This window comes from Chitinophaga polysaccharea (assembly GCF_902150045.1).
Lineage (GTDB): Bacteria > Bacteroidota > Bacteroidia > Chitinophagales > Chitinophagaceae > Chitinophaga > Chitinophaga polysaccharea_A.
Genome location: NZ_CABFVU010000003.1, coordinates 1,038,084 through 1,085,901, shown reverse-complemented (window position 1 = coordinate 1,085,901; position 47,818 = coordinate 1,038,084). Strand labels below are relative to the sequence as shown.

Below are 47,818 nucleotides of genomic sequence, written 5' to 3'. Positions count from 1 at the left end.
CAATGCAAAAGTAAAGGCCTTTAGAAATGCACTACGAGGGGTGCGGGATGTAGAATTCTTTCTCTATAGATTAACTAAACTCTATGCTTAAAATTTATGGACATCCCCCAACTTTTCAACTTGATCCCTTTTTGTTATCTTAGTTTTATTGGGTTGACTTGTCTATCTGTAAAGAAAAACTCCGCATCCCGGACTCCTCTTTGTGCATTTCTAAAGGACTCTATTTTTGAGTATGACCGATTGATATATAGTCTAATCAATCTCGTAGTTACATAAAAATATAATATATTCCTATTCTAATGTTAGGAGAACTGGCCCATTCCTTTTCAATAGTTGAATACTTGAATGCCCAACCCAATTGGGTGGAAAATGTGAATTTATTACCTAAACTCCTTTGTATACCCCAAGAAGGAATCCAGAAAATGACCGGAGATTCATAATATTTGTTACTAGTTAAAGGGGAAGTTTTAATACCAGTAGCAATAGCCCAAAAGCTTCCTGAATTGTTATTGATCCGTTTCCCTTTTCTTGACCTTTTAAAAGTGTTATAATACTGTCTGCCCTCAACTGATAAAATAGGCGTAAGGGCATAATATGTGCCTGATGTACTATTTAGGTTACTACGACCAAATCCATAACTTAATTCTGCGTTTAGATTCAATGTGGTTTGTGGAAAGATTTTTTTTTCATAATTGAGACCAGCACCAAGAACCACAATGCCAGCCTTGATTTGATCTTTTTTGATAGTAGTTTCCTGTTTGTCCTGTGCTTTTAAATTGAATGAAAGTAATATAGCAATTGATGCCAGCCGCAATGTTCTCATTTAATCAGTTTTTTTATTTAACCAACGTACGTGTGGAGAAAGACGAGTCTCTAACAGTAAATATAAATTTACCATTAACATGGAATCTCAGATCCGTTGTGCCTATTTGTTGGGTATAAACAGGATCGTGTGTGAAATCAATTATCATAGAATCCAGAAGAGAATAGGAGACTTCCATTTTCTTGAACCCTAGCTGCCTCATTCCACCTACAGCAATTTTACTTTTCTCATTATAATATTCTAATTGTTGCATACTCGCAGGGAAGGCCCCTATGGCAAATCTATATGCCTTTACAGATTCTATAAATTCGAGACTGGGTTGTATGTTTTTCTTTGCTTTTTTATGACCAAATGGCATGGTTATCTGAGCGTTTTCATTACGTCGTTTCTCGCCTAGACTATCGACAGTATAAAAGCCACAAGAATACAAAGAAAATACACACACAATAATTACGTATTTGTTCATTGGTATTTGTAAATTTGGCTTCTTATTCCATTCATCAATAAATTATTGGCGAATGGAATAAGAAGTCAGTTTTAATATTTATTTCTTCTCAACACGTGCTCCTTTCCAATTACCATAATATTTCGCAGCACCATACACACTTCCTGCTTTTATTTCATATTCGAATGTATTGGGCCCTCCTGAGAAGTCAGCCAGATTAACTGCATTACCTTGTGGATTCCATTTAATTGTAAAACCAACATTCCAATCAAACGTCTTTGTTATGGCATTTATATTTGATGCCTGTTCCTCATATCTCCCTAAGGCTATTACCACCTCATCATTATATACAACTTTGAAAGCTTTGATATATTTTTTTCAGTTGATAATTGTCCAGGAGCGAGGTTTCTATAAACGAATCCCAAATAGTTTTTAAAGTATTTCTCAGTTGACCTTCAATAACACCATTTAAAGCATCTTTTACATCACTAGTAATATTGTTGCCTCCAATGGTAATTGATTCGATAGGAAAATTAATACTACCTATTTGGAGTTTCCCGAAATCAATCTTTGGAATATTAGGTTGAGGCATATTGGGCATCTTAAATTTTAAAATAAGTCCATCCCATCCTAACCGCATTTCCTCTGTTGCTAATTCCCTCCAAATGCCTGTCCAGCCTTTGGTTTGCATTTTTACATTAATTCCGGCAGCTGCATATACACCAAAATTTACATTGTAAAAATTGACTTTAACACGATGTTTATCATCAAAATAATCAAAATGTGGTTTAGTTCTTCCAAAAGCATCTTGGATAAGGCTACCAGCCCATGTTTTGGCATCAAAATCATAACTGGGAAAAGCATCATAAGTAGATTGCGGTAAAGGCCCTACTAGATTTTGTTCACCGTTTCCTTCTCCAGCAATTCTACTTGGACGAACATATTTATTGTCATCTTCTTCAGGGGCAGCATCTGAGGGATTGGTGATAATCCGAGAAGGGCGGTTGTAATCAGATGACGACATGTATACTACTCCAGTATCTATTTGTACGACACGAGAAGGGTGCTCAGGTTGGAAATTTTCTGTTTGAGGTCCCATTTTCCTGATAACGGATTGGGGATCCTTGTCTAAGTCTTTAATTATAGCGTATACACGTGATAGTTTGTTAGGCATGCAAAGAAAAGTACCGTATTTCGTTATTTTAACGACAGTATTTTCAACCTGCACTTCCAATTTATCATTTAATATGCTAGCGAAATATGGATCAGGAACTAAGTTTTCATTCCATTCTGTTAGAGTTGGTTCCTTTTCTAGTTGTTCAGTTTGAACCTTATTTTCACTGCGCTTTGCACTTTGATACGACCTGAAATTTTCAGGCATGTGATATTTATTTAAAACGTTTATAGGATCTTCTAAATTATCAGCAATTAAGTCGTTTATACATTGCTGCATTTTTTCTTTGGAATCAAATACTAAATACTCTGCGGATGATTTCGGGCTTATGGAGTTGGAAATTTTATCCTGTTCGATCTCTTTTTTGCAAGAAGGGAAAAAGATAACAAAAAAAAGGACATAAAAATACTACCCAGTAAGTAACTGGAGGGTTTAATACTCATGACAATTTGATTTGAATTTGGTTAACTAATTTGGAAAGGATATTAAATAAGCCTCAATACGCTGCAGTAATTTTTGTTTTGCAATACTAGGGAAACTCACAGAAAAAGTATCTTGAAAAATGGTTAATTAAATGTTAAAGTGCTAATTCTATTATAGAATGAGGTAGAATAATCTGAAATACTTATGGAAGGACCACTATCTTACTCCCAAAAGAATTAACTATTTCGTATTAGATACCCGAATATTTTTTTTCTTATTAAACGCTGCCAGGCAGCTATCAAGGGGCCTTCCATCTTTATAAATACAATCACAAAATTCTTCGCATGCCACAGGGTTTTTGCTTCCAAAGCATTGGTTTCTGCATTCGGCTTCGGAGTTACAAGGTCCAATCTCCCATAAATAGAAAGTACCAATTATTATAAAGGACAAAATGGCGATGGAACCACCAAAAAATATAATTCGAAGGCGTATTCCTAAAGGCTTTTTTATTACAGGCGGATCGGTTCTAGCTTGCTTGAAAGGTAAAAGATATTTTAAGCGGTCATAATTCCAGAGTAATAAAAATAGACATGCTAACAACAGCATTGTATTGGCCCGGGTGCCTGCAAAGCGGGTGGCATACGTCAGCACGCATATGTTTACTATCACGGGGAAATACATAAGCACCCCCATAAAAGAAGTTCTTGGAATAAGAATTAAAATAGCAATTATGATTTGAGCAATTCCAATAAACGTATAATAATACCCCGTTAAATATAATGCGTCAAAGTAATGTCCTAAGGGGTTATTCGACGGTAATCCTTCAGCGAATCGCTCACCCATGACTTTAACCAAACCGGTCGGGAAAAAACTCGCAGCCAGTACAATGCGACAAAAAAGAGCAAATCCCTGAAACCATTTATCAGACTTTGCTTCATGGTATATTTCTTCAATTCTGCTCATAATCACTAGTCAATGATGGTTACCTGAAACATTAGAATCCACATTGGGCTGTTAATACAGGTTGCATTAAAACTCATGCTTTCTTGCGATTGAATAACAGGCTCAATAGAAAATGAAGAACTAAAGCTATGACGGTCCAGTACACAGCACAGGCAAGAGCCCGGATGGGAGGTGCGCCGTCAGGATCGTTGAATATTTGTGCCAGGGGGCCTACCAAAACAATTTTAACAGGATACAAAATGGAGGCTAATGTGCGCTTCCAGGCTATTGGCGAGTTAGTTCCCGCGAACCAGTCGCCGTTTACGGGCACCAAAATCAAATTAGAGACAATCATTAAGGCAAATGCCGAAATGAGAAAAATGAGGACGAATCTTTTCCGTGAAATTTTCATACTACTATATGTTTATAATAGACAGAAAGTACTTTGAAGTACAAAGTAAGTGCTTTTACTTTGTATTTCAAAGTATTTGAAGAAAAAAACTGGCTATTTACTCCTGCTTAATAAAAATGAGAAATATGTGGAAACTGGTAGATAAAGTTATGCTTGGGCCATCCTAGCGGGAATGTCCTAACTCTGAGAATTTGCAGAATATGTAAATACAATAATTGGCAAATGATCTGCCACCCAGTACCTCTATGGCATGAGCACAAAAATCATCGTCGAAGAAACTTTCATGCACGTTTTCCACGAAAGTTTCGGACGTGAAATAGAAGGCATGATAATGTTCATTTATTTCTTCCTCAATCTTCTCAATTTCGACAATGGTGCTGGTTTCCTCTTTTATCGTTTCCATGTACAAGCGCATACCGTTGTCCCGTATCAGCATATGTATATCTCTGAGTAGGGTCTCTACTGGAACAAAGATGTTTATCAGGTTGGGCATATATTTTTATTAGGTCCGTTTGTTGTTGTTGCTGCGGTTTATCATTATTGCTGATGAAACCCGCCGGCTATTCCGTATTATTTAGAGCGAGCATTCCTGTTTCCCGGCAGGCGTTATATCAAAGTTGAAATAGTTTGTAAGAAAGTGCATTTTCAACAATTTCTTCCGGGGACAAATCTTCGCACTCCAATTGCTGGCACCAGGATCCGAAAGGCTATCTGAAGATATCCGGTAGCTTGTCATTTTCTTCTTCTTCAGTTGCAACTGCTGCAGCTCTGATCTTTCCACAAGATTAATCACTTTACTTAGCTTTGTCATGTCAGGCAATATACTAATTGTTTGCAGGTGAATCAAGCTGTCATCTGATAACCTTAAAGCAGCGGAAAGATCTCGATAAGATATTTGTTGTGATTAAAAGCCAGGTGAACATACTCATTGGCTTAAAATGTGCAAAATCTCTTTTTGTATGAATAGGAGAGAGTGAGCGGAATCAGGAAAAGATACTGAATACACCTATGATGAAGGAGAACAGGGACAACCGGCCTTTCAATTTGTGTTGATCAAACCTAACGAGGTAGCCTTTTCCATTGTTGATTCGGCCATCTCAGGTGGTGGTGGCAGCAAAAAATGGCGCAACAAGATCTTTCCACTTTCTGATCTGAAGAAAGGTTATCAGAAAGTGGCTGAACAGTTTTTGAAAGAAGTAGCTGCTAAAGCGCCGGCACAGTTGCCATACTGGAAGAAGATTATTAGAAGTGTATAATACTTTGACAAAAAGACATCCATTTTCAGCAGCAACACCAGAAAAAAAAACTACAGTCGGTTATTCACTTAATTATTGATTTGTTCTGCCAGCCCGATAATAATTCCTTCGGTTCCCCGGATATAACAGAGGCGATACAGGTTTTCATACTGAACAATTTCGCCGACAAGCTGGGCTCCATGCTTGCTCAGCCGGGGTAGCAGTTCATCAAGATTATCAACAGCGAACATGACACGAAGATAGCCGAGCGCGTTCACAGGAGCATTACGATGGTCAGAGATAGTAGCGGGAGCTAAAAACTTCGAAATCTCGAGCCGGCTGTGACCGTCCGGAGTAACCATCATAGCAATTTCTACGCTTTGATCACCCAACCCCGTGATACGGCCAGCCCATTCACCCTCCACTTTTGCTCTCCCTTCGAGTGTCAGACCTAACTCCGTGAAAAAAGCGATGGCATTATCGAGAGATTCCACAACGATGCCAACATTGTCCATTCTGAGTACTTTACTTTTTGTCATAGTTCTATGTTTTTATGTAGTATATCCAATTTAGCTAAATATTTCAGAATTCCGTGCTTTAAGGCAAGGCAGACTTTAAATGGAAATTAGGAAAGAATTATGAAGATACCAGAAAGGCCACCATTTACCTCTAAAGAGTATAATTTCCGGGATATTAAATAGATACAGTGTCTAAGCAGTTGCTTTCCCATTGGCATGATATGTTTTTTATACTTCCATCATTTTAATACAAAACATAATGGATGCTCCCTTAAACTTCACTGCATTTATTCCCCTTTGTGCAAATGTTGCCGTACATATTCTGCCGTTACAGAAACCTTATCTTTCAATAAGTCAGTAACTGTTCCTGTAAACAAAACATTTCCGCCATATTTACCTGCACCAAGTCCAATATCAATAATCCAGTCCCCTTGCGCAATTACATCAAGATTATGTTCTATGACGATCAAAGTATTGTTATTTTCAACCAGGTCGTTCATAAAACCTAAGAGCTTTTCAGTATCGCTTGGATGTAACCCTGTGCTCGGCTCATCCAGGACAATTATTTTATTGGAATGCTCCAGTTCTTTTGTTAATTTCAGTCGTTGTCTTTCTCCTCCTGAAAAACTGTCCAGCCTTTGTCCTAAAGTAAGATAACCCAACCCCAGTTTGAGCAACATGCCGAGAGGCCTGTTATACAGATTGTCAGGAAAGAAATCAATAGCTTCTTCCACGGTCATATTCATGACCTCAACAATGTTTTTATTGTTATAGTAATATTTTAAGACCTGTGGCTTAAATCCGGAACCTCCGCAAACTTCGCAGGGCTGCTCTATATCATCCATAAATGCCAGATCAATTTTTTCCACACCTATACCTTTACAATTTTCGCAGGCGCCTTCACTATTTCTGCTGAAAAGTTTATCGGAGACGTTATTTGCCATAGAGAACCGTTTTCTTATATCATCTGATAATTTCAGATAAGTAATGAGATTGGAGCGAATGCTCATAGCAGACAACGACTGGTCAATAATAGTTATTTCCCGGTGGAACTTAGGCAACACTTTATTGATCAATGTGCTCTTGCCTGATCCGGCAACACCTGTAACTATGGTCATTACGTTTTTGGGGATTTTTACAGAAACGTTTTTAAGATTATGGAGATTAGCATTCTTAATTTCTAAATGCCCATTTGCGCTTCTTGGTTTTTTATTCAGTTTGGATGTTTTTGCAAAATATAAACCGGTTTTCCCTTTTGAATTTTTTAATTCGTCAAATGTGCCTTCGTAAATAATTTCTCCGCCGTTTCTTCCCGATTGCGGCCCCATATCAATAACCCAATCAGCAATTTTAATTAGGTCAGGATCGTGCTCAACAATTAAGACAGTATTACCCTTGTCGCGTATTTGTTTAATGATAGAAGAAATATTTTGCAGATCTTTCGGATGAAGTCCTATGCTCGGTTCATCAAAAATATATAGCAGGTCGGTGAGGTTGTTCCCCAGATTTCTTACCATTTTTATCCTCTGACTTTCTCCGCCCGATAACGTATCTGTTCTTCTGTCCAATGTCAGATACTGTAAACCTATGTTTACGATGTTTTGAAGTTTCTTTTTCAGCTCAGTTAGAATTACATCAAAAGTTTTGGATTCCAGGGAGTCAACAAATTCCAGGAGCTCATCTATAGAAAGTGCGGTACAGTCGGCAATGTTTTTATCATTTATTTTACAGGACAAGATTTTATCATTCAGTCTTTTACCGTTACATACCGGGCAGGGTTTTGTGATGATGATATTTTTCAAAGCCTCTTTCCGGGTGATGTTCTCTTTTGATTCCTTCTTTAGAAATGCTTTTTCAATCCGCGGAATTATACCTTCATATTTTACCGTTTTGCCCCATTCCTTATCAGGGTGCTTTGGTTTGTGTTCCGGGGCGTTCAAAAGTATATCCCATTCTTCCGGGGTATAATCTTTCAGCTTTTTATCGTTATTAAAATACCCGGACAGTGTATATCTCAATAAACGGTAACCGCCGGGCTGAAAGGTCGGAAACATGATTGCCCCTTCATTCAGTGATTTCTGTTTATCTATAAGGTTGTCTATGTTCACCGTCTGTACAAATCCAAGCCCCTCACATTCCCTGCACATTCCCAAGGGGTTATTGAATGAAAACACATTGGAATATCCTACAAATGGTTTTCCCATTCGTGAAAAAAGCAATCTTAAAGAAGCATACACATCGGTAGCTGTACCAACGGTTGACCTTGCGCTTCCTCCTAATCTTTTCTGATTGATAATAATTGGAACATTCAGGTTATCAATTCTATCCACTTCGGGTACGCCGATATGCTGCAGGCGGTTCCTGATAAAACTTCCCTGTGTTTCATTGAACTGCCTCTGTGCTTCAGCTCCTATTGTTTCAAACACTAGAGATGATTTTCCTGAGCCCGAAACACCTGTAAATACAGTGATCCGGTTTTTAGGTATCTGTACTGAAATATTCTTCAGGTTATTTTGCCTTGCATTCTTTATGATAATATCAGTCATATTCGTTAACTTTGGTAATATTTAACAAAGTTAACTAATTATGCTATTATGAACAAAGGTGAGCGGAAATTCTACAATGTATTTACAGAATTGCAATGTTTTATTTTGGCGAATATGAGCAGGGGGGAAGTGAACGGGGTTACCGCCACTCACTACAATATAATCGAATACATTTATCGAAATGATAAATGTACCGGGAAGCAGGTGGCAAAGGCTTTTAATATTAGTCCGCCTGCAATTTCCCGGCAATTGAAGTTCCTGGTTGAAAATAATCTCATTGAGCAAAAGCAATCTTCATTAGACCGGAGAATTTTCAATTTAAGTGCAACCGATAAAGGAAAATTCATTATTGATAATTCAGAGAACTTCAGAGAACGTGTCGCAAAACAGGTTTCTAAGGCTCTGACCAGGGATGAATTGGACAATCTGACATCTCTTTTAGGTAAAGTTATAGGGGAGATAGTAGAAAGTCATACCTGATTTAAGCCTTTAAAGGTTGCATTCCCCGGACCAATGAGCTTGTAAGGGCGAGCCCGTATTATTGTCTTTCCATTGATCCGCCCGGTTGAGTTGAAAGTGGCGATGGCATCATCCAGCGTTGCTATGGCGCCAATGTTCGTCCGTAAACGTCCTTCACGGAATCTCTGTACAACTTCATTCAATTGGATGGGATCCGCTTCTACAACAAAGTCGATTGTGGATCCGTTATCGGGCCGCGCATCTGTAGGCCCTGCGATGGTTACCAGTGTTCCCCCGGAACGGATCAGTTTTACAGACTGCTGAGCAATATCTCCACTGAATATATCAAAAACCAGGTCTACCCCGCCTATATCCTGTAGTTTTTCGTTTTCAAGATCAAGGTATTCCTGTGCACCGAAATCGAGCGCCGCCTGCCGGCCGTTGGCACGTCCTGTACCGATAACATAAGCGCCGGCTGCCCGTGCAAGCTGAACTGCCATAGAGCTCACCACGCCGGCTGCACCGTGTATAAGGACGGTTTGCCCGGCCCGGAGGCGCCCGTGTACAAATAGTCCCTGCCATGCGGTCAGGCCCGACATAACAAGCGCAGCTCCTTCCGCAAAATCAACATCACCCGGTAAAGGTGCAAGGTTGCGTGCCTCTACGGCTACGTACTCTGCCAGTGTACCGTTACGGTGCCAATCTGTAAGGCCAAAAACCCGTTGCCCAACAGACAATCCGGTTGTGCCGTAGCCCAGGGCAGTAACCACACCAGCCACTTCATGGCCGGGAATTGATGGCGAGCGATCCCGACCGGCACGATCGGTCCATGTGGACGGCCATGTGAGCTCATCTTTGGTGAATCCTGATGCATACACCTGTACAATAACGTCGTTCAAAGATGCCTCTGGCTGAGTCAGTTCCGCCAGTTTCATTCCGGCAGTTCCGGTCGCCTGGTCAGTTACAATGATTGCTTTCATAATGCAGTTCCTTTTTGTTTAACAGCAATATTGCTGTATGTTAATGATGTTTTCCTTTATCGTGGATATAAAATTAAATGTTGGTTTGGTTACGTTGGTAGACCAGTTTTAAAATGTCCGGGGGGCCAGGTAGGGTTAACGGATTTCATTAACTCCATAATAACCGATTTCCGATACATTCATTGGAACCTGCTATTGTTTAGCTCCCCTTAATTATTCAAGTTTATACGATTTATGTAACTTTAAGTTTTAATAAAGTTTCATAAAAAGCATATCATGGATACAACCCTGATCACCACAAGTACCTCTTTGGAAGGTTATAAAATCATCAAACACCTTGGCCTTGTTCGTGGCATAACTGTTCGCTCACGCAGTCTGCTTGGAAATATGGCAGGCGGATTTATGAGTTTGTTTGGGGGCAAAAGCTCAATTTATACCGAGTTATGCGAGAAAACCCGTAAAGAAGCCTATGAGCTCATGATCCTCCATGCACAGGAAATTGGTGCTAATGCAGTCATCAATATGCGTTACGATGCCAATGAAGTAATGAACGGTATTACCGAGGTATTGGCCTATGGTACTGCTGTAGTTGTAGAAAAAGTTTAGACATTGTGTTATAACAAACTACCCCCAGTTGATAAGACAGTACAGCGTATATTCTCATCGCAGCTTAAACAGTTGTTGAATTAGCTCAATAAGATCATAAAAAGCGTGATATAATCTGAAAATTATATCACGCTTTTTATGATCATCAGATCAATGGAATTTCTTTCCAATTAACAATACCCGTGAGCCCATCAGCGGTCGCTGTATAAACCCATTTTTTGTCTGGTGTAACAGGAGTTGAGGTTGCCAGGTTGAATATCTCGAAACCACAAACTCCACCGCTTTTAATAAAGGAATTTGTTACCGGGGAAACCCAGGATTGATAAAGAGCAGCACAACCGGAAAATGTATTGTTATTTACATTGGCATAGGAAGTACTTACATTATTTACGAATGCGGAAAAATCAACCGCAATGGAGCAATCCATAAAGTGGTTCCGTGTGATTTCTGTAAAACTTGCTATATCGTTGAACCCAATTCCAATTTTATTGTTTCCTTTAAAGCTATTGGATCGGATATAAACGTGCACCGCTTTATCGATATAAATGATTTTGTCGGTGTTACCTTCAAGGTAATTATTTTCGATTAGTATGGGCAGGTAAGGTGGATTGATGGTGTAAACTGAGTTTTGAATGCTGATACATCTGCCGCTGGAAATGATTTTATTATCTTTTATAATGGGAGATCCATTGGATAAATCCGGTGAAATCAAGGTAATATCACCCCATAGCGTGTTATTGCTTACTGTAAAATTTTTTGAAGCCTGTATTAATAGGTTTTTTTCCAATAGGCAGCCGGAAATTTCAATATCTCTGCTCGCAAACAGGGATATAGATCTTTTGAGTCTGCCTTGTCCCTCCCGGATGGCAGATGATCCATAACAAACAGCGTTTGAAACAACTCCCTTGCCGCTGTAGTAAAGTGAATAGTCAACGAAGCACTGGTTGCTGCTATTGCTATTAAATATGTTTGACCAGCAGCCAAAATACATACCAAATCCTTCCGCCATATTTTTAGCAACATTATCAGAAAATACATTGCTATAACTCCTGGCATGGCAACAAATGCCAATTTCATCAGCAGGTAAATGACCACTTCCCTCGATAGTGTTATTGCTTACAATATTATTATTTGACATCATAACAAGAATGGCTGCATCTCCACCATGTGTATAGTAGCAGATATTATGAAGCAGTTTATTGCCGGTGCTGAATGAATCAATCATTATACAGCGGGTTGTTTCAGTTTTTATGGTGCAATTTTTTACAACATTCCAGGCACACTTATTAACAAGGTTTATTCCGCCGTTTATGATATTCAGATTACTGAACTGGCAATTTCTTGACTGTTCCAATAAAATGGAATAGGCTGTTTCGCTAACAAATTCAATTGTAAAATCGTTTAATGCTACATTTTCAATTCCTATAAGTTTCCTAAGTTTATTGCCGCTGTAATAATCAAACAGGGTAGGTTTGTTTAGTGAGATAGTAGTGGCGGTTTTAGAGGTAACAACAAATATTTCCATTTGAGCCAAAGGATTCTCATAATTATTCCACTCGGCTGAATATTGTGTGTTTGAAAGTATTTCCCATGCATTGTCAACTCCGTTATAAGTATAAATCACATCACCAATATTAATTTCTCCTGTGGTGTTTAATGCAATTGTTGAGCTTCCGGCAGGACTGTTACCGGCAAGAACAATATTGTTGTAGTCTTCGCTGTTAGGTGGAATGACCTCGGTTGCGTAGTTGTCATTAAATGAGAAATTTCTGACTCCTCCTTTTTCACTTCTGATCTTACCGGCAGCACTAATTCTAAGAACGCTGTTTATAGCATCACCATATATGTGAGTGTTACTTTTTAACCATATTGTACCGTTGCATACGTATGTTCCGGGAGAGAGGTATAAGGAATACCTATTGGCACTGCAAAAATCAATAGCGTTCTGAACAGTAGTTAAATTGTCTGTAATACCATCTCCTTTGGCGCCACACCATCTTATGTCTATAACATCATTAAAGGTCCGCTTCCATCTGCCTGTTGTGCTTAGCGCCTGGATTACTGTTATGCCGTTATGTGGCGCCTGTGAGGTTTGATCCCAATAAAATTCACCACCACCGCCGTCGCCGGGCATATAGTATCCTTGTAAGTTACAATATTCATTAGGGGATGTTCCGTTAGTGCCCTGGAGTGAGGCCATTGAATTTAATATCATTTTTTGTCTTTTAAGGTTAACAACTTATATCAAGACAATAATAACTAGCCTCTGCGCATTGAATATGCGCTTGCATTCATTCTGGAAAGTAGGATCTATGAGCAGACGGGACACCCGTATTTCTATTTTTATTATTGGCATGTTGTTTTTCATCTTCGGGTTTGTTACCAGGGTGAGTGCGATACTGATACCTTATTTTAAACACATCTTATGCGGGGTGCTTTTGCTATCTTCCTCCACCTACGGTCATCTCATCAGGAGATGGAGGATTGGGATTTCTTCACGGGTACTATTAAAACCCCGGGTGCAGTTATATGAAGTGCCGGAAGAAAAAAATAAGTAATTGAATTTAAATATCATGCAACAACGTATTATCTTTCTGGCGCTGGCAGTGCTGCTAATGGCCTGCGAAACATAGAAAACAACTACTGTGAAACTTATTGCACTTGATCCAGGACATTTTCATGCGTCCCTGGTACAGCAGGAAATGTATCCGGGAATTGACAGCCTCCTGAAAGTTTTTGCACCGGAAGGAGCGGAGGTAGAGCGGTACAGGAAAGCAGTACTGGCCTTTAATGAACGAAAAGATTCGCCGACACACTGGGTACAGGAAGTGTATACAGGGCCTGATTATCTGCAACAATTGCTGGCGCAGCCAGCGGAAAATATCGTGGTGATTGCCGGTAACAACCGTTTGAAATCAACCTATATCCGCAGGTGCGTACATGCGGGGATGCATGTGCTGAGTGATAAACCTATGGCCATTGACGCAGCAGGCTTTGACTCGCTCAAAGCAGCATTTAATGAAGCAGCGCAACATCATGTACAGCTATATGATATGATGACCGAGCGCTATGAGATCACCTCTATTCTGCAGCGGGAGCTTGTGCAAATGCCATCTGTATTTGGGAAACTGGAAAAAGGAACTCCTGCAGCGCCTGCTATTATCAAAGAAAGCGTACATCATTTTAAAAAGAAGGTGGCGGGCAATGTGCTTATAAGGCCCGCCTGGTATATGGATGTAACGCAGCAGGGAGAGGGGATCGTAGACGTGACCACCCATTTGGTGGACCTTATTCAATGGACTTGTTTCCCGGATCAGGTCATTCATTACGAAGTGGACATCCTGATCGATTCCGCCCGGAGATGGCCTACTGCCATGACCTTTTCGCAGTTTCACGAGATTACCAACGAGGATCGTTTCCCGGATTATTTACTAAAGGATGTAAATGAAGACAGTGTATTGCAGGTATATGCCAATGGGGCGTTTGATTACCGGATTAAAGAGGTGCACGCCCGGGTGGCTGTCAGCTGGAAGTACCAGGCCCCTGAAGGGAGAGGTGATACGCATTATTCGTTGATCAGGGGCACCGGGGCTGATATAGTGATTCGTGATGGAGCATTATACATTGAGCTTAAAACGGCCGGTACGGAAGCTTTACAGCAGGGTATCGGGGTACTTGCCGCCACCTGCCCGGGGATTTCCTTAAAAGCAAGCGGAAAGGCCTGGGAAGTGGTTATTCCAGCCACCTATAAAAAGGGACATGAGGCCTCATTTGCCAGTGTCATGCAAAAGTACCTGTTATACGTAAACTCCGGGAGTATGCCGGCATGGGAAGTGCCCAATATGTTAGCGAAGTATTACACCACGACGCAGGCATTACAGCTGGCAAAGAAGCATTAGACAGATAACCCGATATTATGAGGAGCCCCCGCATTCCAGTTTTTAATCCTTTTTCCGATAGTTTTAATTTTCATAAGCATAAAAAATATGCTTACCTACCCGCTTTGCGTTGACGCAAATAGAATGCGCATCGAAAGTATACATTACAGAATATTTGTTAACCTAAAAAAACACTATGGTCGTTCAACTAATTTTGGATTTAATGACAGTTTCCGGCGCTCAGCAGGGAGTACATTTGTACTGTGCTAGGCTATAATGATATTGGTGACGGCGGCGGCTGACAATTTTACTGGGATAACAGTAGTTCAGCCAGTCTTGATGGAGGTCTGGTGTTTAAAGGTTCTTTGCCAACCGGTAGATGGATCAGGCTGTATTCAGAGCCAATCAGTGTAAGATGGTTTGGGGCAACAGGGAAAAGCAGTGTATTGGATACTGCTGGATTTAAAAAGTCTATAGCACGCTCAAGAACTGTTTTCGTTCCATCCTGGTAATTATTTGATTAGTGAAACGATTGAAGTTAATGTACCGGGTTTTTCTTTTGTTGGAAATGGCTCTGATTCGACAATAATTTACTTTGTTCCCAACTCCGACAATAAGCCTTGCTTTTTGTTCAAGCCTCTGGATGATAGTACCGGAAAATTAGTTGCCAATAAATTTTGTGGTTTTTCTATTACGGCCACTTCCGACAGTATTAGCAAGAAATTAACTGCAGTTCAGGTTTTGGGCAATTCTGATAGCACAAGAAAAAGGGTAACCAAATTTTTAATGCACGACATCCATGTATTGCCCGGGTTTACAAATCAAAACGGAACTTGTATAGGAATTGATATCAATGGCTGCGAGGCGTCTACATTCAGAGAAATACAAAGCTGGGCTGATTTTCCGTTGGTTTTAGGATCTGATATTGCCGGTACAACAACAAATGGCGGAGGCGACATAGACGTTACGACTTTTCGTGATTTATATCTGGTCTCTAATGGTGCTCAAAGAAGACCTTGTGTTTACATACGGCCTGGTACCTCCCTTTCAAATGTTGTGTTTGATGGCACACATGAGTATGCCGGCGGATCACATGGCATCTTATGGGATAGATCACTGAATTCAAGTGCCACGATATCTGCATCTAATGTTTCATTTGAAAATATAAGAGTAGAACAAAGTATTAATGCCAATAATTATGCGCTATACTTACACGGTGGTAATACTATGATAGACAGAGTAACGATAAAGAACTGTGATACCACAACAGCAGGCGACGGCTATTATCGCGAATATGGTAGTTCGATCTGCAGAGGTTATATACTATAAGGGTACTAATTTCCCTGTAACTGCTGAGTACATTTTTCCTCTTATGGATGTACAGGAAAATATACCAATTTATTTGGGGTAAAAGAAAAATGCCAAATCAATACTTCTTGGAACAGGGAGCTCCTATCGTTTGAATTCAATATCTGTAAGTAGAGCATTGAGCTTTATTCAGGTTATTGCTTCCAATGCCTCCAATACAATTAATGAATGGGGGACGGCGGCTATTTTTGGAATAGGCAAAGTGACAAAAATGAGCGGATCAGCTAATTTTTTTGTGGGAACTACAGCTTCTCCTAATGGTGTAGGTATACTTTATGATAGTACAGGTTTTAGTATTTCAAACAGTACCGGGCAAAATATAACTGTTTTATTTTATGAGGATTATGCCTTGATATAGATCTGTTGCTTGCGTGTCACCTTCAATTTTCCTTTTGATAAAGTTATTTGAAGCAACAAAGAATCCCTGCTTCCGGAAGAAACAGGGATTTGAAAGAAAACTTATACTCTTGAAACAGTTATCTTAGTGCGCAATTGGTGAAACTACGTCAACCAGTAATTCTGTTCCATTATCTTTGTGAATTTAGAAGCCATACATGCCACCTGAAACGGAGATTTGTTCTCCGGTAATCCAGGCTGCGTCGTCGGAAGCAAGAAATACAGTGGCTTTTGCAATATCTTCGGGCCGGCCTCTCCGACCGAGCGGTGTATTGGCAATGAACATTTTTTCATATTCACTGCCGGTGGTAACACCCGCACTACGTGCGCCTTCTGTTTCCGTAGCGCCCGGCAAAATGGAATTGATACGAATGTTTTTTGCACCTAATTCTTTCGATAAAGAGATCGTTATAGCATCTAACGCCGCTTTGGTTGAAGAATATAACGAGGCTGAGGGAAGAGGCATTTTGCTTGCCCCCGAACTGATATTGATGATATTGCCACCTTTATCGCTAAACAGTTTCAGAGATGATTGGATAGCAAGTATAGCCCCCAGAACATTGACGTTGAAATGCTGATGAAAAGCTGCTGCTGTTACTTGTTCAATAGGTGTGTATCCTTGAAATGCTGCGTTGTTTACCAAAATATCCAACGTGCCGAAAGCGTTCTTTGTTTCTTCAAACAGCCTGATCACATCAGCTTCTTTTGATACATCGCCCTGCACTGAAATTGCTGTGCCTCCGTTATCGGTTATGGATTTTACTACTTTTTCTGCTTCGTCTTTACTTGAAGCATAATTTACAACAACCTTTGCACCCTCCTGGGCAAATGCTTTCGCAATTCCTGCACCAATTCCTTTTGATGCACCTGTAACTATTGCTACTTTATTTTTTAATTTATCCATTATTTCTTTTTTAATGATTGAACGACAAAGCGGGATTAATAAAGTTACTCCTGGTAGCTTTGTGCAGAGAAGAATATAAAAACATCATAAGGTGCTCAAGCGGAAAGAGATTCATTAGTTGAACCTGATCAGGTCCTTAAAGATCAACTGACCCCAGCTATTTCCGCGGGCCTGCACAAGCAGTCCACCTTCCGAAAGCCCGCCCAGTTTGATTGGTGAAAAACCGAGATTTTCCGCAAGCGCACTAATTTCCGTTGCTGCGCCGTCATCGTCGCTGGCCAGGAACACGACTCTCTTACCCCCGTGCCCGGGTGGATCCTGATCAAGGACGGCAGCGGCCAAATGGTTGAAACCTTTAACCAGTTTGCCGCCGGTGAAGGCCTGTGCAACGACCCTGGAGGAAGACTGTCCTCCTAACTCTTCAGGGGGCACGCCGTATGCATTGGTCACATCAATGATGGTTTTCCCTTGCCAGCTGGGTAGTGCCTTTGCTACATCCGGATGCGACCCAAAACGGACAGCCAAAAAGATGATGTCCGCCCTGACCGCTTCCGCCAGTTTTTTGGGAATGATGGTAGGGCCTATCGCAGCTGCGGCGGATGCAAAGCTCTCCGGCTCGCGGGTGGTTGCAACGGATACTTCGAGGCCTTTGCGGGCAAATGCCCTGGCCAGGGCCTGGCCGATATTACCAAAACCGATAATTGCGTAGCTCGCTATTTTGTTTTCTGATTTGCTCATTTTGGAAATTATTTAATGGCACGGGTACAAACCCACGCCGGGTTCGGATCAGGTATTTATTTAGCCGGCGCCAGATAGGTCAGGCCACCATCAACAAGGAGCTCAGCACCAAGCATAAAAGATGATTCATCAGAAGCCAGGAAAACCGCTGTTTTGCCAATATCAGACGGTTGCCCGATTCTGCCTACCGGCATTACATCTGCCCAGTATTTTTTTACCGCTTCCAGTTGTTCGGCAGGAACAAACTTGCTAAATACCGGTGTATCTGTTGTACCCGGTGATATTACATTTGCTCTGATCTTTCTGTCTAAAAGGTCGTTTGAAAATCCTTTTGCGAAGTGAATAACAGCTGCTTTGGCAGCACCATAAAGTGAAAATGAAGCATATGCCCGATGCCCTGCATTTGACCCGATAAGGATAATAGAACCACCATCATTCATATAAGGCAGTGCTTTATGGACAGTGAAGTAAACACTTTTCACGTTTAAGTCCATTGTCTTGTCATAGTCAGCTTCGCCAATATCAGCCACAGAACCCAATGTTGCTCCTGTAGCTGCGCCACCTGCATTGGCTACGATCACGTCTATTTTACCAAATTTTTCAGATGTTTCCTTAAACACTCTTTCCAGGTCGGCAAGGTTGGTTACATCGGCATTTATGGCAATAAAATTACTACCAAGTTCAGCCACAGAATTATCTAAAGTTTCCTGGGTTCTGCCAACAATGGCTCCTACAGCGCCTTCATTTTTAAATTCCTGGGCAATGCCAAACCCGATGCCACTATTACCACCCGTAATAACTGCTACTTTATTCTTTAGTTTACTCATTTTTTGATCTGTTTTTAAATTTGTTTCGTAAAGGTACCATCAATAGTTTATCTTAGTAACCATTATGGTATATACTAGTTACTATTGGGTAACTACAAATTTTAAAAGTATGAGAGACGACAGATTTTGCAATTCGCATTGCCCGTTTACAAGGGCTATTGGCACCATTGGTAATAAATGGAAACCAATAATAATAGATGTTATTGGCGCCCGTACCATTCGTTTTGGTCAGCTGGACTCCATAATACCAATCATTTCGAGGAAAGTACTGACTGAGCAACTAAAAGAGCTGGAGGAAGATGGACTACTGGAAAGACTGGCCTATAAGGAAATACCGCCAAGAGTAGAGTATAAGCTGTCTGCAAAAGGCCTGGCCTTTTTACCAATTTTAGAAAGCATAAAAGAATGGAATTTAAAATATGAAGTGGCTCCAATGCCCAAAGAGAGTGATTCAAATAGGGTAAGTTATGCCAGATAGTGTAAAACCCGCATCATCCACCCATTACCATAGCTCACCGAAAAATTGATTGATCCTTGTTTGCAGTTCAGTATTATTGGTAGTAATATCATCGTGTGTACGATTAGGGTAGATAAATAATTTCACTTTGTCTTCCAGCCCAAGATCTTTCATGCGGTTAAATAATAATTCTCCCTGTGAAGCTGGCGTGATGCGGTCCTTTTCCCCGCAATGCAGTTGTGTTTTCGGTAAGCGGCTGCAAAAGTAAAGAGGAGAGGAGGCGATCATTAATTGCCGCGTCTCCGCTATGGTCATAGTGCCATTAACCAGGCCGGTTAAAAACTGTTCTTTGTAGGTCCGGTCATTATATAACTGTGCCGTTAGCCCGATAAAATCAACATTAAATGCAACAGGCGCCACCCGTTTAAAACGTCCGTCGCGCTCCCCGGCCAGGAGTGCTACTGTACCTCCGCGGCTGCCACCCCGGATCATGGCCCTTCCCGTGTCTGCCAGTGGAAATACATTGCCAACAGCCGTTAACGTGGCGATCACATCATCGGTTGCCCCATCAAACGCATCGAAGCGTGACCCCTGCGACAAGGGTGATTTATAGACCACATTATTTATTTCCACGCTGACGTACTGACCCCTAAGGGATGGCACCACGTAGATTACCGGTAATTGATCATCCGTCAATCCTATTTTTATCGAATTTACCGGTTCCTTTTCCGTTCCGTATCCCCCCACATAAAACATTACCGGCAGCGGGTGATCCGTCACCGGAACCAGTACTGCTGCATACTCCTTTGAGCCGGATAATTCAAAGGAAATAATATGCAGTGATAATTTTGCATTGATGACATGTGTTTCTTCGGTCGTTATGTTTAAAGGGGTCAGATTGCGCGCTGACCATAACTGCTGCACCGCGTTGATTTCCGTTGTTGTTGGTGCCGCAAATAACGCGGTCTTATCTATTCCCTTTAATGCATCTTCTTTTTTACAGGCCAACGATAAGGTTAATATACCTATAAGCAGTACAACCGGGAGATATTTCATTGTGGAGATATTTGAATAAAAATAACCCATTCAACTGTCCGGTAAATAAGAGACTGTGATTTTAACAGTTTTTTATATAAATGATGCCTGGTTGGAGGCTAATTTATTTTTTAACACTTATCCTCCAGATGCTGTTGCCCGCATCATCTGCTACCAGCAATGCGCCGTCTTTTGCAACCGATACACCTACCGGCCTGCCATGTACCTCGCTCTTACCTTCATCCGCGATAAACCCGGTCAGGAAATCTTCCGCTTCCCCGGCAGGTTTGCCATCTTTAAAAGGTATGTAAATGACCTTATAACCTGCCAGGTGGGTGCGGTTCCATGATCCATGTTGTCCTATAAAGGCGCCGTTCCTGTATTTTTCAGGGAACATATTGCCTTTGTAAAAAACAAGGCCCAGCGAAGCCGTATGGGCTATCAAAGGCAGATCCGGCACTATGGCGGTTTTTACCAGCTCTGTTGCCTGGCCTTTGAAAGCCGGGTCTTCATGTTGGCCGAAATAAGAATAGGGCCAGCCATAAAAACCGCCGTCTTTTACGCTGGTAAAATAATCCGGTACCAGGTCGTCGCCCAGCTGGTCCCGTTCATTTACTACTGTCCAAAGTGTATGCGTGCCCGTAGCCCAGTCCATACCCACGGGGTTACGCAATCCGCTGGCATATATCCGCATGTTACTGCCGTCGGGGTTCACTTCTAAAATGGCCGCCCGGTTCTTTTCATTTTCCATACCATGCTCGGCTGCATTGGTGCCTGAGCCAACGGAAACATATAACTTGGTTCCATCTTCACTGGCAATTATATTCCTGGCCCAATGGTTATTATATCCGCCGGCAGGTAATGGCAGGATCTTTTTTCCTTCCGCCTTGATACTGGTCATGCCAGGCTGATAGGGATATTGCATCAGCCCGTCGGTATTGGCTACATAAAATTTATCGTTCAGCACCAGCATCCCCATGGGCTGGTTCAGGTTTTTCATAAACGTATAGCGCTCGTCGGGATGCCCGTCGTTATTGGTATCACGGAACATGGTGATCCGGTTGGCAGTGATGCTGTTATTCTCCGATTTTGCCTTGCCGCTTACCGCGTTGATCAGCTCCTGGGTAAACCGTTTGATGGCATGGGCTTCCGACACAAAAACATCGCCATTGGGCGCCACAAAGATCCAGCGGGGATTTTTCAGGCCATCCGCAAATTTGGTCACCACAAAACCCGGCGGGGCAATGGGCCTGGCATCGCCGTCCCATCCTATTACATTACTGAAATTGGTGACCGATGGTGTGGCGCCTGGAAGGGGCAGGGAATCGGGCGGGGTATTGTTCGTCATCTCCAGCGAATCCAACGGGGGGTGAGCCGCTTTTTTCCCGGATCCGTTACAGCCATATAAGGCGGCTAATACAAGTGCAAAAGTTGCGGACAGCAGGATCTTTTCCATAAAAAATGCTTGATTTTGTGGCATGAACGTATAAGGACATCACTGATAATAACAGGGCTAAAACAAGAATGATCACTGTTTACAGCACTTAATTTAAGACGTTAGGTTTACAAACCCAAATATACCGGCAGGGAAAAAGTGGTTCTTCCATAAAAAGCCTTCTATGACCCTGGACAGATGCTTATTAAATACATGACAGTGCAGGATAGTTGTACAATCATTTCTGTCTAAATTGAAGTAACACACAATTATAGCCATTAGTGGGGAAGTTGCCGGTAAGGTGCTTTTATGGTATAAACCTGCTTTCTATGCTAATGTCTGTTTATTATTATCTTACCCCGGTAATCTGTACAACATGAAGCAAAAAATTATACTAAGCTTTCTTTTGCAACTGGCAATCCTTCCTGCCTGCTTTGCGCAACAGTCAAATGAGGCAGCGGTCGGTTACCACCTGCCGGATGTGATGCGTACGCAATCAGGTAAAGTAATAAATACGGTGGCAGGTTGGGAGAAAACCCGCCGCCCCGAAATAACAGCATTATTTGAAAAGAATGTTCAGGGCAAAACCCCTGTAAAGAACATCCCATTGAGGTATGTACCCTTATCAGTTAGCCGCAATGCATTAAACGGAACGGCTACCCGGAAACAGGTGCGGGTATATTTTTCGGGGGATGATAAATATTACATGGATATTTTACTCTACCTGCCTAATAGTAAAAACAAGCCTGTGCCCATGTTCCTGGGATTGAACTTTGGGGGTAACCAGTCTGTTAATGCCGATACGGGAATACTTATTTCAGAACGGTGGGTTAAATACGCCCCAGAGCCTGCCTATAAAAATCATTTTGCAACAGCAGCTTCACGCGGTACACAAAGCAACGACTGGTGCGTTGAAAAGATCATCGCGGCTGGCTATGGGCTGGCTACGGTGTACTATGGCGATCTTCAGCCAGACAGTGCAAATAGCGTGAATGCAGGTGTGGCTCCATTGTTTTACAGGAAAGGGCAGAAAGAACCTACCGCAGATGAATGGGGCGCCATAGGTGTATGGGCCTGGGGCTTAAGCCGGGCGCTCGATTACATGGAAACAGACAAGGATATTGATTCAAAAAAGGTGACAGTGATGGGGCATTCCCGTTTGGGTAAAACAGCACTTTGGGCCGGGGCGCAGGACAAACGGTTTGCTTTGGTGATCTCCAATAATTCAGGAGAAGGAGGCGCCGCCATTACGAGAAGGAAGTACGGCGAAACCATTGCCGTAATGAATAAGGCATTCCCTCACTGGTTTTGCGGGAATTTTAAAAAGTATAATGATAAAGAAGATGAACTACCTGTGGATTTCCACGAATTAATTGCATTGATTGCGCCGAGGCCGGTATATATAGCCAGTGCCTCGGAAGATCAGTGGGCGGATCCTTTGGGAGAATACTTATCCGGATGGTATGCCACCCCGGTATATGCATTGTATGGGTTGAAAGGATTAAACACGCCTGATCCACCGGATATCAACCAACCGGTTGGCGATGGCGCGATCGGGTATCATATCCGAAAAGGCGTACATGCCATAACGTCCTACGACTGGGATCAATATATCCGCTTTGCCAACCGCTTCTTCAGTAAGTAACAGGTAAGCATATATTTTATTAGCAACGCAGCCGGGGCTTCAATTGAACTTTTCCCTGAACTCTAAAGGCGACAGGTTGGTCTTTGCCTTGAACAGCCTGCTGAACGACTGCGGGTGCTCAAAGCCCAGGCCATAGGCAATTTCACTCACGGATTGATGTGTTGTGGATAATTGCGTTTTTGCATGTTCAATCAGCCTGTCCTGGAGGTAATGTTGGGTGCTCTTCCCGGTCAGTGATCTCAGTAAGCCGCTCAGGTAGCCCGGGGAAACATTTAAAGAGGAGGCTATCTCCTTAACGGTCGGCATCCCTTCCACGGATAGCATCTCACTCTTTAAATAGTTATCCAGCAAGGCTTCCAGGCGGTCAAGGATCGAATGCCCCGATCTTTTGCGGGTAATGAACTGTCGTTGGTAAAACCTGTCGGCATAGGTGAGAAGCAATTCCAGCTGCGCAATGATCACGGGATCACTGAATTTGTCGATGTTATTCCGGTATTCCTGCATCATGTTTTCCATGATGGCAAGGATAGCCTTTTCCTCCTTATCAGAGAGGAAAAGCGCCTCATTGACGGAATATCCAAAATAATCGTATTGCCTGATTTTCTTTGCAAGCGGGGTTTTCCAGAGAAAATCGGGATGGATGAGCAGTACCCAGCCAGATCGGTTTGGGGTAGCGGCTTCTTCAGGTTCCACTTCAAACACCTGCCCCGGCGCCATAAAGAATATGACACCTTCCTCGAAATCTCCCGACTGCTGCCCGTATTTCATATTGCCCTTAAAATTCCTGTCGATAAGGATAGAATAAAAGTCGAACATAAAACCCATGCTGGCCTTGCAGGGCAGCTGTATGGAGCTGTAGTCGATAACACTGATCAGCGGATGTTCCGGCTTGGGAAGTCCCATTACCTTATGGTATTCACTGATCGTTTTTATCTGGTGGATCACCCTGTTTGCCATACCTTAAAATTACTCATAAATGTTTAACGATTGCTGCAGCACATGCGGGTACTTTTTCCCGGTGCCGTTACTCATGCACGATCTCTTCCAGTTTTTTGGCCAGGTTTTCCGGTTGCTCACGCATTGAATAGTGGCCGCCTTCAAGCGTGTAGATCTTCCATTTCCTTGCCCTGGCCTTATCTATTCCCATTTTATCGTGACCCGGACTTCCTTTGCCGTCTTTTGTCATCTGGAGAAATGCCGCCGGAATCTTCCTGGCCATGGGGTTGCTGATCTGTAGCGGTTCGGTAAAGGTATTCAATGGCTGCGGTACATCCATAGGAGGAACAGACTTTGTGACGCCGAAAGGATAGAGCAACATACCGTCTTTGATATTGCCCCTGGTCATTGGTTCCCACAGGTCGCCGCAAACATCTTTTGCGCTTTCACCGTTGTCGGGAACCATCGCATCCAGGTAGATCAGTTGTTTGATCCTGTCCGGCGCCTGTTCCGCCACTCCTGAAATAACCATGCCTCCATAACTATGACCTACCAGGATGATATCATGCAGGTCCTCGAACCTGATCACATTCAGGATATCATTGATGTAGGTGGTGAGGTTGATACCAGGATTGGAAAGATGTACCCTTTCCCCAAGGCCCGTAAGTGTGGGCCGGTAAACGGTGTTGCCATGCGCACTTAGAATAGCATCCACTTTTGCATAGTCCCAGCCGCCATCCCATGCCCCGGGAACAAAAAGATAGGTATGGGCATGCTGTTGCTGCCCATATGCGAACGAAGAAAAGACAGTGCTTAGAATAAAGATTAGTTTTTTCATAAAAATGCCTGATTGAATAAATTGTTTGTGGCTACAAAATTGAGGAATGAACAGCAGGAAGGCTTAACCGTATCTGCTTTAGTTGTAACAAAATATCAGGTTGAGAGAGTAGCCCAAATGCCAACTCAACTTCAGGCATCTTTTCAATAGCCTGTTATCCCTTCATTGGCAATGATGTTATCTTTAATTATCTTTCATGCCTGAAAAATATTTTACCTGATCATGGAAGTTGCCATATTAACCCGGACCAGCCTGCATAAAACGTTAGTCCTGCTTCTTGCCGGTCTGCTGGCGGTTTCCTGTTCCTGCCTGGCTCAAAGCGGAACCGCTTTCACGGGTTACGGAAAAGTGCCCGTAAAAACTCCCGATTCCCTTTTGCGGAAAATACATTCCGCCACCGGTATCAAAGAGAAAATACTGGCCCTACAGCCGCTTTTGGCTTTCCATACCGCCCATGGCACTACAGATTCCGTGATCATTTATGCACAACAGCTTATCGGCAGTCTTAACCAAAGTGATCTTTCATCTGCCGACAAATATTCCTACCAGGTTTCCCTTTATCTTACACTGGCCAACGCTTACAATGATGAAGGGCTGTACGACGAAGCCTTGCGTTATTACCTGCAGGGCGCCGGTATCGCGGAATCTCTCGGTAACAAAAGCGCCGTGAATGATAACAAAATGGGTATAGCCAATGTATACGCCGCCCGCAACGAATATGACAAAGCCATTGCTGCATACAAAGACCTGCTGAATACCAGCCAGGATGCGCAGCTGGAACATTTGGTGTACGAGCGGCTGGGCATTATTTTCCTGGAACAGAAAAACCTGTCCCAGGCGAAACAGTATACGGAGAAAGCGCTGGCTTATTTCCGGCAGCAGCACCAGGAGAAAAAAGAACTGCAGGCGAAGCTCACCCTCGGCATCATCGCGGAATTAAACCGGCAAACCGACGAGGCATATAGTATTTATAATGAGGTAAAAAACAATGCAGAACAGCGCCAGTTTTTTGACCTGTATATCAATGCAGGAAAGAGGATGGGCGACCTGCTGATTGCCCGGAAGGATTATGATAATGCAAAGATCTTATTGTCGCTGGTATACACTAACGCGCTTCAATGGAACGACCTGGAAGCACAGCTGAAAGTACTGAACAGTCTTCGTAACCTGCACGCCGTAACGGGCGATTATCAAAACGCCTATGCGCTCATGACCCAGTACATGGGCATTTACCAGGAGGTATTGAACAGGCAGAATAAAAGGGAGATCAACGAGCTGGAAATAAAATACCAAACGGCCCAGAAAGAGAAAGAAATATTGAATAAGGAGAACCAGTTAAACCATCAGAAAACGATAAAATACAGTCTGCTGGTCGGTTTCCTTATCATCCTGCTGCCCATTGTAGGATTGCTGTATATGTATTACCAGAAACTGCAGGCTCAAAGTAAGCTCAATACCACCATGGAGGAAATGAACCGGCAAAAAATTACTGCACTGCTGAAAGATAAAGAACTGGAGCTGCTTAAAGCCTCTGTTACCGGCCAGGAAAAGGAGCGGAAGCGGATTGCGGGTGAACTGCACGACAGCATCGGGGGCAATCTCGCCGCCATCAAACTGCAGCTTTCCAATCAAACCGGGGTGAATGGGTTGGGAACCATTATCCGGCAGGTAGATGATACCTATCACCAGGTGCGTGATCTTTCCCATGATCTTGTTCCGCAGAAATTCAGCCACACGGGCTTTACAGAGCTTATTTCAGGTTATATCAGGCAATTCAACGTACCCGGTAATGCCATTATCACTTTCCATGCTTTTCCGGCTGAAGAAGTTGACCGTATTGACACTTCACTGAAAGTAGAGATCTATAAGATCATCCAGGAGCTGATCACCAATGCCCAGAAACACAGTAAGGCGTCGAAAGTTGAAATACAACTGACCCGCCTGGATGATATGCTGAAGTTGCAGTTTGAAGATGATGGGCAGGGATTTTCCATGGACACAGTTAAATTTGGCATCGGCTTTCAGAATATCCGTGAGCGGCTGAAATTATTCGACGGCGTGTGCACCATCGATTCTTTCCCTTCTAAAGGCACAGTAATTGACATTGAAATACCTTTAAGCCAGGAATACCATGAAGCATAACATTATCCTTGCAGACGATCATAAATTGTTCCTGGAAGGCCTTATCCGATTGATCACACAAGACCAGGAGCTCCAGGTGCCCTACTATGCCCATAACGGCAAACTGGTCATGAACTATCTTGATCAGCATCCGGATGAGCAGGTAGATCTTGTTATTACCGATATCAGCATGCCTGACATGGACGGCATCACCCTGAATAATTATATCAAGGAAAAACGGCCGGAGATCAGTACCCTGGTGGTAAGTATGCATACCGACAGCAATATGATCGATGCGCTGATCCAGAATAATGTGGACGGCTTTTTATCAAAAAACGCAGATTCAGACGAGTTAATGGAAGCGGTAAAAACGATCCTCAAAGGAGGAAAATACTTTTCAGAAGCCGTGAAACAGGAATATCTCAAAAGCGTTTTCAATAAGGAAAAGGAAACCCTTGAAATGCTCACTTCCCGCGAAAAGGATGTGCTGAAGCTGATTGCGGAAGAATACACCACCCAGGAGATCGCCGACAAACTCTTTCTCAGCAAGCATACTATTGAAAGTTACCGCAAAACCCTTATCCTGAAATTAAAGGTGCGCAACCTGGCAGGCCTCACCAGGTACGCTGTAAAACTAGGCCTGCTCAGTTGACCCCCTGAAAACAGGGTATTGAATTTCACTGGATACGATGTTGTAGCCCCCATCGTACCCGGCTACCTTTGTTGCATAACAAAACAGAACAATCCATAACTAAAAAATGCAACATTATGATTTACGGAATTACATTAATCCTGCTGAGCATCATTGCTGTTCCCTCCCTGATCTTATCTAAAAAGCCAAACGCAAAGGAATTGTTGGCAAGCGTGGAGCCCTACCAGGGATGGATCGGGATTATTTTCTGTTTCTGGGGTATATGGGGGCTTGTAACCGCCGTTTTAAATATTGGCTGGCTTACCTCAGCGCCTGTATGGTGGACCACATTAGCCGCAGGCAGCCTGGTGGAAGCATGCCTGGGTTTTCTGCTCGGGTTCCCGCTCATCAATAAATTATTCCTCTCCGGCAATGAGAAGGCCAGGGAAAAGGCGGTGCGCGTGCGGGCACAATTAGCACCCAAACAGGGTAAGTTAGGTATACTGGGTATTATTGTTGGCGCGTGGATGATTGTTGCCTCCTTCCTTTTTACGATTGCCTAGCATTTCTTTTATCACTCAACTTTAAAGCGATGAAAAAAATAATACTGGCCGGCATCATATTGGTGTCGGCATTGGGAAGCCATGCCCAGGAACAACAAACCCACTCCATCCAGGTTAATGGCATCGCCAAAATAGACCGCGAGGTGGAAGCTTACCTGATTGATTTTTCCATATCAGTGGAGCATGGGGAATCAGAAAGCAAAAGATCTTTCGAAGAGCTGAAAAGGAGCTTTTTCACAAAGGCAAAGGAAGCTGGTTTGAATGAAAGCCAGTTTAAAGAAGATAAATTGGGTTACCAGGCATTACAATATTTCAGGGAAGGCAGTTTATATACTTTCCAGACCCGTTCCCGTGATGAACTGTTGAAAGCTGCCAGGCTGGCCAATGGCAGCGTTATCGCCATCACAAGCACACGGGTAAAGTTTAAACCTGTTGTGAAAGATGAAAAACAATTCGAGACAGCATTTCTTAATAGCAGGGAAAAAGCTGCCATCATTGCATAAGCCATCAATAAAAAGCTGGGGCCCGTGTTATTGGTGACGGATCTTACTGCCCAGGAAATCAGGGTGGAGGAGAGCTATTACTTTAAACCAATCGAAGATCAATATCTCTCCCTGTTGGTTAGTTTCACGATTGAATAGCCGGCCTTCCGTCCATTTTTGCCCCCCGAAGTATATTGGATGCTGACCATAGGATTTATTGGAATATTACAAAGCCCGCACTGCATTGTTGCGGGCTTTGGTTGTTTAGTGGGGTGACCTATCTCTCCAAAGAAAGTGTTATATATATTAATTGTAATGTAAATGACAAATAAAACCATAATATTTGTTATTTTTGGGTATGAAACATCAAATTCCCAGCAATAAAAGAATAGTGCTTGTGCATTGGAAGGAGCATCAACAGGTGGAGGTTTTCTCTAACCTCAAAAACTTTTGTCTTAGTTATCCCCAATACAATTATAATACGCTTAATAACTACCTGAGTAAAGAAAAAATACCATACGATAATGATTCAGTTCGTGTAGAACGGAAAGATATTCTTACTAAACCTAAACCACCGGCTTCAGCATTAAGAGCTATTGTGCCTGTTATACGTAGGGTAAAAATGAAAGAGTCGGATGATCGTGTCAGGGATCTGGAATATTGGTTATCTCAGCCTGAAACTAAGAGGGTAGAGGCCGTGACATTTTTGGTAAATCAAATGCTCAAAAAAGGCCAGCGAATGGATAAAACCGTTGTTAATAAAATAAAACGATCAGATGATATTAGCTAAAGATTTTGAGGATTTTATCAGGTTACTCAATAAACATGAAGTTGAGTACATGGTGGTTGGTGGATATGCGATGGCATTTCACGGCCGGCCACGGTTTACCGGCGATCTGGATATCTGGATCAATATATCGGAGAGAAATGCGGCGAACCTACTTAAGGTTATTAAGGATTTCGGTTTCTCATCGTTAGGATTTAAGAAAGCGGATTTTTTACAAGAGGGTTGTATTACCCAAATCGGTTATCCTCCTTTAAGAATTGATTTGTTGAATAGTATTGATGGCGTTAGGTTCCCGGAGGCATACGAAAACCGCCAGAAGATGATTGAAGATGATCTGGAAGTATGTTTTATTGGGCGACAGGATTTGTTAGCGAATAAGATGGCTTCAGGAAGAGATGTAGATCTCCTGGATGTACGCGAATTAAAGAAAATAACGCCCCAAAAGAGCCAACAACCTAAGAAAGGTAAAGGACGAAAACATTAGATAGTATCGTCAACTTATAAAGTGTAGTAACTCCGATTTAATAATACAGTTGGGAGAATAAGAACAATACTTTATTCTAACAAATGGAGCTTTTCCTCCAGATACCGAGTTTTTCTTCAAATTGGATGGTAAAACGTATATTTCCGTGATTTGTAGTTTATTGTTGTCGAGCTTTTTGGTGTTTTGGTAGAATAATTCTTGCTAATTAATTATTGTACCATAACTATGCCTCGGAACAAATTAACCCTTAACTTATACTATGTTCAAATTTGTTAACCAACGGAAACCATTCGTGGAGGCTGCAATTCTCCTATTCCTAACAATCAGCAGTTGTCAAAAGGACTCAACTAATATACCAGTTAGTTCTTCTTCTGCTATTTCAATAGATGAGGCTAAAAACTGGTTATCAATTGGGCCTTTACGCTTGCAAGCAGTATCTAATAAACACAGTAATCCAGGAGTTCCCAAGTGGGAAGATGCTACGGTATTTAAGTTCGCAGATAAGTCCAGTATCTTAAAAGTGCCAATAACTGGATATAATCTTCCGGTAGGTTACAGAGATCTTCTTTTTTAGAAGGATTCCAATGGAGTGGTATTGGGAGCTATTCAGGAAATTAGACCAGACAAAGCATATCTGGCTGGGAAAGGTAGGTATGGAGATGAAGACATGAGGCAATTTGTGACCAATGGCGATTTTACCGGTGACATAATTATTTTTGATCCATTTGACAACGTTCCTCTCAGGGGCAGACGTTTTAAAGACGGGCTTGTGACTGGCAACCTGAAATACAAATCACCGGCTTTGATGGTGGATGATCCCATAGATCCGCCGAAGCCAAAGAAAAAAACAGCAGGCCTTGATGACGATGATCCAGCCTTTGGGCCCAGTAACAAATACAATATAACTTTCTATGATCGTGATGCCTGGCCAGCTAATTATCCTAAATTTAACGAACTTGCCGCGGGTAGTACCTATCATCGGTTTGTAAATGGAATTTTAAAAGTAGATGTATATCTCAATAATCCATTGTTGGAATGCGCAAGCCAGGAATATATTGCCGCTACACTACTTCATGAGATAGCACATGGCATACTTACATATGAGAATATTGATGGCAGCAATGCACAACATAATGAAATGTTTAAGAAATATCGGAAGGAGATAGCAGCGGGTCTTAGAGAAATGTTTCCTGGCATTAATAAGGACGATGCCGATGTACTGGCCTATGAAGGGCTTGATGGAACAATATGGGGATCGGCTTTTAAAACGGCCTTTCCTAAAAGTTGCAACACGATGGTTGTCATTATGGATGCGTATAGAAATGGAAATAAAGGAACTAAATGTAGTAAATAAAAATGAAAATTATGAGACGATTCATCTTATTAGGTCTTTTTATAGCTTTTTTGTTTTTCTCCGGAAAGATAGTGGCGCAAAGCAATTGCATTGTTCCTCCAAAAATAAAATCTGCATTAGAATTAATCGCTAGTAGCGCTATGGACAGCGCAACTTTTGGCCAAGTACATTTCTTTAATATTGGAATCGTATTGAATAATGCAGGCATGGTAAAAGAGGTTAAATTTTCGGATGATGTTGAGCCTGATGTTGAAAGAACAATAAGGAAAACCATTAGAGAGAATAAAATTGACTGGAAGGCTATATTTACAGCAAACAATATCAAAGGAAATATCTACCTCTTAGTACCTGTTTTCTATGGAGTTGAATTACCAGAAAAACCACTAACAGTGGATTTTGAAGATATCGCAAAAAAGTTTAAATCCTTATTTACTTTTAAGAACCTTCATCGATACGACAATACAATAATTGTGGAGCCTAATATTTATACAGGCAATATTTATTATTAGGCAACACCAACTGATATTTAATGTAATAGCTACTACTTGATCGCACAGTACAAGTGATTTTGTATGGTTAAGTAGTAGCTATTACTTATAAAGCATTGTTTCGATCAGTCACTTACTTCCTTACTCACTTTATTCCTGCGCTGTACTTCAAGGCGTAGGTTTGCATTATAGTCGCATTTACAAAATCTGCCTTCTCACCAGGATAAACAAATAAGTCTTCAACAGTATACTCATAAAAAGTAGCAATATTTTCCAATGGATTATAGACAACAAAGGGGATTATGAATGAGTGTCCTCCTTCTGCTTTTTTTCAAAAATTGCCTGCCAGTTAATTTCTTTATAAATATCAGGATTAGTAAGTTGCGGTATCAGTTCTTTAGGGGAAAACTTTGAGGCATCAATGCTGGTTATTCTGTTCGACCCTGATAAATTAATACGGAGAGAAAAAACAGCGGATATTTTCTTTTCAGCTAATGCTATGGGACATCTTACGTTTCTGTCTAATATTCGGATCAGTTCTTCCTTAACTTTTTTTCCATCATTGTGTTGCGCATACAACCTATGCGAGGTGGAGAGGAAAAATAAGCCAAATAGAATAGCTGGAAAAATTATACGCATAATAGTGTTGTTTATTATTTTAAATGCCATATTTACACAGATGTGCTATACCTTATCCCTGTTAAGTAAAATCAGTGGTTAAAAATACCCCTATATTGTCGCAATCGTACCTCCTGCCTATTCCTGATCCTCACTAAATTTGAACTGTAATCAAACAAATTAAAACAAAATGAGAAAGATCAGAATTTTTGAGCACATTTCGCTTGATGGCGTAATAGAACATGACGGTGATTATACTTATGGCGCGTGGACCACTCCCTATCGTAGTCCTGCTGGTGCGGAGCTCCTCTTTAATGCATACGGGCCCAACTTCGACCTGCTGCTTGGCCGCCATACCTACGATATATTTAGCAGCTTTTGGCCCAATGCAGGGAATTTCCCCATGGCAAATGCTATAAACGCCGCAAATAAATACATAGTAACCCACCGGCCCGACAGCCTGGAATGGGGACCGGTAAAGGGATTGAACGGGGATATTGTAAAGGCGGTCCACGAGCTCAAGTCAACGGATGGTCCCGATCTGATCGTTGTGGGAAGCTCCACGCTAACATCCCTGCTCCTTGACCAGGGCCTGGCAGATGAAGTAGTGCTCATTACTTACCCGGTTTTACTTGGTCGAGGTAAACGCATGTTATCCGACAGTATCGACGCCCGGGAGCTTGCTTTTGTTGACACGAAGTCAACGCCCACTGGTTTGTTTATCAATACTTATAAACACCTTGGACCACTGAAGAAATAATTTTTCACCGGGATATTTGTAAACCTGCCGGGGTTAGCATAAAAGGATAATTCGTCAGGAAGACTTCAGAATTTTCAATATGCTGGTGGTAAACCGGTAAAGATCGCCGCCTGCCTCGTCGTCTTTTTCATTGGTAAGCAGGATAATGGCTGCCTGTTCAATGGGGTATAAGGAACAAAAACTACGGAAGCCATTAGTGCCTCCATCTATCCTGATATAATAATCCCAATTCCTTGTCCTGCCGATGGACCATTGAAAGCCCACTGCGTCTTGCTCCACATTGCCATAAATAACCCGGTGGGTAAGCTTTACCGCAGCATCTTTTTCAGCAAGCTGGTAGCCGGCATATTTCAGCATGTCGTCTATACAGGAATGAAGACCACCTGCACCCGGAAAGGAAGTGGGCACTGGCGCGGCTTTTTCACCACCGGCGGTATAACCATTAAGTACCTGTGCGTTTTGAGCAGGGGCCTTTACAAATGTATTGGTCATACGCAGGGGAGCCGTGATATAACGTTTGATCAAAGTTTCATAGTCTGCCTGGTAAATATGCTCCAGCGCATAGGCCAGTAGTTGGTAGCCGGTATTGGAATATGCATACTTTAATGTTTTCAGGCTATCCAGTTTGATTTGCTGCAGGTGATCCAGGAAAGAAGCTTCCGTCATCGGAACGGATATATCGCCGCCTGTAAAGCTATTGGGAAACATGGCGGTATGACTAAGCAAATACCCTACACGCACCGGTTCTCCCGAAGGGTAACGAAGCCCGGGGAAATTTCCGGGCAGGTACTTACGGATGTCTTCATCCAGTTTCATTTTGCCTTCGCCAATTGCATGAGCCACTAGCAGTCCTGTAAATGTTTTGGTAATGGATCCTATCTCATAAATTGAGTTGGAACGGGTTGATACGCCTGATGCCGGAGCCGTTTGTCCGTAGTTATAACGATAGTGATGTTGTTTATGTATTATCCCGATAGATATGCCTACCCGTCCTGTTTTACTTAAATATAATTTTGCTGAACGATCCACGGCAGAATCCAGTTGGGTTTTCATGGGATTGTTGTTCAGCTCCTGCGCTGAACAGCAGGTGTATACCACAAAAGAGGCGATGATGATGCCGATCCTTTTCATGTAGGGAAGTTATTTTCAAACCAGGAAATCATACTGCAACCAATGTTCTTTTATGAAGATACAAGAATATTCTAAAAGCAGGGAGTTAACAGGGTTTGACATGTAAAAGGGAATTATTAAATTTGCCGGATGAGGATGACCGTGATGTTATAATATAATTTTTCAAGTCGTAAGACTAATGCCCCCAGGGGCACTGAATCTTTATTGTCTGAATTATTATATTAAACATTATGCACGAGATCTTAAACCCACAGGAAATACAATCATTTATTACTGATGGCTTTGTCCGTATTGACAATGCGTTTTCTACAGATCTTGCCACCGAAGCAAGAAATATCCTATGGAAGGATATTCCGGCCAATCCTGCCGACAGCAGCACATGGACTAAGCCAGTTGTTTGGTTGGGCATGTACACACAGGAACCTTTTATTAAAGCTGCGAACACTGATATACTTCATAGCGCATTCGCCCAGCTGGTAGGTAAAGAAAGATGGATACCCTGCATGAGCATGGGCGCTTTCCCGGTTCGCTTTCCATCAGATGTTGATTCAGGAGATACCGGCTGGCATGTGGACGCCGGTTTTGCCGGTGCTGATCCCAATGATTTTTTTGCAGCGCGGATCAATGTACATTCAAAAGGTCGTGGCTTGCTGATGCTGTTCTTATTTTCAGATGTTGGTGAGCAGGATGCTCCAACCAGGATACTGAAAGGCTCACACCTGGATGTTGCCAGATTGCTGAGGCCGGAAGGAGAGGAGGGGCTATCGTTCATGGAGCTGGCCAAACGGTTACCGGAATTGCCTGAAAAAGAGGAAGCGCTGGCCACCGGGAAGGCGGGAACGGTATATCTCTGTCATCCGTTCCTGGTTCATGCAGCGCAGCGGCATCGCGGTTTGGTGCCTAAGTTTATGGCGCAACCACCGCTGTTGATCAGAAACGGATTTGATATTTACGGAACGGGGCCTTGCAGCCCGGTTGAGCAGGCGATAAGGATCGCATTGGAGGCTTAACCTGTTTATTCAGACTGACGTCCGGATGTATGTTACACGTATACCGGCGTCAGTTCTCTCTCTCAAAACGACACTGAAAATATTTTTTCATTCCCGCTACGTAGTCTGTCTCTCACAAACGTATTACTTATTTATCAACCAATTACTCTTTATACGCAGCAGCGATATCCGGGGCTATCTTTTTTTTGCCCGGGCATCTGAATAGTGTCATATCCGGCCGCAGACAAATAACTATACAGGATATTTTAACAATCCTCAATAATTCCACTATGAACATGCAAAAGATTTTTTACACTTTACTACTAACAATTTTCTATCTGACCGCTTCGCGGGAAGTACGTGCGCAAACCTATACCTGGAACCAGGTCCGGATAGGAGGCTCTGGTTCACTGCCTTCCTTTGTGGCGCATCCGAAGGTGCCTGATCTTTATTTCATCACTACAGATGTAGGCACTCCCTACCGTTGGAATAAGAGCCTGCAGAAATGGGAGCATTTAATGCTATTTAAAAAAATACCGGTCAACTACTGGAACTGGGAAGTTAACCAGCGTTGCGGCAGTATTTGTGTAGATCCCAGCGACGGCACCGGCATTATTCTTTATGCTACCGTGGAAAACGGCGCTGGTCCGGCGCCCGGCAAAGGTTCAAGCTCGGTAGGCACTATTATGAAAAGTACCGACAGGGGCGATTCCTGGACAGACCTGCAAGTTCCCATTGTAGTGCACCCCAACAGTACGCAGGCATATGGGGATCGTATACAGGTGGATCCCTCCCACAGTAATACGGTATGGGTGGTTACCGACCAGAATGGCGCCTTGAAAACTGATAATGCCGGCGCCAGCTGGACCCAGGTAAGCGCCATCACTACGCCCGGCTCCTGTGCCTTTATTCTGTTCGACCAAAGTTCCGGTACCATTGCTGTGAACGGCCAGAATGTTACCAGGCGCATTTATATCGGCAGGTCTACAGGCGTTTGGGTATCAGAAGACGGCGGTACTTCTTTTACACTGATGAACAACAGCCCCCTGTATCCTATCCGGGCAGTGATCCATGCAGATGGAACCCTGTATGTATCTGCCGGAACCGAAAATCAGAAGAAAGGTGTTTACAAGTATAAGAGCGGCAGCTGGCAGGATGTTTCTCCGGTAACTTTAGATCCCGATCCGGTTAATAGTGACAGGTATTTCTCCAAAGTGGCGGTAAATCCCGCCAATTCAAATGATATTGTTGTAAGCACCCGCGGCAGCTGGCAAAAAGATCCTTATTACATTTCAAGACAGGGAGGCGCCCCCGGCTCCTATACGCAGGGAAAGATCACCCGTGATAATTCAGAAGCGCCGCACTCGGCGAATGACGGGTTATATTATAATTCACCGGGGCATAATGCTGCTGCTTTTACCTGGGATCCTTTTTACCCGAATCGTATATGGATCAACGATATGCTGGACGTGCTTTCCACAGATAATATCTTTGACCCTGTTTCCAACTGGAAGATCCGCGTAGCAGGCCTGGAAGAAATAGTGGTAACAGGCCCTATGGCAGCACCTCCAAGCGGCAAGAACCTGTTGCTCACTGCTACTGCAGATGTGGGAGGCGCCCATCACCGCTCCCTTACAGAGCCGTTGTACCAGGGCGCTGTTTCCGGCACTGCACTGCACTATAGTATCTTCTCTGCGTTCAATATGCAGGGAGTAGCTTTCCAGTATACCGATCCCAACTCTGTAGTGCGGGTAGGTTGCGACGGTCCGGCGGCCAATAGGATCGAGGCATCGCGTGCGGGTTACTCTACCGATGGTGGTGATACATACACCCTTTTTCCAAAATCGCCCGGTTTGCGTGGGCGTGTAGCCGTATCTGCTGATCGCAGGAATATCCTATGGCTCACCCAGATAGATGCTAATGATGCTCCCGGTAACGTTTACTGGTCGGAAGACCTGGGCGCCACCTGGACCAAATCCACCGGCGCTGCTTCCGGGATCTTACCCGCAGGCCCACAGTTCAACCTGTATCCCGGGCAAAACCATCTCGTAGCCGACAAGGTGAACGGCGATTATTTCTATATCTGGGACCGCGGTTCCTTTTATGTAAGCACCAATGGAGGAAAGTCGTTCCAGAAAACAGCCGCTACTGGTCTTACTGCAAACGCCGGCAGCAATCCCAATGGCTCTTCTTATGCCACGACTTCCAATATTGAAGCAACGCCTGGAAAAACAGGGGATGTATGGATCGCATTTTACGATGACACCTATCCTCAATACGCTGCCCTTTATCATACTTCAGACACCGGTAAAACATTCAGTAAGGTAGGTGGCGAAAGTTTCAAGCCCAAATGGATCGCTGCTGCCATGTCGGACACTACTGCCAATGCGCACCTGGCTTTGTATGCCACCGCCCAGACCCTTCCTATCAATGGCATTACCTACGGCGCCTTCCGCTCAGATGATACAGGCCGCACCTGGACCACTATCTTAGACAGGGTACCAGGCGTGGTGCAGAATATTACGGCAGACAATAAAGGAAGAATGTTTCTTGCCATCAGCGGGAATGGTATCTTTTTCGGATCGCCGGTAGCCGGTCCTGTTCAATCGGTGGAAATAATTAACCCTGCGTCAGATACCATTGTAAAAGGATTCTCCGTGAAGCTGAACGCAAAGCTCACGCCCACGTATCCCACTAATCCCTCTGTTACCTGGAGCTCTTCAGATACTGCCATCGCTAAAGTAGACCAGGTAGGGAAGGTGAGCGGCATGAATGCAGGTACTGCTACTATTACCGTTACATCAGTTGATGGAGGAAAAACGGATACAAGACAGATCGTCGTTGTTCCACCCACTATATCCACTGGTATTGTGATAGACAGCGTGGTGTATGGTACTATGAATACGCCCAAGCAGATTGTTGCTGTACCTGCGCCTTCAAATACCACCAATAAAACGCTGAACTGGTCTGTGGCGGATAGTACCATTGCAAAAGTGGATGCCAATGGCGTGGTGACCGGCTTAAAACCTGGAACTACCTCTCTCACCATTTCCCCTGCAGACGGAGGCCCTGCCAGAACCGTGCAGCTGATCATAAACACCATTGTAACAGCTATCAATGCGGGTACAACGGCAACAACGGGAAGCCCGGCAACGCCACTTGAGAATACAGCGGTTGGCCAATATATACCCGAAGGCCCCGCCGGAACCGATAAACTATGGCATGCAGGGTATACCTGGAGCGTTCGTAACACGGCAACGATGGACCTGAGCCAGGTAACAGCGCCTGCTCCGCGCCAGGTATATGAATATATGCGCATCAGCAAAAATTCGGCAAGCCAGATGCGTTACTTTTTCCGCAACCTGATTCCTAATGCCAACTATTCGGTGCGCCTGCACTTTGTTGAGCCAAAGGATGCCGACAAAGCCAAGCGGTTGTTTAGTGTGAAGACCAGCGGCGACAGCCTCATTAACTTCAATATTTACCAGGCGGCCGGCAATAAGCTGAACACCGTAATTACACGCACCCTTGAGGCAAAAGCAGATAACGCCGGTGTAATAACGGTAAACTTCATTCCCAAAATGGACGTCAATGATCCTAACATGGCTTCTGTAGCCGCCCTCGAGGTAAGCATCATCCCGCTCCAGGGGATCAGCATTCATTCAGACAGCAGTAATCTTTATGTAAGTTATAAAGACACGCTGAAACTGACCACCACACCGGCAAATGCCACCAACCGGAACCTGGTGTACAGATCTTCCAACGATGCTATCGCTACTGTAGACCTGAGCGGTGTGGTAACAGGAAAAAGCGCCGGCACGGTTACTATCACCGCTACATCTGCAGAAGGTGGTTTTACGGCGGTGAAAACCTATACGGTTATCTATGTACCTGTTACATCCTTAACGCTGGACAGCACTTCAGCCAATGTATTTGTAGGATCAACGTTACAACTCAAGGCTACCATCAACCCGGCAAAAGCCAGCAATAAAGGGGTGGTATGGACATCTTCAGATACCACTGTGGCCAAAATAAGCAGCAATGGCACTATCAGCGGTATCAGGCAAGGCGATGTGGTAATAACCGCCGCCTCGGCAGATAACCCGGCTATTGCAGCACAGGCCAATATCCATGTAGCCAATGTACTGGCCACCGGTATTAGTTTGCAACCGTCCACCGCCATTATAGGAGAAAGGGATACGCTGCGGATAAAAGTTACTTTTCTGCCGGCTAATACTTCTATTAAAAAAGTAACATGGAGCAGTTCCAATACCACCTTTGCTACGGTTGACAGTACAGGTCTTGTCACTGCCATTAAACAGGGCGCTCTTACCATTAACGTGAATACACAGGATGGTTCAGGGGTTTCCGCTGCTTTGCCGGTAACAGTGGTGCCGTTTGATTCATGCGGAGGAATACCCAATTACGGTTTTGAAAGTGGCCTTATTAACTGGATAGCTTATAAAGAGCGTATTCCTACAACAGGGGATGTGTACACCGTTAGCGGGAAAGGCCATTCCGGCGATAAAGCCGTTACACTTGGTTCCACTACAGCAAACACTTCTTTGAACATAAAAGACTCCATACCTGTAAGAGGCGGCAGCGTCATTGTATTCAGCCAATGGGTCAAAATAGAAAAAGACGCTACGGGTTATCCATGGTGGTCTGGATACGGTGTTGGTTTTGTAGATAGTCTTGGTGCAGCTACCGGTACCGCTTATCAGAAACAAATAGACAATGTAGCTGCATACCGGGAGAACTGGGCGCAGATAAGAGATACCATCAATGTGCCTGATAGTGCAACAGGCCTTACTTATTGGGTATCCAAGGTAGGATTCGGCACAACATGGGTGGATGACTATTGTATAGAAGTTTTAAAAACAAATAAGTCGGCGGTTTATGGCATAAACGCAGGCACCACGCAAACTCCTCCCGGTCCGTATGCCAATACCACCTTTGCGCAGTATGTTCCGGAAGGGCCTACCGGAACTGATAAACTCTGGCATGCAGGGTATACCTGGATACAAAGGGTAAGTTCGCCTGTAGATCTGTCGTATGTAACCGATCCCGCTCCCCGGCAGGTATACGAGTATATACGCGTGTTCAAAAGCAATAACACCCAGATGCGTTATTACCTGCGCGGGCTCACTCCCAATACAACGTATGCTATCCGCATGCACTTTGTTGAGCCGAATGAGTCGGATAAAAATAAAAGGATATTCAGCATAAAAGCCACTAATGGACTGGATAGCCTTATAGACTTTAATATCTACCAGGCCGCAGGCAACAGGTTGAATACCGCTGTTATACGGACCATCAGGGCAACAGCAAACGCCTCGGGTCTGATACAGGTGATCTTTTATCCTAAAACAGGACTGTATGATCCTTACAGTGGTTCAATTGCTGGTATCGAAGTACGGAACTTAACACCGGCGGATTCCCTGCAAAGTGTAAATCAAAATCAAAATATGATCGCAGTAGCCGGCAACAAATTAAGCAGCGGAGGTAAACTGGATTTCACAACGGATGTATATCCGAATCCTTCCGGTAACGTGTTTAATGTAAGAATGACGTCAGACTCGAAAGCACCGACGCTGCTTACCATTATCAATAACAATGGCAGCATTATTTATTCTGCAAAAATAAATGCCGGTGTGTATTACCAGGTTGGTGGAAATCTGAAACCAGGTATTTATTATATCAATATCAGCCAGGGCCCTCAAAGTAAGACGATGAAAGTAGTGAAACAGTAATGATGTTTTTAAGAGTAAAGGAAAGGCTGACCTTTTGGGGTCAGCCTTCTTTTTATTTTCACAAGGCGTTAACGGTCTTTTATGTCAGGAAGCAGCTTTTCTGCATTAAATAATTAATTCAGGGTATAGTAATAGTACCTGGCGGATTTAAGATGTGTAATATTGGCGCTACCTTAATGCTCCCGGGCCATGTATATCTCAGAGGGGTAGAGAATTAGCTTACGCCTGCCATTATTATTGGCTTCCCTTGTGTGTTAGTGGAGAATGTAACTATCTGTCGGAATGATATAAACTATATCATTCTCGAAAGGATCTGCGTGAGTATAGGTTTATGAATTATTGAAACTTAAGTATGAAAACGAAGAAATCTTGTTTAATTATTACAAAACCGACGAAGCGAAAGATATCAGAATGCCTGGATAAACTGCTGCCCGAATAGAGATGACAAAGAGAACAAGTAGTGTTATGTTTATCTCTTAGCGATGTATAAAATAAGCACTTTGTTTTAAAGGAGAACATTTAGTGTAATTGGTTGAAAATTAATCATTTGAAGGTTTAAAGGGTAATTTTGTCCATTGTACGGCTGTTTTCCGTACATTTATGTGAGATATTTTAACCTTTAAATCTTTTTAAAACAATGAAATCTGTAGAAATGACACGGTTTGACATCAGACTATCGGTGGAGCTAAAGCGGTATTTCGAACATGCGGCAGACTTGGAAGGCTACAAAACGCTTACTGATTTTGTGCTGTTTTCCGTGAAAAGCCATGCAGAAAAAATAATAGAGCAGCACAATGCTATTCTGGCTTCTAAACGGGATAAGGAAATATTTTTCGATGCACTTCTGAATCCCCGTAAGCCCAATAAGAAGCTAAAAGATGCAGCAGCGCTATATAAAAAGCAAATGAAAGAAAAATGAAACGTTCGATTGTAGTCCTGGATTCGCGGCACAAAAAAGCACTGTTCTGTTGCGGTAAGCCATCACTGGATACTTATTTGCATACGCAGGCCAAGCAGGACGTTGCCAGGAAAGTGGCTGCCTGCTTTGTGCTGGAAGGGGAGGATGGTGTTATAAAAGGATATTACACCCTTTCCAGTGATGCAATTAAAAGGGGATCACTTCCTGAAACGACCAAAAAGAAACTACCAACGTATAAGGATCTTCCCGTCATACTGTTGGGCAGACTTGCTATTGACGGACAATTTGCCAGACAAGGCTTCGGCAAATTGCTGCTCCTGGATGCGCTAAAAAAGAGTTATGAAACATCCAACGTAGTGGGCGCCATCGCAGTTGTGGTAGACCCGTTGGATGAAGAAGCCCGCATATTTTATGAAAACTATGGGTTCATCCGCCTGCCTGACAGTAAAAGAATGTTCCTTCCGATGGCCACGATTAAAGAGTTATTCAGATAAAGCGTAACGGGAAGGTTTCATTGATTTTATCAGTTCCTTACGTATTCGGCACCTAAATTACTCTTTACGCTTATTTTTATCCAGCTCTCCTATTATAACGCCGCCAATTACCCTCCAGCCTAGCCCCAGACAGTCGTGTCATGCGCCACCACATTGCCATTTTATATAATACAACGAGAATCTTGCCTTCGGATAACATTAACTATTTGGGTTATATAGCCTACCAATTTAATTTATTAAACATGTTTAATGGCAGATATATTATTTAGGATTAGCTTGTGTCTCATAAGTTTTTCTATGAAAAATAAATTATCTGTTTCTCATTTTCTCCTGGTTTTACTTCTTTTGGGACTTCACTGAGGCGAACCTGCATGATACCAGAGATGCTGATGAAGGTTATGGATCAATATCGGGAGAGTATAAAAACCTGCGTATTACATTAAATACACCTCAGCTTGCGACTGCCTCAAAAGAGTATATAGCAGCTACTATAATGCACGAAGTTCTTCATGCCTACTTCAAGGCATTAAATGTTAATCCCTTGATGGAAGATCACAATGAAATGGGACTCCTCTATGTCGATGAGATGGCAGCAGGGATAAGAGAAGTGTATCCATCAATCAGCGCTGATGATGCAAAGGCACTGGCTTGGGGCGGTCTCCATGAATCCTATTCATGGTTGAATTTGGTCAGAACAAGCCCGACTGGGGCGCAGAGTATCATTGATAAAAATAAAGCATACAAGCGCGGTCAATCTGGAACAAAATGTAACTAAATACAAATCTGATTTCCCATGAAACAATGTTTTTTGCTGTTGGTGTCTTTATTATTCTTTAGTATTGCAGGGTTTACGCAAGATATAAATGCGTATAAGGCTGAGTATGACACTATTACAAAAAAGATCGTCAATGATATACAATTTCCCAAAGAGCTACAACAGCAATGTAAGTCTGTTACAGTATCGTTTATTCTTTCTTATACGAATGGAATCAGAGAAAGGGAAATAATCTTTTCAAAAAACTTTCCTTCCGCACTTAAAGAAGAGTTTATCAGCAAAGTGAAAGTATTTGATGCAGTAAAATGGAGGAATATTTTCCCTGGAGCAACCAAATCGAAAAACTTTTCCATCCTCATTCCTATAATCTATTATTTTGATGATAGCTGTCGGGAAAAAATGACTTCTGATATTTTTGCTGAGACGGTAAGTGCGGGATTGTCGTTTGACAAAACGTTGACCACAGCTATATACCTTTTGAAGCCGTTGTCTGTAAGTCTGGTTTCTTGGCCAGGAAAGACACTGCAATAGTCTTGAAAATGAGGAATGGATCAGTTGTTTAGTTAATTCGTATCTCTCCGGGGAACCACCCATTACGTGATCAACACCTCGTTTTCACTATCTCCGATTTTAAAATCAATAAGGTATTTGTTGATCTTTGATAGCAAATTAAATTCGATCTCAAATTCATTGGAGTTTTTCAGATATCCTCTTCGTGCATACAGATGACCTGAAGCTGCATCCCGGTAAAATTTATATGTAGTGCAAGTTCACAATGGCTAGAGGATGGTTTGTTCTCCGGTTTGCTTTAACATAAGGGATAGGATCCCTTTTTTTCGTATAATATCGGCGCTTTTTAATAGTTACACTGGTTTGTTGGGAAAATGATCGTCTTATTAAACAGCTGTCCTTCGCCGCTGGCGTTGGAAATGTATTGGAGCGAATCGATGCCCGGCTTTACCGCCTGTAAAAACTACGATTGTATTGTAAATGGCATCCGATATATATCCTTCCTGCCCTGTATTCTGCATTGAAAGAATGATCTTTGTCGATCCAGAAACCATATCCGGAAATAGTGAAAAAGAAAAAGGAATGCTTCATTGGAAGCATTCCCCGTAACTGGCGAAAAGTTTGTCAGTTAACGACCAGTTTCTTAGTGAAACTAAATTTTTTTGATTCTATCGTGATAATGTAGAACCCTGCGTCAAGCTGTGAATCGATTTCTATCTTTTTATTCCCTTGAGTTTTCTTTTCGTAGCGCATCCTGCCCTGGTTATCATAAATTCTTATGAGTACATTTTCCGGAACCTCGGGAAGAAGCATTGTAAACCTTCCCGTATTGGAGGGATTCGGATACAGGCTAACAGCATCTTCATCAGCGCTGACGTTTGATGATAGTTTGGCGGCAGCCAAGGTACCGCCTGTTCCCGGAACGAAGGGGGAGAGATAGCTCCCTGCGATCACCTGTTGCGAAATACCGGGGCCCTGCCAGGCTACAGCAACATTATCTCCGCCGCTGCCTTCCTTATGAAGCACTTCAATATAGTATTTCTGCCCGGCGGTCAGGTTAATGGAGGCGGATTGCTGTGTGCTGTACTTATTCCATTCCCTGGAATTGGTCCACGCATCCACATACGCTATCCTTGGGCTGTTAGCCGGGTTATCGCTGGTGCTGAGGTATAATTCCGTGTTATCATCTCCTGCTACCCAGAAAGTGTAGCTTCCGCTTGCAGGGGGATGGATATATCCACGGATCCTGGTTCCATAGTTATCCGCTGAGTTGGTGGGGCCTTCCAGGCTGGTGATCTGGTTTCTGGCTGTGGGATTGTTTGGATAATTGGAATTGGAGGTCAGGCTGCTGATAGTTGTTCCGCTGATCCCTGTCCAGGATTCTCTCAGAATGGAGCCTGTCACGGAAACGTTAAACGTTTGTGTGCTTTGACATCCTCCGCTGTTGGTGTAAGTAGCCACATAGTTCCCTGCCTGGTTGGCCTGGATATTTGAAATGAATACTTCCCTTGTAGCGGCGCTGAAATTATTCGGCCCGCTCCAGCTCCATGAGCCACCCTGCGTAGGCTGGGGGCCAAACTGTACGCTGCCGCCTGCAGCTAAAGAAGCATTGGCTGTTTGCTGCCATGTTCCGCCGTTGATCTGTACATACGGGGTAATGGCAGTAGGTGTACAGGCAGCGGGTTCCCAATAAATTAAGCCTCTTCCTCCGCCGGCGCTCATATATACCCTTCCGGCAACGTTCATGTCGCCGACCAGTAATGGGGCGCCTGCAAATTCATGAGCGTCATCGTTTATCCTGGTCCAGCTTGCACCCTGGTCTGTTGATCTGAAAAGACCGGTTATACCTGATACTGTTCCCCAGATGAAAACAGTAGGATAGCCGGATCCGGGCATTGCCTTTCCTATTCCCACGGTTTTACAATAAGTTACATTTGAAACAGCCGTATAGGCGGCCCCGTAGTTGGTTGAATATTTTAATCCATTGAGGCCAAGAGGTACCCATATATGACCTTCAAGGCCCGGTGCTGTCCGGATGAGGGCTGGTTCCCACGGATGATTGGCGGTTGACGCGCCTGGTGTGCCTGCTACTGAAAAGCTGGCTCCTTTATTGGAGCTTCTCAGCATTTGCCCGTTGGTAGGATTATAAATATAAAAATAGTTTGAATTTACCTGGTCGGCAACCGGGGCAGCGTCTCCGAGGGATACGCCTGAACAGGCCGTCCAGCTGGCTCCGTTGTTAGCTGTATAGTAGGTGGTAGTTGAACCTCCGGGGCAATGCAGTATGGTTCCTCCGTCGGCGCTAATGGCCACCCTTCCTCCTGTACCCATGTTGGTGGAGGCGCCTGTCCAGGTAGCGCCTTTGTCGTTCGAATAGTAAACAACATTTCCGCTGTTGGAGGCTCTTACAACTTTATTGGTATTGCCTGCAGCATAAGCGACGCTTTGGTTATTATTATCTGCCGGACTAAGTTTTTTTGACGGATAAGCGGTTAGCGGCTCATGTACAAAACCTGTTACATCTCCGAAGGAAGAAATAAAAGGTCCTCCGGGAATACTTATCCCGTCAAGCAATGCTATTTCTTCAATCCCGATCACATCGTATTTCCATGAAGGATTGGCAGCTGTAATATCGGAACAGGTATAGACTCCGCCACCGCCTATTACCCGCACTTTTGAAAGATTGGCCTGGTCAAACTCGATACAGTCCATCCAGTTGACCGCGCCCCCGGCAGACCATCCTATGCCGTTACTATCATAGGTGGCGTTTGTACCGTTTTTAAGCGTCCAGGATGATCCACCATCGGTAGAGAGGAAAATGAAGTCGCCCCAGCCGGTACCAAACTGGTTGTTCCAATACATGCCGCAGGTAGAAACGATTACCCGGTTAACATTAGTGGGGTCTATACTTACTCCTCCGTATGAATAATCCTTTGAGTGAACGGGAGTAACGTTTGTCCATACGCCGGTTGCTGTGTTGAGCTTATACAGCTTTCCATCTCCGTTACCGGATTGAGGACCGGCATCATCCGAATAGGTAACATACATGGTGGTTCCCTGCAGCGCTGCCCGGTGTGGCATAAAGCTGGTGGTTGCAGAAATGGGAGTAAAGGTGGCTCCTCCGTCTGTACTCTTGTAAATATTCGCGCTTCCGGTGCGGGAAACGCCTATGTATATGGTTTGAGATGCTCCGCCCACTACGTTGCCTGATGGATCATAAAGTACAAAACATATCCCGTTCTCGTTGGGAGTAGTAGTTACGCCGTTCCAGGCAAGGTTCCAGGTAACGCCGGCGTCTGTACTCTTCCATAGCCCGTTGGCCCTGGTTCCGCAGAATAATATGTTACTGTTTTTGGGATCTACTGCAAGACGTTCCCCGTTCCCGCGTCCGTATCCATTTCCATGTGCTTTGAATTTGGAGGTAACATCTGTATAAGTGAAAGTATTTCCTTTGTCTGTAGATTTCAGTATAGCCGTTCTTCCGTTGTTTATATAGGAGGTTCCGCAGAGCATATAAATATTATTGGCGTTCTGAGGATCCAGCGCCAAAGCTTCCACTCCAATAAACCCATTTTCAGACTCGTTAAGCCAGTCGAGCAGTTGAATCCATTTATTGTTTGCTGCATCCCAGCGGTAGGCTCCGCCTACATCTGTGCGGCAGTACCTGTCGCCGGATGTTTTGTGGGTAACGATTCCGGTCACAAATCCGCCACCACCAACAGGTGCATGCTTCCATACATAGCCTGTGGTTTGGGCCTGCAGTTGATAGCCCTGAAGCATAATAATTGCAAGAAGTAAACAGGAAAAGGCAAGGGGCTTTCGCCGGAACAGGGGGAATATCCTGGTGGACATACAGGATCCGGAAACCAAAGAAAGTAAACCCCTTTGTTTAAATGGTGCTGGTAATTTTGTTTTCATGCGTTTTGAGTTGTTTAAGCG

Annotated in this window: 45 protein-coding genes; 23 read left to right on the top strand and 22 right to left on the bottom strand. The window is 43.3% G+C overall.

Features of this window, described 5'->3' with window-relative positions:
* Positions 1-268: 268 nt before the first annotated feature.
* From FN124_RS24845 to FN124_RS24810, 8 genes are all read right to left on the bottom strand, one after another.
* A complete protein-coding gene (locus tag FN124_RS24845) occupies positions 269-823 on the bottom strand; it encodes a hypothetical protein (RefSeq protein ID WP_142687464.1) in 555 nt (184 codons plus the stop codon).
* Positions 824-836: 13 nt separating this feature from the next.
* Entirely contained in the window at positions 837-1,289 is a 453-nt protein-coding gene (locus FN124_RS24840; RefSeq protein ID WP_142687463.1) for a hypothetical protein, read from the bottom strand.
* 78 nt (positions 1,290-1,367) lie between these two features.
* On the bottom strand, positions 1,368-1,604 hold the full coding sequence (locus FN124_RS24835) for a hypothetical protein (protein ID WP_142687462.1): 237 nt from the start codon (positions 1,602-1,604) through the stop codon (positions 1,368-1,370).
* A gap of 7 nt (positions 1,605-1,611) precedes the next feature.
* Positions 1,612-2,649 (bottom strand): hypothetical protein, encoded by a 1,038-nt coding sequence (locus FN124_RS24830; protein WP_142687461.1) that lies wholly within the window; start codon positions 2,647-2,649, stop codon positions 1,612-1,614.
* Positions 2,650-3,105: 456 nt separating this feature from the next.
* A complete protein-coding gene (locus tag FN124_RS24825; RefSeq protein WP_142687460.1) occupies positions 3,106-3,828 on the bottom strand; it encodes a DoxX family protein in 723 nt (240 codons plus the stop codon).
* A gap of 73 nt (positions 3,829-3,901) precedes the next feature.
* On the bottom strand, positions 3,902-4,219 hold the full coding sequence (locus tag FN124_RS24820; protein ID WP_142687459.1) for a hypothetical protein: 318 nt from the start codon (positions 4,217-4,219) through the stop codon (positions 3,902-3,904).
* Between the two features lie 163 nt (positions 4,220-4,382).
* Complete coding sequence (locus FN124_RS24815; RefSeq protein WP_142687458.1) at positions 4,383-4,622, bottom strand: hypothetical protein; 240 nt, start codon at positions 4,620-4,622, stop codon at positions 4,383-4,385.
* A 171-nt stretch (positions 4,623-4,793) separates the two neighbouring features.
* Positions 4,794-5,030, bottom strand: coding sequence for a hypothetical protein (locus tag FN124_RS24810; RefSeq protein WP_142687457.1), 237 nt, complete (start codon positions 5,028-5,030; stop codon positions 4,794-4,796).
* A gap of 235 nt (positions 5,031-5,265) precedes the next feature.
* On the opposite strand from FN124_RS24810, the gene FN124_RS24805 reads away from it, so the two are divergent.
* Entirely contained in the window at positions 5,266-5,475 is a 210-nt protein-coding gene (locus tag FN124_RS24805) for a hypothetical protein (RefSeq protein WP_142687456.1), read from the top strand.
* A gap of 68 nt (positions 5,476-5,543) precedes the next feature.
* Here the strand turns inward: FN124_RS24805 and FN124_RS24800 are convergent, their stop codons facing one another.
* Together FN124_RS24800 and FN124_RS24795 are read right to left on the bottom strand one after the other, a co-directional pair.
* The gene (locus FN124_RS24800) at positions 5,544-5,993 is read right to left on the bottom strand and encodes a VOC family protein (RefSeq protein WP_142687455.1); all 450 of its coding nucleotides are present in this window, start codon (positions 5,991-5,993) and stop codon (positions 5,544-5,546) included.
* Between the two features lie 266 nt (positions 5,994-6,259).
* Positions 6,260-8,518, bottom strand: a complete 2,259-nt coding sequence (locus FN124_RS24795) for an ATP-binding cassette domain-containing protein (RefSeq protein WP_142687454.1) — start codon at positions 8,516-8,518, stop codon at positions 6,260-6,262.
* Positions 8,519-8,566: 48 nt separating this feature from the next.
* Between FN124_RS24795 and FN124_RS24790 the strand changes: the two genes are divergently transcribed.
* A complete protein-coding gene (locus tag FN124_RS24790) occupies positions 8,567-8,998 on the top strand; it encodes a MarR family winged helix-turn-helix transcriptional regulator (RefSeq protein WP_142687453.1) in 432 nt (143 codons plus the stop codon).
* On the opposite strand, the gene FN124_RS24785 is transcribed toward FN124_RS24790, so the two are convergent.
* Positions 8,989-9,957, bottom strand: a complete 969-nt coding sequence (locus tag FN124_RS24785) for an NADP-dependent oxidoreductase (RefSeq protein ID WP_142687452.1) — start codon at positions 9,955-9,957, stop codon at positions 8,989-8,991. The genes FN124_RS24790 and FN124_RS24785 overlap by 10 nt on opposite strands.
* Positions 9,958-10,233: 276 nt before the next feature.
* Between FN124_RS24785 and FN124_RS24780 the strand changes: the two genes are divergently transcribed.
* Entirely contained in the window at positions 10,234-10,563 is a 330-nt protein-coding gene (locus FN124_RS24780) for a YbjQ family protein (protein ID WP_142687451.1), read from the top strand.
* Positions 10,564-10,708: 145 nt separating this feature from the next.
* Here the strand turns inward: FN124_RS24780 and FN124_RS24775 are convergent, their stop codons facing one another.
* Positions 10,709-12,778: a putative phage tail protein gene (locus FN124_RS24775; RefSeq protein ID WP_142687450.1), complete on the bottom strand. Its 2,070-nt coding sequence runs from the start codon at positions 12,776-12,778 to the stop codon at positions 10,709-10,711.
* Between the two features lie 430 nt (positions 12,779-13,208).
* Here FN124_RS24775 and FN124_RS24765 point away from each other — a divergent pair, with 430 nt between their 5' ends.
* The 3 genes from FN124_RS24765 (at position 13,209) to FN124_RS24755 (ending at position 16,167) form a co-directional block, all read left to right on the top strand.
* On the top strand, positions 13,209-14,462 hold the full coding sequence (locus FN124_RS24765; RefSeq protein WP_260607571.1) for a putative oxidoreductase C-terminal domain-containing protein: 1,254 nt from the start codon (positions 13,209-13,211) through the stop codon (positions 14,460-14,462).
* 495 nt (positions 14,463-14,957) lie between these two features.
* Positions 14,958-15,770, top strand: a complete 813-nt coding sequence (locus FN124_RS24760) for a hypothetical protein (RefSeq protein WP_142687449.1) — start codon at positions 14,958-14,960, stop codon at positions 15,768-15,770.
* A gap of 157 nt (positions 15,771-15,927) precedes the next feature.
* Positions 15,928-16,167, top strand: a complete 240-nt coding sequence (locus tag FN124_RS24755) for a hypothetical protein (protein ID WP_142687448.1) — start codon at positions 15,928-15,930, stop codon at positions 16,165-16,167.
* 183 nt (positions 16,168-16,350) lie between these two features.
* Here FN124_RS24755 and FN124_RS24750 read toward each other — a convergent pair whose 3' ends face one another.
* The 3 genes from FN124_RS24750 to FN124_RS24740 all read right to left on the bottom strand — a co-directional run bounded on the left by FN124_RS24750 (position 16,351) and on the right by FN124_RS24740 (position 18,674).
* Positions 16,351-17,109: an SDR family NAD(P)-dependent oxidoreductase gene (locus FN124_RS24750; RefSeq protein WP_142687447.1), complete on the bottom strand. Its 759-nt coding sequence runs from the start codon at positions 17,107-17,109 to the stop codon at positions 16,351-16,353.
* A gap of 114 nt (positions 17,110-17,223) precedes the next feature.
* Positions 17,224-17,847, bottom strand: coding sequence for an NADPH-dependent F420 reductase (locus tag FN124_RS24745; RefSeq protein ID WP_142687446.1), 624 nt, complete (start codon positions 17,845-17,847; stop codon positions 17,224-17,226).
* Between the two features lie 56 nt (positions 17,848-17,903).
* A complete protein-coding gene (locus FN124_RS24740) occupies positions 17,904-18,674 on the bottom strand; it encodes an SDR family NAD(P)-dependent oxidoreductase (protein ID WP_142687445.1) in 771 nt (256 codons plus the stop codon).
* A 109-nt stretch (positions 18,675-18,783) separates the two neighbouring features.
* On the opposite strand from FN124_RS24740, the gene FN124_RS24735 reads away from it, so the two are divergent.
* Positions 18,784-19,152 (top strand): winged helix-turn-helix transcriptional regulator, encoded by a 369-nt coding sequence (locus FN124_RS24735; protein ID WP_142687444.1) that lies wholly within the window; start codon positions 18,784-18,786, stop codon positions 19,150-19,152.
* Between the two features lie 24 nt (positions 19,153-19,176).
* Here FN124_RS24735 and FN124_RS24730 read toward each other — a convergent pair whose 3' ends face one another.
* Together FN124_RS24730 and FN124_RS24725 are read right to left on the bottom strand one after the other, a co-directional pair.
* Positions 19,177-20,187, bottom strand: coding sequence for an alpha/beta hydrolase family protein (locus tag FN124_RS24730; RefSeq protein WP_185937360.1), 1,011 nt, complete (start codon positions 20,185-20,187; stop codon positions 19,177-19,179).
* Between the two features lie 103 nt (positions 20,188-20,290).
* Positions 20,291-21,622, bottom strand: coding sequence for a PQQ-dependent sugar dehydrogenase (locus FN124_RS24725; RefSeq protein WP_142687442.1), 1,332 nt, complete (start codon positions 21,620-21,622; stop codon positions 20,291-20,293).
* A gap of 355 nt (positions 21,623-21,977) precedes the next feature.
* Here FN124_RS24725 and FN124_RS24720 point away from each other — a divergent pair, with 355 nt between their 5' ends.
* Complete coding sequence (locus tag FN124_RS24720; protein ID WP_142687441.1) at positions 21,978-23,246, top strand: glucuronyl esterase domain-containing protein; 1,269 nt, start codon at positions 21,978-21,980, stop codon at positions 23,244-23,246.
* Between the two features lie 39 nt (positions 23,247-23,285).
* Here FN124_RS24720 and FN124_RS24715 read toward each other — a convergent pair whose 3' ends face one another.
* Together FN124_RS24715 and FN124_RS24710 are read right to left on the bottom strand one after the other, a co-directional pair.
* Complete coding sequence (locus tag FN124_RS24715; RefSeq protein WP_142687440.1) at positions 23,286-24,203, bottom strand: helix-turn-helix domain-containing protein; 918 nt, start codon at positions 24,201-24,203, stop codon at positions 23,286-23,288.
* A gap of 67 nt (positions 24,204-24,270) precedes the next feature.
* Positions 24,271-25,020: an alpha/beta fold hydrolase gene (locus FN124_RS24710; RefSeq protein ID WP_142687439.1), complete on the bottom strand. Its 750-nt coding sequence runs from the start codon at positions 25,018-25,020 to the stop codon at positions 24,271-24,273.
* A 222-nt stretch (positions 25,021-25,242) separates the two neighbouring features.
* Here FN124_RS24710 and FN124_RS24705 point away from each other — a divergent pair, with 222 nt between their 5' ends.
* From FN124_RS24705 to FN124_RS24670, 8 genes are all read left to right on the top strand, one after another.
* A complete protein-coding gene (locus tag FN124_RS24705; protein ID WP_142687438.1) occupies positions 25,243-27,162 on the top strand; it encodes a tetratricopeptide repeat-containing sensor histidine kinase in 1,920 nt (639 codons plus the stop codon).
* Complete coding sequence (locus FN124_RS24700) at positions 27,152-27,793, top strand: response regulator (protein WP_142687437.1); 642 nt, start codon at positions 27,152-27,154, stop codon at positions 27,791-27,793. The genes FN124_RS24705 and FN124_RS24700 overlap by 11 nt, the downstream gene beginning before the upstream one ends.
* A gap of 116 nt (positions 27,794-27,909) precedes the next feature.
* Positions 27,910-28,335, top strand: a complete 426-nt coding sequence (locus FN124_RS24695) for a hypothetical protein (protein ID WP_142687436.1) — start codon at positions 27,910-27,912, stop codon at positions 28,333-28,335.
* 29 nt (positions 28,336-28,364) lie between these two features.
* Complete coding sequence (locus FN124_RS24690; RefSeq protein WP_142687435.1) at positions 28,365-28,838, top strand: hypothetical protein; 474 nt, start codon at positions 28,365-28,367, stop codon at positions 28,836-28,838.
* 337 nt (positions 28,839-29,175) lie between these two features.
* Positions 29,176-29,607 carry a hypothetical protein gene (locus tag FN124_RS24685; protein WP_142687434.1) on the top strand — a complete coding sequence of 144 codons (432 nt, stop codon included), beginning with the start codon at positions 29,176-29,178 and terminating at the stop codon, positions 29,605-29,607.
* Positions 29,594-30,088, top strand: a complete 495-nt coding sequence (locus FN124_RS24680; protein WP_142687433.1) for a nucleotidyltransferase — start codon at positions 29,594-29,596, stop codon at positions 30,086-30,088. Before FN124_RS24685 ends, FN124_RS24680 begins: the two co-directional genes overlap by 14 nt.
* Positions 30,089-30,683: 595 nt before the next feature.
* Positions 30,684-31,442 (top strand): SprT-like domain-containing protein, encoded by a 759-nt coding sequence (locus FN124_RS24675; protein ID WP_142687432.1) that lies wholly within the window; start codon positions 30,684-30,686, stop codon positions 31,440-31,442.
* A gap of 11 nt (positions 31,443-31,453) precedes the next feature.
* Complete coding sequence (locus tag FN124_RS24670; RefSeq protein ID WP_142687431.1) at positions 31,454-31,951, top strand: hypothetical protein; 498 nt, start codon at positions 31,454-31,456, stop codon at positions 31,949-31,951.
* Between the two features lie 279 nt (positions 31,952-32,230).
* Here FN124_RS24670 and FN124_RS24665 read toward each other — a convergent pair whose 3' ends face one another.
* Entirely contained in the window at positions 32,231-32,569 is a 339-nt protein-coding gene (locus tag FN124_RS24665; protein WP_142687430.1) for a hypothetical protein, read from the bottom strand.
* A 169-nt stretch (positions 32,570-32,738) separates the two neighbouring features.
* On the opposite strand from FN124_RS24665, the gene FN124_RS24660 reads away from it, so the two are divergent.
* The gene (locus tag FN124_RS24660) at positions 32,739-33,308 is read left to right on the top strand and encodes a dihydrofolate reductase family protein (protein WP_142687429.1); all 570 of its coding nucleotides are present in this window, start codon (positions 32,739-32,741) and stop codon (positions 33,306-33,308) included.
* A gap of 54 nt (positions 33,309-33,362) precedes the next feature.
* On the opposite strand, the gene FN124_RS24655 is transcribed toward FN124_RS24660, so the two are convergent.
* On the bottom strand, positions 33,363-34,439 hold the full coding sequence (locus tag FN124_RS24655) for a serine hydrolase domain-containing protein (RefSeq protein WP_142687428.1): 1,077 nt from the start codon (positions 34,437-34,439) through the stop codon (positions 33,363-33,365).
* Positions 34,440-34,669: 230 nt separating this feature from the next.
* On the opposite strand from FN124_RS24655, the gene FN124_RS24650 reads away from it, so the two are divergent.
* The 6 genes from FN124_RS24650 (at position 34,670) to FN124_RS24625 (ending at position 43,900) form a co-directional block, all read left to right on the top strand.
* A complete protein-coding gene (locus FN124_RS24650) occupies positions 34,670-35,449 on the top strand; it encodes a phytanoyl-CoA dioxygenase family protein (RefSeq protein WP_142687427.1) in 780 nt (259 codons plus the stop codon).
* A 275-nt stretch (positions 35,450-35,724) separates the two neighbouring features.
* Positions 35,725-41,181, top strand: coding sequence for an Ig-like domain-containing protein (locus tag FN124_RS24645; RefSeq protein ID WP_185937359.1), 5,457 nt, complete (start codon positions 35,725-35,727; stop codon positions 41,179-41,181).
* 637 nt (positions 41,182-41,818) lie between these two features.
* Positions 41,819-42,100 (top strand): type II toxin-antitoxin system TacA family antitoxin, encoded by a 282-nt coding sequence (locus tag FN124_RS24640; RefSeq protein WP_142687425.1) that lies wholly within the window; start codon positions 41,819-41,821, stop codon positions 42,098-42,100.
* On the top strand, positions 42,097-42,594 hold the full coding sequence (locus FN124_RS24635; RefSeq protein WP_142687424.1) for a GNAT family N-acetyltransferase: 498 nt from the start codon (positions 42,097-42,099) through the stop codon (positions 42,592-42,594). The genes FN124_RS24640 and FN124_RS24635 overlap by 4 nt, the downstream gene beginning before the upstream one ends.
* A 493-nt stretch (positions 42,595-43,087) precedes the next feature.
* Complete coding sequence (locus FN124_RS24630; protein WP_142687423.1) at positions 43,088-43,369, top strand: hypothetical protein; 282 nt, start codon at positions 43,088-43,090, stop codon at positions 43,367-43,369.
* 18 nt (positions 43,370-43,387) lie between these two features.
* Entirely contained in the window at positions 43,388-43,900 is a 513-nt protein-coding gene (locus tag FN124_RS24625; protein ID WP_142687422.1) for a hypothetical protein, read from the top strand.
* 603 nt (positions 43,901-44,503) lie between these two features.
* Here FN124_RS24625 and FN124_RS24620 read toward each other — a convergent pair.
* Positions 44,504-47,659, bottom strand: coding sequence for a T9SS type A sorting domain-containing protein (locus FN124_RS24620; RefSeq protein WP_142687421.1), 3,156 nt, complete (start codon positions 47,657-47,659; stop codon positions 44,504-44,506).
* Positions 47,660-47,818 lie beyond the last annotated feature (159 nt).

Excerpts from the sequence above, each read along its gene's own strand:
- FN124_RS24730 (WP_185937360.1), bottom strand. The coding sequence starts at position 20,187 with ATGAAATATCTCCCGGTTGTACTGCTTATAGGTATATTAACCTTATCG.
- FN124_RS24670 (WP_142687431.1), top strand. The coding sequence starts at position 31,454 with ATGAGACGATTCATCTTATTAGGTCTTTTTATAGCTTTTTTGTTTTTC.
- FN124_RS24725 (WP_142687442.1), bottom strand. The coding sequence starts at position 21,622 with ATGGAAAAGATCCTGCTGTCCGCAACTTTTGCACTTGTATTAGCCGCC.
- FN124_RS24625 (WP_142687422.1), top strand. The coding sequence starts at position 43,388 with ATGAAACAATGTTTTTTGCTGTTGGTGTCTTTATTATTCTTTAGTATT.
- FN124_RS24620 (WP_142687421.1), bottom strand. The coding sequence starts at position 47,659 with ATGCTTCAGGGCTATCAACTGCAGGCCCAAACCACAGGCTATGTATGG.
- FN124_RS24720 (WP_142687441.1), top strand. The coding sequence starts at position 21,978 with ATGAAGCAAAAAATTATACTAAGCTTTCTTTTGCAACTGGCAATCCTT.
- FN124_RS24735 (WP_142687444.1), top strand. The coding sequence starts at position 18,784 with ATGAGAGACGACAGATTTTGCAATTCGCATTGCCCGTTTACAAGGGCT.
- FN124_RS24750 (WP_142687447.1), bottom strand. The coding sequence starts at position 17,109 with ATGGATAAATTAAAAAATAAAGTAGCAATAGTTACAGGTGCATCAAAA.
- FN124_RS24660 (WP_142687429.1), top strand. The coding sequence starts at position 32,739 with ATGAGAAAGATCAGAATTTTTGAGCACATTTCGCTTGATGGCGTAATA.
- FN124_RS24645 (WP_185937359.1), top strand. The coding sequence starts at position 35,725 with ATGCAAAAGATTTTTTACACTTTACTACTAACAATTTTCTATCTGACC.
- FN124_RS24705 (WP_142687438.1), top strand. The coding sequence starts at position 25,243 with ATGGAAGTTGCCATATTAACCCGGACCAGCCTGCATAAAACGTTAGTC.
- FN124_RS24810 (WP_142687457.1), bottom strand. The coding sequence starts at position 5,030 with ATGACAAAGCTAAGTAAAGTGATTAATCTTGTGGAAAGATCAGAGCTG.
- FN124_RS24640 (WP_142687425.1), top strand. The coding sequence starts at position 41,819 with ATGAAATCTGTAGAAATGACACGGTTTGACATCAGACTATCGGTGGAG.
- FN124_RS24650 (WP_142687427.1), top strand. The coding sequence starts at position 34,670 with ATGCACGAGATCTTAAACCCACAGGAAATACAATCATTTATTACTGAT.
- FN124_RS24740 (WP_142687445.1), bottom strand. The coding sequence starts at position 18,674 with ATGAGTAAACTAAAGAATAAAGTAGCAGTTATTACGGGTGGTAATAGT.
- FN124_RS24710 (WP_142687439.1), bottom strand. The coding sequence starts at position 25,020 with ATGAAAAAACTAATCTTTATTCTAAGCACTGTCTTTTCTTCGTTCGCA.
- FN124_RS24700 (WP_142687437.1), top strand. The coding sequence starts at position 27,152 with ATGAAGCATAACATTATCCTTGCAGACGATCATAAATTGTTCCTGGAA.
- FN124_RS24695 (WP_142687436.1), top strand. The coding sequence starts at position 27,910 with ATGATTTACGGAATTACATTAATCCTGCTGAGCATCATTGCTGTTCCC.
- FN124_RS24825 (WP_142687460.1), bottom strand. The coding sequence starts at position 3,828 with ATGAGCAGAATTGAAGAAATATACCATGAAGCAAAGTCTGATAAATGG.
- FN124_RS24690 (WP_142687435.1), top strand. The coding sequence starts at position 28,365 with ATGAAAAAAATAATACTGGCCGGCATCATATTGGTGTCGGCATTGGGA.
- FN124_RS24830 (WP_142687461.1), bottom strand. The coding sequence starts at position 2,649 with ATGCCTGAAAATTTCAGGTCGTATCAAAGTGCAAAGCGCAGTGAAAAT.
- FN124_RS24635 (WP_142687424.1), top strand. The coding sequence starts at position 42,097 with ATGAAACGTTCGATTGTAGTCCTGGATTCGCGGCACAAAAAAGCACTG.
- FN124_RS24745 (WP_142687446.1), bottom strand. The coding sequence starts at position 17,847 with ATGAGCAAATCAGAAAACAAAATAGCGAGCTACGCAATTATCGGTTTT.
- FN124_RS24655 (WP_142687428.1), bottom strand. The coding sequence starts at position 34,439 with ATGAAAAGGATCGGCATCATCATCGCCTCTTTTGTGGTATACACCTGC.
- FN124_RS24820 (WP_142687459.1), bottom strand. The coding sequence starts at position 4,219 with ATGAAAATTTCACGGAAAAGATTCGTCCTCATTTTTCTCATTTCGGCA.
- FN124_RS24845 (WP_142687464.1), bottom strand. The coding sequence starts at position 823 with ATGAGAACATTGCGGCTGGCATCAATTGCTATATTACTTTCATTCAAT.
- FN124_RS24840 (WP_142687463.1), bottom strand. The coding sequence starts at position 1,289 with ATGAACAAATACGTAATTATTGTGTGTGTATTTTCTTTGTATTCTTGT.
- FN124_RS24780 (WP_142687451.1), top strand. The coding sequence starts at position 10,234 with ATGGATACAACCCTGATCACCACAAGTACCTCTTTGGAAGGTTATAAA.
- FN124_RS24715 (WP_142687440.1), bottom strand. The coding sequence starts at position 24,203 with ATGGCAAACAGGGTGATCCACCAGATAAAAACGATCAGTGAATACCAT.
- FN124_RS24795 (WP_142687454.1), bottom strand. The coding sequence starts at position 8,518 with ATGACTGATATTATCATAAAGAATGCAAGGCAAAATAACCTGAAGAAT.
- FN124_RS24630 (WP_142687423.1), top strand. The coding sequence starts at position 43,088 with ATGCACGAAGTTCTTCATGCCTACTTCAAGGCATTAAATGTTAATCCC.
- FN124_RS24790 (WP_142687453.1), top strand. The coding sequence starts at position 8,567 with ATGAACAAAGGTGAGCGGAAATTCTACAATGTATTTACAGAATTGCAA.
- FN124_RS24680 (WP_142687433.1), top strand. The coding sequence starts at position 29,594 with ATGATATTAGCTAAAGATTTTGAGGATTTTATCAGGTTACTCAATAAA.
- FN124_RS24800 (WP_142687455.1), bottom strand. The coding sequence starts at position 5,993 with ATGACAAAAAGTAAAGTACTCAGAATGGACAATGTTGGCATCGTTGTG.
- FN124_RS24785 (WP_142687452.1), bottom strand. The coding sequence starts at position 9,957 with ATGAAAGCAATCATTGTAACTGACCAGGCGACCGGAACTGCCGGAATG.
- FN124_RS24685 (WP_142687434.1), top strand. The coding sequence starts at position 29,176 with ATGAAACATCAAATTCCCAGCAATAAAAGAATAGTGCTTGTGCATTGG.
- FN124_RS24665 (WP_142687430.1), bottom strand. The coding sequence starts at position 32,569 with ATGCGTATAATTTTTCCAGCTATTCTATTTGGCTTATTTTTCCTCTCC.
- FN124_RS24775 (WP_142687450.1), bottom strand. The coding sequence starts at position 12,778 with ATGATATTAAATTCAATGGCCTCACTCCAGGGCACTAACGGAACATCC.
- FN124_RS24815 (WP_142687458.1), bottom strand. The coding sequence starts at position 4,622 with ATGGAAACGATAAAAGAGGAAACCAGCACCATTGTCGAAATTGAGAAG.